The organism is Virgibacillus indicus (assembly GCF_002266285.1).
GTDB lineage: Bacteria > Bacillota > Bacilli > Bacillales > Amphibacillaceae > Virgibacillus_K > Virgibacillus_K indicus.
In genome coordinates this window covers 288358-346028 of sequence record NZ_NPMS01000003.1, presented here as the reverse complement: position 1 = coordinate 346028, position 57671 = coordinate 288358, and the positions used below count along the sequence as shown (strand labels likewise).

Annotated in this window: 58 protein-coding genes (2 of these 58 only partly in view); 16 read left to right on the top strand and 42 right to left on the bottom strand. The window is 38.5% G+C overall.

The window, feature by feature from the left end; all coding sequences use genetic code 11:
• From CIL03_RS09320 to acpS, 7 genes are all read right to left on the bottom strand, one after another.
• Positions 1 to 233, bottom strand: the 5' portion of a protein-coding gene (locus CIL03_RS09320) for an STAS domain-containing protein (RefSeq protein ID WP_094885587.1). 124 nt of this gene lie to the left of the window's left edge; the window shows 233 of its 357 coding nt (coding positions 1-233); it begins with the start codon at positions 231 to 233; its stop codon lies off the left edge, out of view.
• Positions 234 to 238: 5 nt separating this feature from the next.
• Positions 239 to 1108: an RsbT co-antagonist protein RsbRA gene (locus CIL03_RS09315; RefSeq protein ID WP_094885586.1), complete on the bottom strand. Its 870-nt coding sequence runs from the start codon at positions 1106 to 1108 to the stop codon at positions 239 to 241.
• A gap of 202 nt (positions 1109 to 1310) precedes the next feature.
• Positions 1311 to 1670, bottom strand: coding sequence for a type II toxin-antitoxin system PemK/MazF family toxin (locus tag CIL03_RS09310; RefSeq protein ID WP_094885585.1), 360 nt, complete (start codon positions 1668 to 1670; stop codon positions 1311 to 1313).
• Between the two features lie 4 nt (positions 1671 to 1674).
• Positions 1675 to 1959, bottom strand: coding sequence for a CopG family ribbon-helix-helix protein (locus CIL03_RS09305; RefSeq protein ID WP_094885584.1), 285 nt, complete (start codon positions 1957 to 1959; stop codon positions 1675 to 1677).
• Positions 1960 to 2284: 325 nt separating this feature from the next.
• Entirely contained in the window at positions 2285 to 3301 is a 1017-nt protein-coding gene (locus tag CIL03_RS09300; protein WP_094885583.1) for a LolA family protein, read from the bottom strand.
• 49 nt (positions 3302 to 3350) lie between these two features.
• Positions 3351 to 4865: an NAD(P)H-hydrate dehydratase gene (locus CIL03_RS09295; RefSeq protein WP_094885582.1), complete on the bottom strand. Its 1515-nt coding sequence runs from the start codon at positions 4863 to 4865 to the stop codon at positions 3351 to 3353.
• Positions 4866 to 4929: 64 nt separating this feature from the next.
• Positions 4930 to 5292 carry a holo-ACP synthase gene (gene acpS / locus CIL03_RS09290; protein ID WP_094885581.1) on the bottom strand — a complete coding sequence of 121 codons (363 nt, stop codon included), beginning with the start codon at positions 5290 to 5292 and terminating at the stop codon, positions 4930 to 4932.
• Positions 5293 to 5441: 149 nt separating this feature from the next.
• On the opposite strand from acpS, the gene CIL03_RS09285 reads away from it, so the two are divergent.
• Entirely contained in the window at positions 5442 to 6203 is a 762-nt protein-coding gene (locus CIL03_RS09285; protein ID WP_094885580.1) for a rhomboid family intramembrane serine protease, read from the top strand.
• Positions 6204 to 6230: 27 nt separating this feature from the next.
• On the opposite strand, the gene CIL03_RS09280 is transcribed toward CIL03_RS09285, so the two are convergent.
• The 3 genes from CIL03_RS09280 to cshA form a co-directional block, all read right to left on the bottom strand.
• Positions 6231 to 7649, bottom strand: a complete 1419-nt coding sequence (locus CIL03_RS09280; protein ID WP_094885579.1) for a PH domain-containing protein — start codon at positions 7647 to 7649, stop codon at positions 6231 to 6233.
• On the bottom strand, positions 7642 to 8121 hold the full coding sequence (locus tag CIL03_RS09275; RefSeq protein ID WP_094885578.1) for a PH domain-containing protein: 480 nt from the start codon (positions 8119 to 8121) through the stop codon (positions 7642 to 7644). Before CIL03_RS09275 ends, CIL03_RS09280 begins: the two co-directional genes overlap by 8 nt.
• A gap of 467 nt (positions 8122 to 8588) precedes the next feature.
• Positions 8589 to 10073 (bottom strand): degradosome RNA helicase CshA, encoded by a 1485-nt coding sequence (gene cshA, locus CIL03_RS09270; RefSeq protein WP_094885577.1) that lies wholly within the window; start codon positions 10071 to 10073, stop codon positions 8589 to 8591.
• A gap of 573 nt (positions 10074 to 10646) precedes the next feature.
• On the opposite strand from cshA, the gene CIL03_RS09265 reads away from it, so the two are divergent.
• Both CIL03_RS09265 and CIL03_RS09260 read left to right on the top strand, forming a co-directional pair.
• Positions 10647 to 11561: a DMT family transporter gene (locus tag CIL03_RS09265; RefSeq protein WP_094885576.1), complete on the top strand. Its 915-nt coding sequence runs from the start codon at positions 10647 to 10649 to the stop codon at positions 11559 to 11561.
• A gap of 61 nt (positions 11562 to 11622) precedes the next feature.
• A complete protein-coding gene (locus CIL03_RS09260; RefSeq protein WP_094885575.1) occupies positions 11623 to 12480 on the top strand; it encodes a DegV family protein in 858 nt (285 codons plus the stop codon).
• 295 nt (positions 12481 to 12775) lie between these two features.
• Here CIL03_RS09260 and CIL03_RS09255 read toward each other — a convergent pair whose 3' ends face one another.
• The 7 genes from CIL03_RS09255 to CIL03_RS09225 all read right to left on the bottom strand — a co-directional run bounded on the left by CIL03_RS09255 (position 12776) and on the right by CIL03_RS09225 (position 18348).
• Positions 12776 to 13486, bottom strand: coding sequence for an alpha/beta hydrolase (locus CIL03_RS09255; RefSeq protein WP_094885574.1), 711 nt, complete (start codon positions 13484 to 13486; stop codon positions 12776 to 12778).
• Positions 13487 to 13651: 165 nt separating this feature from the next.
• Entirely contained in the window at positions 13652 to 14029 is a 378-nt protein-coding gene (locus CIL03_RS09250; RefSeq protein WP_094885573.1) for a YppG family protein, read from the bottom strand.
• An 87-nt stretch (positions 14030 to 14116) separates the two neighbouring features.
• Complete coding sequence (locus tag CIL03_RS09245; protein ID WP_094885572.1) at positions 14117 to 14410, bottom strand: glutaredoxin family protein; 294 nt, start codon at positions 14408 to 14410, stop codon at positions 14117 to 14119.
• Positions 14411 to 14797: 387 nt separating this feature from the next.
• On the bottom strand, positions 14798 to 15259 hold the full coding sequence (locus CIL03_RS09240; RefSeq protein WP_094885571.1) for a MarR family winged helix-turn-helix transcriptional regulator: 462 nt from the start codon (positions 15257 to 15259) through the stop codon (positions 14798 to 14800).
• Positions 15260 to 15283: 24 nt separating this feature from the next.
• Positions 15284 to 16687, bottom strand: coding sequence for a hypothetical protein (locus CIL03_RS09235; protein WP_094885570.1), 1404 nt, complete (start codon positions 16685 to 16687; stop codon positions 15284 to 15286).
• Positions 16680 to 17378 carry an ABC transporter ATP-binding protein gene (locus CIL03_RS09230; RefSeq protein WP_094885569.1) on the bottom strand — a complete coding sequence of 233 codons (699 nt, stop codon included), beginning with the start codon at positions 17376 to 17378 and terminating at the stop codon, positions 16680 to 16682. Before CIL03_RS09230 ends, CIL03_RS09235 begins: the two co-directional genes overlap by 8 nt.
• Positions 17379 to 17451: 73 nt before the next feature.
• Complete coding sequence (locus CIL03_RS09225) at positions 17452 to 18348, bottom strand: diacylglycerol/lipid kinase family protein (protein WP_094885568.1); 897 nt, start codon at positions 18346 to 18348, stop codon at positions 17452 to 17454.
• A gap of 253 nt (positions 18349 to 18601) precedes the next feature.
• Between CIL03_RS09225 and CIL03_RS09220 the strand changes: the two genes are divergently transcribed.
• The 5 genes from CIL03_RS09220 to CIL03_RS09200 all read left to right on the top strand — a co-directional run bounded on the left by CIL03_RS09220 (position 18602) and on the right by CIL03_RS09200 (position 23745).
• Entirely contained in the window at positions 18602 to 19573 is a 972-nt protein-coding gene (locus CIL03_RS09220) for a phosphate/phosphite/phosphonate ABC transporter substrate-binding protein (RefSeq protein WP_094885567.1), read from the top strand.
• Between the two features lie 139 nt (positions 19574 to 19712).
• Positions 19713 to 20489 carry a phosphonate ABC transporter ATP-binding protein gene (gene phnC, locus CIL03_RS09215; protein ID WP_094885566.1) on the top strand — a complete coding sequence of 259 codons (777 nt, stop codon included), beginning with the start codon at positions 19713 to 19715 and terminating at the stop codon, positions 20487 to 20489.
• A complete protein-coding gene (phnE, locus tag CIL03_RS09210) occupies positions 20486 to 21301 on the top strand; it encodes a phosphonate ABC transporter, permease protein PhnE (protein ID WP_094885565.1) in 816 nt (271 codons plus the stop codon). Before phnC ends, phnE (CIL03_RS09210) begins: the two co-directional genes overlap by 4 nt.
• Positions 21301 to 22101 carry a phosphonate ABC transporter, permease protein PhnE gene (gene phnE, locus CIL03_RS09205; protein WP_094885564.1) on the top strand — a complete coding sequence of 267 codons (801 nt, stop codon included), beginning with the start codon at positions 21301 to 21303 and terminating at the stop codon, positions 22099 to 22101. Before phnE (CIL03_RS09210) ends, phnE (CIL03_RS09205) begins: the two co-directional genes overlap by 1 nt.
• A 66-nt stretch (positions 22102 to 22167) precedes the next feature.
• Positions 22168 to 23745, top strand: coding sequence for a bifunctional metallophosphatase/5'-nucleotidase (locus CIL03_RS09200; protein ID WP_094885563.1), 1578 nt, complete (start codon positions 22168 to 22170; stop codon positions 23743 to 23745).
• A gap of 67 nt (positions 23746 to 23812) precedes the next feature.
• On the opposite strand, the gene CIL03_RS09195 is transcribed toward CIL03_RS09200, so the two are convergent.
• The 6 genes from CIL03_RS09195 to CIL03_RS09170 all read right to left on the bottom strand — a co-directional run bounded on the left by CIL03_RS09195 (position 23813) and on the right by CIL03_RS09170 (position 29297).
• Positions 23813 to 24397: a PepSY domain-containing protein gene (locus tag CIL03_RS09195; protein ID WP_094885562.1), complete on the bottom strand. Its 585-nt coding sequence runs from the start codon at positions 24395 to 24397 to the stop codon at positions 23813 to 23815.
• Between the two features lie 374 nt (positions 24398 to 24771).
• On the bottom strand, positions 24772 to 25596 hold the full coding sequence (locus CIL03_RS09190; protein ID WP_094885561.1) for a PepSY domain-containing protein: 825 nt from the start codon (positions 25594 to 25596) through the stop codon (positions 24772 to 24774).
• A gap of 276 nt (positions 25597 to 25872) precedes the next feature.
• Entirely contained in the window at positions 25873 to 26529 is a 657-nt protein-coding gene (locus CIL03_RS09185) for a PepSY domain-containing protein (RefSeq protein WP_094885560.1), read from the bottom strand.
• Between the two features lie 93 nt (positions 26530 to 26622).
• On the bottom strand, positions 26623 to 27981 hold the full coding sequence (locus tag CIL03_RS09180; RefSeq protein WP_094885559.1) for a HAMP domain-containing sensor histidine kinase: 1359 nt from the start codon (positions 27979 to 27981) through the stop codon (positions 26623 to 26625).
• Positions 27978 to 28670: a response regulator transcription factor gene (locus tag CIL03_RS09175; protein ID WP_094885558.1), complete on the bottom strand. Its 693-nt coding sequence runs from the start codon at positions 28668 to 28670 to the stop codon at positions 27978 to 27980. Before CIL03_RS09175 ends, CIL03_RS09180 begins: the two co-directional genes overlap by 4 nt.
• Before the next feature lie 63 nt (positions 28671 to 28733).
• Complete coding sequence (locus tag CIL03_RS09170; protein WP_094885557.1) at positions 28734 to 29297, bottom strand: GNAT family N-acetyltransferase; 564 nt, start codon at positions 29295 to 29297, stop codon at positions 28734 to 28736.
• Positions 29298 to 29397: 100 nt separating this feature from the next.
• On the opposite strand from CIL03_RS09170, the gene CIL03_RS09165 reads away from it, so the two are divergent.
• Positions 29398 to 30021 (top strand): VOC family protein, encoded by a 624-nt coding sequence (locus tag CIL03_RS09165; protein WP_094885556.1) that lies wholly within the window; start codon positions 29398 to 29400, stop codon positions 30019 to 30021.
• Positions 30022 to 30064: 43 nt separating this feature from the next.
• On the opposite strand, the gene CIL03_RS09160 is transcribed toward CIL03_RS09165, so the two are convergent.
• The gene (locus CIL03_RS09160; protein ID WP_094885555.1) at positions 30065 to 30385 is read right to left on the bottom strand and encodes a thioredoxin family protein; all 321 of its coding nucleotides are present in this window, start codon (positions 30383 to 30385) and stop codon (positions 30065 to 30067) included.
• 428 nt (positions 30386 to 30813) lie between these two features.
• Positions 30814 to 31623 carry a DUF368 domain-containing protein gene (locus tag CIL03_RS09155; RefSeq protein WP_094885554.1) on the bottom strand — a complete coding sequence of 270 codons (810 nt, stop codon included), beginning with the start codon at positions 31621 to 31623 and terminating at the stop codon, positions 30814 to 30816.
• A gap of 168 nt (positions 31624 to 31791) precedes the next feature.
• On the opposite strand from CIL03_RS09155, the gene CIL03_RS09150 reads away from it, so the two are divergent.
• Positions 31792 to 32124, top strand: coding sequence for a PadR family transcriptional regulator (locus tag CIL03_RS09150; protein ID WP_094885553.1), 333 nt, complete (start codon positions 31792 to 31794; stop codon positions 32122 to 32124).
• The gene (locus CIL03_RS09145) at positions 32121 to 32810 is read left to right on the top strand and encodes a DUF1129 family protein (RefSeq protein WP_094885552.1); all 690 of its coding nucleotides are present in this window, start codon (positions 32121 to 32123) and stop codon (positions 32808 to 32810) included. The genes CIL03_RS09150 and CIL03_RS09145 overlap by 4 nt, the downstream gene beginning before the upstream one ends.
• 50 nt (positions 32811 to 32860) lie before the next feature.
• Here CIL03_RS09145 and CIL03_RS09140 read toward each other — a convergent pair whose 3' ends face one another.
• The 5 genes from CIL03_RS09140 to CIL03_RS09120 all read right to left on the bottom strand — a co-directional run bounded on the left by CIL03_RS09140 (position 32861) and on the right by CIL03_RS09120 (position 38540).
• Positions 32861 to 34021 carry a CapA family protein gene (locus tag CIL03_RS09140; protein ID WP_094885551.1) on the bottom strand — a complete coding sequence of 387 codons (1161 nt, stop codon included), beginning with the start codon at positions 34019 to 34021 and terminating at the stop codon, positions 32861 to 32863.
• Positions 34022 to 34093: 72 nt separating this feature from the next.
• On the bottom strand, positions 34094 to 35377 hold the full coding sequence (locus CIL03_RS09135; RefSeq protein WP_094885550.1) for a DUF2254 domain-containing protein: 1284 nt from the start codon (positions 35375 to 35377) through the stop codon (positions 34094 to 34096).
• Positions 35378 to 35445: 68 nt separating this feature from the next.
• Positions 35446 to 36594, bottom strand: a complete 1149-nt coding sequence (locus CIL03_RS09130; protein WP_094885549.1) for an acyl-CoA dehydrogenase family protein — start codon at positions 36592 to 36594, stop codon at positions 35446 to 35448.
• A gap of 12 nt (positions 36595 to 36606) precedes the next feature.
• Positions 36607 to 37377: an SDR family NAD(P)-dependent oxidoreductase gene (locus CIL03_RS09125; protein ID WP_094885548.1), complete on the bottom strand. Its 771-nt coding sequence runs from the start codon at positions 37375 to 37377 to the stop codon at positions 36607 to 36609.
• Positions 37368 to 38540 (bottom strand): thiolase family protein, encoded by a 1173-nt coding sequence (locus tag CIL03_RS09120; protein WP_094885547.1) that lies wholly within the window; start codon positions 38538 to 38540, stop codon positions 37368 to 37370. Before CIL03_RS09120 ends, CIL03_RS09125 begins: the two co-directional genes overlap by 10 nt.
• A 150-nt stretch (positions 38541 to 38690) precedes the next feature.
• Between CIL03_RS09120 and CIL03_RS09115 the strand changes: the two genes are divergently transcribed.
• The 3 genes from CIL03_RS09115 (at position 38691) to CIL03_RS09105 (ending at position 40842) form a co-directional block, all read left to right on the top strand.
• Positions 38691 to 38849 (top strand): YfhE family protein, encoded by a 159-nt coding sequence (locus tag CIL03_RS09115; protein ID WP_094885546.1) that lies wholly within the window; start codon positions 38691 to 38693, stop codon positions 38847 to 38849.
• 108 nt (positions 38850 to 38957) lie between these two features.
• Complete coding sequence (locus CIL03_RS09110) at positions 38958 to 39896, top strand: ABC transporter ATP-binding protein (protein WP_094885545.1); 939 nt, start codon at positions 38958 to 38960, stop codon at positions 39894 to 39896.
• Positions 39889 to 40842, top strand: coding sequence for an ABC transporter permease (locus CIL03_RS09105; RefSeq protein WP_094885544.1), 954 nt, complete (start codon positions 39889 to 39891; stop codon positions 40840 to 40842). The genes CIL03_RS09110 and CIL03_RS09105 overlap by 8 nt, the downstream gene beginning before the upstream one ends.
• A 323-nt stretch (positions 40843 to 41165) precedes the next feature.
• Here CIL03_RS09105 and arsC read toward each other — a convergent pair whose 3' ends face one another.
• From arsC to treP, 6 genes are all read right to left on the bottom strand, one after another.
• Positions 41166 to 41585 (bottom strand): arsenate reductase (thioredoxin), encoded by a 420-nt coding sequence (gene arsC / locus CIL03_RS09095; protein WP_094885542.1) that lies wholly within the window; start codon positions 41583 to 41585, stop codon positions 41166 to 41168.
• A gap of 15 nt (positions 41586 to 41600) precedes the next feature.
• Entirely contained in the window at positions 41601 to 42899 is a 1299-nt protein-coding gene (locus CIL03_RS09090; protein ID WP_094885541.1) for an arsenic transporter, read from the bottom strand.
• 15 nt (positions 42900 to 42914) lie between these two features.
• Positions 42915 to 43259 carry an ArsR/SmtB family transcription factor gene (locus tag CIL03_RS09085; RefSeq protein WP_094885540.1) on the bottom strand — a complete coding sequence of 115 codons (345 nt, stop codon included), beginning with the start codon at positions 43257 to 43259 and terminating at the stop codon, positions 42915 to 42917.
• Between the two features lie 106 nt (positions 43260 to 43365).
• On the bottom strand, positions 43366 to 44082 hold the full coding sequence (gene treR, locus CIL03_RS09080) for a trehalose operon repressor (RefSeq protein ID WP_094885539.1): 717 nt from the start codon (positions 44080 to 44082) through the stop codon (positions 43366 to 43368).
• Between the two features lie 12 nt (positions 44083 to 44094).
• Positions 44095 to 45744: an alpha,alpha-phosphotrehalase gene (treC, locus tag CIL03_RS09075; protein WP_094885538.1), complete on the bottom strand. Its 1650-nt coding sequence runs from the start codon at positions 45742 to 45744 to the stop codon at positions 44095 to 44097.
• A gap of 24 nt (positions 45745 to 45768) precedes the next feature.
• Positions 45769 to 47682, bottom strand: a complete 1914-nt coding sequence (gene treP / locus CIL03_RS09070) for a PTS system trehalose-specific EIIBC component (RefSeq protein WP_094885537.1) — start codon at positions 47680 to 47682, stop codon at positions 45769 to 45771.
• A 185-nt stretch (positions 47683 to 47867) separates the two neighbouring features.
• On the opposite strand from treP, the gene CIL03_RS09065 reads away from it, so the two are divergent.
• Complete coding sequence (locus CIL03_RS09065; RefSeq protein ID WP_094885535.1) at positions 47868 to 48347, top strand: SRPBCC family protein; 480 nt, start codon at positions 47868 to 47870, stop codon at positions 48345 to 48347.
• A gap of 191 nt (positions 48348 to 48538) precedes the next feature.
• Here the strand turns inward: CIL03_RS09065 and CIL03_RS09060 are convergent, their stop codons facing one another.
• The 6 genes from CIL03_RS09060 to CIL03_RS09035 all read right to left on the bottom strand — a co-directional run bounded on the left by CIL03_RS09060 (position 48539) and on the right by CIL03_RS09035 (position 56040).
• The gene (locus tag CIL03_RS09060) at positions 48539 to 49393 is read right to left on the bottom strand and encodes an MBL fold metallo-hydrolase (protein ID WP_094885534.1); all 855 of its coding nucleotides are present in this window, start codon (positions 49391 to 49393) and stop codon (positions 48539 to 48541) included.
• Positions 49394 to 49467: 74 nt separating this feature from the next.
• Positions 49468 to 50490, bottom strand: a complete 1023-nt coding sequence (locus CIL03_RS09055) for a hypothetical protein (protein WP_094885532.1) — start codon at positions 50488 to 50490, stop codon at positions 49468 to 49470.
• 277 nt (positions 50491 to 50767) lie between these two features.
• Entirely contained in the window at positions 50768 to 51928 is a 1161-nt protein-coding gene (locus tag CIL03_RS09050) for a PQQ-dependent sugar dehydrogenase (RefSeq protein WP_240508036.1), read from the bottom strand.
• 151 nt (positions 51929 to 52079) lie between these two features.
• Positions 52080 to 53909, bottom strand: a complete 1830-nt coding sequence (gene typA / locus CIL03_RS09045) for a translational GTPase TypA (protein WP_094885531.1) — start codon at positions 53907 to 53909, stop codon at positions 52080 to 52082.
• Positions 53910 to 54007: 98 nt separating this feature from the next.
• Positions 54008 to 55351, bottom strand: coding sequence for a sensor histidine kinase (locus CIL03_RS09040; protein WP_094885529.1), 1344 nt, complete (start codon positions 55349 to 55351; stop codon positions 54008 to 54010).
• Positions 55351 to 56040, bottom strand: coding sequence for a response regulator transcription factor (locus tag CIL03_RS09035; RefSeq protein WP_094885528.1), 690 nt, complete (start codon positions 56038 to 56040; stop codon positions 55351 to 55353). Before CIL03_RS09035 ends, CIL03_RS09040 begins: the two co-directional genes overlap by 1 nt.
• 332 nt (positions 56041 to 56372) lie before the next feature.
• Here CIL03_RS09035 and CIL03_RS09030 point away from each other — a divergent pair, with 332 nt between their 5' ends.
• On the top strand, positions 56373 to 57671 hold the 5' portion of the coding sequence (locus tag CIL03_RS09030) for a S1C family serine protease (RefSeq protein WP_240508035.1). The gene runs 84 nt beyond the window's last position; the window shows 1299 of its 1383 coding nt (coding positions 1-1299); the start codon lies at positions 56373 to 56375; its stop codon lies off the right edge, out of view.

Genomic DNA, 57671 nt, shown 5'->3' with positions numbered 1-57671 from the left:
AAAACTACTTTCGCCCCCATTAGATCTGACATCGTAACAACGTCACCCAGTACCTTCGCAATAAATGAATCGATAATTTCAACAGAGGTTAAATCGATTACTACCCCTGAAGAACCACTTTTATGAATTTTATCTAATAAATCTTCCTGAAATTGAATAGCAGTATTATCATCAATTTCTGTTTGAATGGATATCAGCAAATAATTGTGCAGTTTTAATATAGGTATCCGCATTGTCCTCACTCCCCTTGCAATGAATCAATCATTTTTTCAATATTCTCTGCTTTTTTCTCCAGATCAACAACTTTTCGGTTTGTAATCTCCAAGGCACTTGTAAATCCTTTCTTTAACGTGCTCTTTGTTGGAAATTTCCCGAGATCTATGCCAAGATTCACGATTGTTTGCGCAATTTCCGGCCGAATTCCTACAAGAATACATGTAGAACCTATTAATCTTACAGCTTCTGCCGCCTGAATAATATGGTGAGCGACCATTGTATCCACAACAGGTACACCGGTGATATCCATTAAAACTACTTCCGAATTATGCTTGATTACTCCTTCGAGCAGGTTTTCCATTATCAGTTTTGCACGCTCTGTATCGATCGTACCGATTAATGGCATAATGGTAATCTTGTCCATCACCGGAATGAGTGGTGCAGATAATTCCTGAAGTGCGACGCGTTGAAGTGAAACAATATGTTCCCAGCTTCCTGAGTACTCATTTACCAATTGACGAATAAGCGGCTCCACCCATGCGTCAACACTTTCCAGTACATTTGAAAAGAATTCGGAATCCACCTTGGAAGACTGACTGAGTATGTAATCTACGGTTACTCTTCTAAAAACCTGTAAACCATCTGTGATATAGCTTAATGGCCATCCGAGATTAATAATTTTTTCCGAAAAATCTTCCACCGCTTTTGATGATCCCTGATTTGTTATACTTGTGAAAATAACATTAACAAACTCTCTGTTCGTACTTTCAAATAATTCATCAGATATAGTAGCTGTATAATTACCGTCCTTCAAGGAGTTAATTTCCTCAACCCACATTTGTACAATCGCATCACTATTCTCTACTGCAATCCTTTTAAATTTCTGATCCATCAGTTTACCTCCGTGAATATATATAATAATTATTGTTACATGCTGAAATCGAATGTGCAAATAATATTAGTTTTTCTTATTGTATCATAAATGAATTTAAACTTAAAAATCCACATCGCAATATTCACATATAACTGAATATTTCACATATAAGCAGTTCAAAAGACATAAAAAATCCCCTGTCTTAATTAACAAGGGATAACTATTGACCATACATGTCCTTAAGTCCCAGACTTATTTCCAATGCATGATCTATTTTTTTCATCATTTCTTTATCCAATTTTGTAATTTTATCCGTTAGCCGTTGCTTATCCAGTGTACGTATTTGTTCCAGCAAAATAACTGAATTCCGGTCAAAACCATATCGTTTAGCATTTATCTCTACATGTGTTGGCAATTTTGCCTTTTGAATCTGTGCTGTAATTGCCGCTACAATAACGGTAGGACTAAACCGGTTTCCAATATCATTTTGCAGAATCAATACCGGGCGTACACCTCCCTGCTCTGATCCGACTACAGGGGATAAGTCAGCGAAATAAACTTCGCCTCGTTGAACGATCAAATCCTTACACCCCGATCACAGAGCGCTCTAAGGTGTTTTCAGCCTCCTCTTCGGCTTGAAAAGCTTCTGATGCTATTGTTAGATTAATGCGGCCCATTTCTTCGTAGCCTCTTTGCATTGTTTCATGAAATTGCTGAATATGCTCATCTTTCTTATGCTGCAAATAATTTTTGGTTGCCTGACATATGAAGTCGCTTAAATCACTATTTTCATATTTCATTAATCCATCCACCTCATTTAACAGGTTTTTTGGTAATTTTACTAAGATCTCCTGTAAGCTCTCTGACAAAACCATGCACCTCCGCCAACTGTTGAACGAACAATAAAATTCATTTTAATAATATCATTGAATCAGGACGTTTGCAAAGGGTTCCGGCAACTTTTTATAAAAAAATTCCTTTTTTGTCGTTTATCTTTCTTTTATTGGGGTATATATAAATGTTGTTGCTTGCCTAAATAGCAGATTTTGTGTTCAATGGCTCAAGATAAATATATGCTTGGATTTCCAATTCATGCATTTTTTAAGTTGGCTGTTTCAGATTAGAGCTGTCCTTCGTAAGAATAAAAAAGCAGACCCCCCTCTCTTTAAGTGAGCCTGCTCGCCACTTTTTCATTTACTTCACTTCTTGACCCTGGACAGATTGGGCGACCTGAATCAATTCATCTCTTGTTAATTCATCACTTGCCAGCACAAAGTCTACACCATTATGACTCCATTCCAATTTATTTTCTGATAGTGCTGCGACTGTATAGCCAAGGTTTACAATTTCTCCTTCCACCTCTTTTGGTGCTGAGAGAGTTGGCACAACTTCAGTGGTTTCTTCAACCAGTGTAAAGTTCTTTTCACCGGTAAATGACAGAATTACACGCTCCCCATTTTCTAAATCCACTTCCCGTTTCGCAGTCAATTCAGCACCGGCCAGGTATTCCGGTAAAAACACGGATAGCGATTCGGCTGGCGCTTGAGCGGATACAGGCTGTTCCACCGTGCCGCTTGCCATATTCTTCTCCATTGTAAAATCGTCATCTTTAAACTCCGGGTTCGTGTCAAAGCTTGTGAATGTTACTTCCACCAATGCATTTCTATCTTTGTCTAGCACCTTTACCAGCACCGGTGTATAGGTCTTTTTATCAAAGTAAATTTCCTGAAATGGCAGGTTGTTATTGCTTTGATAATTTGTTTTCGTTTTAAAAACATAATGCTCATCAGTTGCTTCAAATTCGGCCTCACCATCTTTGAGCACATCATTTATAAGAGACTGGTACAAGTAAGGCTGACTGCTGTTCTCTGGCCATTCCGTCTGAAATTTAAAGCTTTTATTCAAAGCCGGTGTCAGAACAAATACGCCATCTTCATTTTTCAAAATCACCTGACTGCCTTTGTCATCTTGATTATTTGTTAATCCCACCCGGTAAAAGTCATCTTTCTTATGCCAGATATCAATCGCAAATTTCTGTTCCTCCTGCCCGGTATTCATAGCCATTTCAGCTTTAGCTTTATAACCGTCCATTTCGTCAAGGTTTTCTCCGAGCTTTTCCACAACGTCTTCCTGGGACTTCTCGCCACATGCAGATAACAGCAGGACTAAACCTAAAACAATTACAATCCAGATCCCAAACATTTTTTTCATGAACATATCTCCCTTGTCTCAAATAACAAAGGGAACTTATCCCGCATGATCAAGAAAATGTACGATAAACATCTGTTATGCCTTTGATTACATCAGATGCTAGTAAATCATAGAAGGAATGCTCATTAGCAACTAAAAGGTCTGCTGATTTACCATGGATAAAACATGCGTTGCACAATGCCTCAAAGATACTTTGATCCTGCATCGCCATTGCCAATGAAATACCTGTGAGCACATCCCCGCTTCCCCCTTTTGCAAGTCCAGGGTTTCCGGTTGTGTTTACAGCCTGTCTGCCATCAGGTGCTGTGATAATCGTATATTTACCTTTTAATACGACATATACATTATACTTTCCAGCAAATTCGGCTGCATATCGAAATGGTTCCTTTAGCAGCTCAGGAACTGAAATATCAAGCAGCATCGCCATTTCTCCAGGATGCGGGGTCACAATTGTCGGATCAGATCTTTTTTTTATCATGGAAAGATCTGATTTAATGTGATATAAGCCATCTGCATCAATAATGACAGGACATTTTGCCTGTTCCAGAACATAGCGCACCAGATCTCTTGTCTCTTCATATCTGCCCATACCAATCCCTATTGCAATCGCATCATAACTGTCAACAGGGAAAGTATGATTGGCAAGATAGCCATTTTTCTCAGACAGTGCAAGAAAGGTGGATTCCATGGAAACAGGAGCTATCATTTGAATTACCTTTTCTGTAGTGGCTGCTGTAATTAATCCCGAACCAGCTTTTAATGCTGCTTTTACTGACATTGCAATCGACCCTGGCATTTCCGTACTTCCGCCAATTACAAGCCCTCTCCCATGATCACCTTTATGAGAATTCAGCTTCCTTTTGGGCATGCTTTCCTGAAAATTCCCCTCATTCCAAAGCATTCTTTTGGAATATTTCCTAAGAGCCAGTGGAGGAAACCCTATCGAAACCATTTCCCATTCCCCATAAAAGGAGGCGGAATGCTCCAGGAAGGCACTTGTTTTGGGTGCCCCCACAATAAAGGTACAATCAGCTTCTACAGCAGTAAAGTCAGTTAGGCCCTCATCAGCAGGAAGTCCTGATGGAATATCAATGGAAACTACGAATTTCTCCGTCTGATTTAAAAAACGGACAATTCCTGCCAATGGCTCTCTCAGCTTGCCACGGATACCTATTCCGACCATTGCATCAACAATAATATCAGCATCTGACACCAGTTCACGAATAATTTCAGCCTCTTTAATGACTGTTACCGTACCTCCACAATTTTTATAGAGATTCTTATGGTACAGCGCATCACCGGTAATCTTTTCATCTGGAACGGCTTGTACGACATGAACATGATAATTATTGTTTAATAATGTTCTTGCAATGACAAAACCGTCTCCCCCATTATTCCCCGATCCCGCAATGACACAAATCCGACTTGTTTTTTCTATGAGATTCTCAAGCTTTAAGCAAATGGCTCGCCCGGCATTTTCCATCAGCAATTTTCCTTCTACACCCAATTCCTGCATCGTGTAATGATCAATACCGTACATTTCTTTCGCGGTGACAATATACACTTTGTTCCCTCCTGCCCGCACTAAAATATATGAGACAACCTTGTTAATTATGCACCCTCCAACACTATGTTTGGTCTTCCATAACAACTTGTGCTGCGGCATATTCCCTGCTGTGGGTAATTGATACGAATATATTTACCGATTCATAGCCTTTTGCTCTTATTTCTGGAGCCCCAAACACGCCTGGTAAAATTTCAATATGCTGAAAGCTTAATTTCCCAATTCCTGTGCCTGCCGCTTTTGCAAATGCTTCCTTTGCAGCAAATCTTCCAGCGAGAAACTCTGCTTTTCTATGATTATTCTGCAATTGAAGAAATACTTCTTTTTCTTTTTTTGTTAAAATCCGATCAGCAATTTTTTTGTTTTTTTCCATACTGGTTTTAATTCGATCCAGCTCAATTAAATCCATTCCTATGCCTTTTATCAAATAGATCACTTCTTTTCTTAATTAAATATTGCAATATACTGCATCAGTTTAGTACGCTAATACTGGTCATACACTCAAAGATTACTTATTATAATAATAATAATACCCAACTATCGATCGAATCAAAATTAATTTGCGAGGGGATATCCATGTTTATCCGTAATGAAAGAAGCTTGAAAGAGTTCATTCAGTCTTATCCAATTGTTTCCGGGCTGGTAATCATACATTTATTTTTGTGGCTTATCATCAATTTTCTGAGACTGCCCATCGGCATAGATCTATACCAGTGGGGAGTTGGTCATAATTTCCTTACACACACCGGGGACTATTGGAGGTTACTGACGTCCATTTTCCTGCATGGTGATTTAATGCATGCATTGTTTAATTCTTTTGCACTTGTTTTATTTGGACCTGCATTGGAGCAAATGCTTGGGAAAGTGAAATTTATTATCGCTTATTTTGCTGCCGGTCTGGCAGGGAATATTGCGACATATGCATTTGATCCCACAGCTTATTATGTTCACTTAGGTGCTTCCGGAGCCATATTCGGTTTGTTCGGCATTTATGTATTCATGGTTGGTATTCGAAAACACCTAATCGACCAGGCCAACTCCCAGATAGTTATGACGATCCTGATCATTGGCTTAGTCATGACCTTTCTCCGTTCAAACATTAACGTGACTGCACATATATTCGGCTTTTTCGGGGGTTTTATTATCGGACCGTTTGTCCTGAACAATGTTCGGCCGTATTCTCCTTGGAGAAATCGCCGTCGTTATCGTGATGATGATTCCATTCAATTTGACCCAAATCGCTGGAAAAAAAGACGGATTTCTTCCAAACTAAAAAAGAATGTATTTTGGATTATTTTAGGAATTCTTGTGGTTTTGGGATTGTTGAGCAGATTTTAAAAGGGAACTGTTCGTAACAGTTCCCCTTCAACGCCTGTAGGAATACCAGTCAGACAGCAGATCCACATCCTTTTCCTCTAGCTCTTTGATTGGAAAATGCTGCCCTCCCAGGCCAGCAATGATCGAGAGTTTCATGGAAGCAAGCTTCTGTTTCAAATGAAGTTTATGCTGCTTTTTCTCAAATGACTGTATCCTTCTATGATAGATAAGCATTGTCATCTTACTTACCCTGCGGTAGCTTATCGTTAACCGTTCTCCAGTCAGATGGTAACCAGCATCCTTGAACCGCAGATATCCTAATATAGAAGCGCCAATTAAGAATGCAACAGGCACCCAGATGAATTGAGGCAGGAAATACCATACACCAGCAAGTAAGAAGACCACGGGCAGCATCGGACGAAATAAATAAAATTTAAGTGCACGCTTTGGCAGCAGGGTCATCGAATCATGCTGACTGGCATAATCCGGCAAAAACTCCTGTAAAAAATCCTCTACCTCGCTTTTTTTTAAGATCGGAAATAATACTGTCGGAAATTCCTCCCCTTTTCTCATAGAACCACCAGCAATTTGTGCAAATACAGTGACATAGCCCAGAGGCTGTCTGATTAAGCTTTCTTCAATACCAACCGCTTGAATTCTGCTCAGAGGTATCGTCAGCTGTTTTTTCTCGAGCAAACCTCTAGTAATAAACAATTCTTTTTCATTTTTTGTAATGGTGAAATTGCCGTATTTAATCATTGTTCCGGCAATACCGAGTACCCAAAGAAGAATTAAAACCAGTACGCCCAGTACAATCAGAATCACGATGCTTAATCCAATGACCCAATTAATTGTGCTCTCATAAATATTATCAGGAATAAATTGCTCCATTTCTGAAAAGACAAAAGCAAATATAGCAGCGATAATTCCAATGCTGCCAGAAGTCGTGCCTGATAAAAATAAGCGCTTGAATGTTATTTTACGGACAGGAGCCTGATTCTCCACCACTTCCTCTGTTTGATCTGCAGAAACTCTTTCCCGTTTCAATTCGCTCCTCAGTTGTTCTCCTTCTGAAAGTTTAACAGCTGTCAGTGATGCTTCAGAACCTAGACCACTACCCGCAGTTTCAATTTTTACACGGACCAGTTTTAGAAAACGATGAATAACACTAGCTGTTAAATCGATTGACTGTATACGGTTGATGGAAATAAACCGTTTTTTCCTGATAAGAATTCCGTATTCAATTCGAAGTTCATCCTCTTCTATCCGGTAAGTATAGCGGTACCAGGAAGCAACACTGTAGCTGATCATCAGAATAATCAGCACCGATGCAATCAGAATAAAATAAGAAAATGACTCATTTCGAAATGTAATAAATCCAAGAATAATCGCAAAAAGAAATTCTCTGATTACTTTTAGAAAATTAAACAGTATTGCTGCAGGATGCAGACGTTTTGCTTCAGACATCATCTTCATCCACCCTTGCCAGAACGGAAATTTTGTCTCGAAGTTCTGCAGCATCTTCTTCCAGAAGTGCTGGAATCTCATGTGTTGTTGCCGCAGTGGAAATCGTCACACTGGCTAATTGGTATTTTTTCAAAATAGGGCCTTGCTTTGTATCCACATGCTGCACACGAATCATCGGCACCAGTGTACGTGAGACAATTAAAATACCATGCTGAATATATATCTCCTGATCAAAAATCTCATAGCGCCATCTTTTAAAGCGGAGTTTAGGTAATAAAAACACGAAAAAATATGTACATAAACTACTTATTATTGCAGCAATAACTGCATACCAATAGATGAAATCAAAAATATACGAAACAATTGCAACAGCAGCTGTAAGCAGCCAAAGTACCCCAACACTTATTGCAGCTGTAATTTTCCAGACCGTTATTGCATCTGCAGCTATTGTATTTTTTGGTGGCAGTCTCATATAAGAACCTCCTATTTTTCTCTATTTCCTATACGTATTAGCAGGTAGAAAAGCTTCAATTATATTTTATCCTATTAGAAGCTCGCTTACTACCTATGAAATTTTATTGTTAATGAGCTATTGCGCATTCGTTTGTGATTGCACGTTCCACCTCTGTTATCGCGCGGTTATTCTGATTATTGCGCGCTCAGCACGATTATCGCACGGTCATTCCAATTCTTCCATGAACAAAAGCGCAAGCGCCCGTTTAGAGACGTACGAACTGGACTGAGCCGTAGGAGATAAAGGAAACACGACGAACGTAGGGAGTCGATGTTGACTTATCGTACGGAGGTGAGGGAAGTTCGCTAGTCTCTGGGCGCTGGAGCTGGACGTGGCTGTTTATGCCCAAGAATTAATTGCTGCAAATTTTATACTTTCTTATCAATCAAAAAAAGCTCCCATAATAGGAGCTTTTTCTAAATTGATTAGTCGCGGTTTCTTCGTTTTTGGAAGTTGCCTTTACGGTTGCGGCCACCCTGGTTTCTTCCAGCTTGATTGCGACCGCCTTGATTACGTCCGCCCTGACCCCATTTTCCGGATCTTTTATTATTCGAACGTCTATTATCTTTTGAACCATATGCTTTCTTCACACTTATTGGTGCAACAGAAGAAATTCGAACAGGTGTATCTCTTCGTTCTTTTGTCAATAATTTCAGTGCTGCAGCAATAACCGTTATTGAATCGTTATCCTGCAATACTTCATTAGCTGTTTCATGGTATGCTTTTAAATCCTGCTGGTCAATTGTTTTCAGGAGTTTCTCCATGGCAACCTGCTGCTGACCACGCTGAGCATCTCTATTAGTCGGTGGCATCATTCGTTTCATCTTGCTTTTGGTTGTTTTTTCAATTAACTGCAAATGTGCCATTTCTCTAGGCGTGATAAAGGAAATAGCTTCACCGGTTCTGCCAGCTCTTCCTGTACGTCCAATACGGTGTACATAGCTTTCCGGATCCTGCGGGATATCAAAGTTATAAACATGAGTCACACCGGAAATGTCTAGGCCACGCGCTGCTACGTCTGTTGCTACCAGAACGTCAACACGGCCATTCTTAAATTTATTTAGCACGGACATACGTTTTCCTTGTGTAAGATCCCCGTGTATTCCTTCTGCACGGTATCCTCTTGCCTGTAATCCTTCAGTTATTTCATCTACCCGTTTTTTAGTACGGGCGAAAACAATTGCCAAATCTGGTGAATAAATATCTAAATGATTGTTCAGTGTATCGAATTTATACTTTTCCGGAATTTCCACAAAGTATTGGTCGATATTCTCAACTGTCATCTCTTTTGCTTTTACCTTGATTTCTTTTGGTTCTTTCATCAGGTTTGTAGCAATGTCACGAATTTCCTTTGGCATGGTTGCTGAAAACAACAGGGTTTGCCTCTCATCCGGAATACCTTTTAATATATCACGGATATCATCAATGAAACCCATGTTCAGCATTTCATCTGCTTCATCCAGTACTGCTGTCTGTACCATATTAATGCGAATCGTTTTGCGGCGCATATGATCCAGCAATCGTCCTGGTGTGGCGACAACGATATGCGGTCCGTCTTTTAACGCACGGATCTGCCTGTCCATTGGTGACCCGCCAAATATTGCCAATGCCCGGATTCCTTTAAACTTTGCAAGGCGATTAATTTCTTCCGCAACCTGGATAGCCAGCTCACGGGTTGGAGCCACAACCAGACCTTGGATTTTTCTTTCTTTCGGATTGATTTTTTCAATCATCGGAATTCCAAATGCTGCTGTTTTTCCTGTTCCTGTCTGTGCCTGTCCAATTACATCATTCCCTTGCATAGCAAGAGGAATGGTCTCAGCCTGAATCGGTGTCGCTTCTTCAAAGCCCATACGTTCCAATGCTTTCATTATTGGACTTGATACACCTATTTCATTAAATGTTGTCACTTATTCGTCTACTCCTTTTGTTGTCTTAATTTATTCAAAAGAGGCCAAAAATTTCTCATACTTTAGTCTTTAAATAGTTTTCCCTGTGATTCAGAGCCCTAAACACCCTATTATTGCTAGGAACCTGGCAAGAACCATATATATCTGTTCAGATTTAATAATCCATTAAAGTACAAAAAGGCTTCACCCGCTTAAGGTTAGAGGCCTCACTCGAAATACATGCAAGTTACATCATAACACAAATTTCCATATGATACTAACGGCAAAAATGATTTTTTATATCCAGCATGATAAAATAGAAAGGATTGGCAATAACAAAAGCATAAGCGAGCGTTTAGCGACCCATGGAATGTGTGCCCCACGGAACAAGGAATGCTTCTCTAAGAATCATCATACTCAGAAAAAATGTTCTTCTTTTTCAAGGAAGTGGGGTGGTTCGAACTGGCACGTGTTGTAGCGGTTGAGGGAAGTCCGTTAGTGGGGCTGGACATTGCTCACCTTGCCACGAATAAAATAGAGCCTAAATTAAACTTTCTTTACTCAATTAAAAAATAAGCTTACAGGAGATATTTTATGCGTTTTCCTCCATTTAATCCATATATGGCAGTTGTTATAGGAGTAATATCTGTGTCATCCTCAGCAGTTTTGGTTAAATTGGCTGATCAGGCACCGGCTGGCATAACAGCAATGTACAGGCTGCTGTTTGCAGTACTCATCATGCTGCCAGTAATTCTTTTGAAATATCGTCAGGAATTCCGTTCGGTTACAAAAAAAGATTGGATTTTATCCATCCTGAGCGGGATATTTCTTGCTTTCCATTTTATTCTCTGGTTTGAGTCCCTGAATTTCACTTCAGTAGCCAGTTCTACAGTGCTTGTCAGCCTGCAGCCAATATTTGCTTTTCTTGGTACTTATTTTTTCTTCAAGGAACGTTTTTCCTCCGGTGCTGTGATAAGTATGATTATCGCCTTAATTGGCAGTGTGATTATCAGCTGGGGTGACTTCCAGATAGGTGGAATGGCACTTTTCGGAGATATTCTTGCACTTTTCGGTGCTGTGACAGTGACTGTTTACTTTTTATTAGGACAGAGTGTCAGACGAGACCTATCATTAATGACCTACACCTTTATTGTCTACAGTGTAAGCACAATAACGCTAATTCTTTATAATTTAGTACTTGGAAACAATTTTATTAACTATCCGGCTGACCATTGGTGGGTATTTATCGCCCTTGCCATCATCCCGACATTTTTTGGTCATACCTTATTTAACTGGGCTTTAAAATGGCTCAGTACTTCAAAAATTTCGATGGGAGTCCTATTCGAACCAGTCGGGGCAGCAATACTTGCCTACCTTATACTGGATGAATCCATTACGTGGGCTCAGCTATTAGGCGGTTCGATTGTCATATTCGGTCTCTATTTGTTTGTGTTAAGCACTTCCAGGAAATCGAAGGTAACCATTTCACAAAAAGGTCGGAAAAATTAAGTATAAAGATTCACAAATAACTGATATAATTAGCATAACAAATCATGAAGCGGGTGAAGTAATGAGTTTTCAATTAATGACAGACGGCGGAGCAGATATTCCGGATCGCTTAAATGAAAAATTAGATATTATTGTTGTTCCACTTTATTTACATTTTAAAGATGGTCAATATAAGAGTGGAGTAGACATCGATCTTCCAACCTTTCATAAAAAAATTAAAGAAACAAACGAACTTCCACGTTCCGCAGCACCCAGTCCGAATGACTTTTATGATGCTTATAAACAGGTTGATCAAGAGACGCCTATTCTAATGCTAAGTCTGACTAAAGGATTAAGCAGTACTTATGAAAATGCAGTGATTGGCAGGGATATGCTGCTTGAAGAGGAGCCGAACCGCACGATAGAGGTAATCAATACAAAGACTGCTTCCTGCGGCATCGCACTTTTACTTTATGAAGCAGCTGCAAAACAGAAGGAAAATTACACTTTCACTGAAATTGTTGAACACCTCCATGAACGCGTCGAACAAACAACGACCCTTTTTGTATTAAAAACGCTTGAAAACCTGATTCTTGGCGGCCGTTTAGATAAAGTAAAAGGTACAATAGCCAAAACACTTAACATTAAGCTGTTGATGAAAGCCAGTGCTGAAGGAACGATAGAAGTATCGGAAAAGGTTCGTGGTGATAAAAAATCAATAAGACGTTTTATTGAGCAAATTGGTGAATATACAAAGCATGCTGAGGATAAAGTAATTTCTATTTCACATTGCAATGCAGAGGAGAGAGCGAGAAAGGTGCTTGCCGAAATCCGCAATAAATACCCGTTTAAAGACGAATTATTGACGGAAACTGGACCATTGATCTCAACCTATGGTGGAGAAGGTGCTTTAGTTATTTCTTTTTTCAGGGATAAATAATAACCTGAATGAACTGATTATGCCTTAGAGTTAAACAGGAATGCCCCAGCGATATGGCTGGGGCATTCCTGTTATTATATGGATATTTTATATATTTTATTTCCAATGCTTTTGCAACTTGAGAGATAGAAAACCGCAGTCGAGAGATAAAGCTGAAACTTGAGAGATAACCAATAAAAGTTGAGAGACCGCATATAAATGTTGAGATATAACTGTATAAATCTTATTTATCTCTCAACTTTAACATGTGTCTCTCAACTTCAGCAGGCTGTCTCTCAACTTTAAAACCATATCACTAAAGTTCCTCTTCACTGACACTTGTATGTTTCAAAAAGTTATAAACCATTAAGTTCAATGTATCCTTATCATTGCCCAGACACATTAGATGACGTGAGCGTTCAAAAAACACCACTTCTTTTCGTTTTGATGTAATCTCCTTATTTAGATAATATGCTGTTTTATATGGAACCATCCCATCTTGCTGACCTTGTGCAATCAGGACAGGTGTATCCACATTTTTTAAATGGCGTCTGGTAAATTTCACTAATTTAAGGAATTCCAGATTTGCCTTAAACGGAACATTTCCCAATTTTTTCTTATAATGGAGATATAATTTGTTTTTCCCCAGGTCTCCCCTGATCCCATCCATCATTACACTGGCAATATCAAGTCCTATTTGTTTAAAGGATAAAAACTTTCCTGAAGTTGCCAGCAAAACAAGTTTATTCACTTTGTATTTGGCAGCTAAATAAGAAGCTATCATGCCACCCATTGAAAAGCCAATAAGATAAATTTCATCATATTTTTCCTTTAACTGCTGCAGTGAATCCTCTGCTGCCTTAATCCAACGTTTATGGGAAATATTATCTAAATTAAGCTTTCTGCCATGCCCTGGCAATGTTGGGACCTCGATTCGCCAGTTTGTATGTTCTCTCAGGTAATCCGCTAAAGGCTCCACCTCATAGGGACCACCCGTGTAGCCATGGATTATTAAACAACCAATCATAATAATTCTCCTCTTTTTCTTCCTCTATAGTATCTTTTACCCCACCTTCAAATAATATATTACTTTTTCCGTTCAGATTCTCTTCCCAAAAAAGTGTTTTTTTAACAACAGTTCAGCGACAGAAACTTTCATCTAATAAAAAGAACCTTCGCATCCATATCAGCTTCAGGTTCTAAAGGTTTTTATTAATGCTCCAACTTGTTTGACGATGGGAGATACCTGATGGTAAGTGTTGGCTATCTGTCCAACGGTTGAAAGCATTTTGTCAAAATCCATTTGCCCATTTTCATTTTGAAAATATCCCATAACATTATTTGGTGGTGCATTCATCTGTTGGGACGAATAATTGGATGGATTGGGCTGTTGCATATTGTATGACCAGTCTTCAGGCTGAGCCGGCTTTGCAAAATACTCAAAGGGGGTTTGATTTGGCGCGTTCCCATATACTGGGGGATTTGAATTAAATGGCTGCTGCATATACGAGGGATCCGAAGTATAATACATATCATCAGGCGGATAATAATAATACTGCCTATTGTACATTGGTAATCACACACCTCTTTTCAATTTTGTTTTCTGTTATATATTATGCATTTAATTTCAGAGGCGTGTTTTTGATCATTTTTATTTTTAATAATTTTCGTTATAATAGCTTGAACCAAATTCGGAGAAATTTACAGAATTTATACCTAAAGCATATTTAATTTTGCTTTTTTGAAAACCTAGAATCACTTCACGTGTGTCTTCAATAAATGTTGCAGGTGTTCCATAAATTCCCTGATCCTGAAGTTCTTTCATATATTCTGTATTTTGCGTTACATTTTTTGTATCATATGAAATATCCCATTTATCCATTTCATTCATTAACTTTTTACATTGTGAATTATTCTCACTAATATAAACCACTACATTTTTTCCACTCATAGGTGAGAGACCTCCTAGAAGTATCGAATGACCTTTTCATTTATATTTTTTAGTTACCCCATAATTTCATTTATTAAACTAATATCTTACGAAAAATTACATTTACATTACAAAACCATTTCACCCGACAGTATTTTGCAGACTTTTTATTTTTACCCTGATTAAAAAAACTATAAACATCTTTTTGAAATGGACAAATTAAATGAAGCAATGAATAAAAAAACAAAATGTTTATCCTATGATAAACATTTTGCCTTTTGCACAGACATACCGACTTGCCTGTATCTATTGTTATTTAACAGAGACATCCCGTATCCCACTAACATCATATATTTTTTCTCGTTATCACGCTGTGACCTGCATCACAGGCCCGTTAAAATAATTTAGTTACATTTCACGGATATTCGTCCCCAGTTTCTTCAATAACTCAATGGAGGTTTTCTTTTCTTCTTCATCTAAACCACTCATAATCTCCTTGATTTGGTCCCAGTGGCCTGGAAAAATATTATTTAATAATGCTCTGCCCTGCTCCGTTATTATTGCATAGGTTACCCTGCGATCATCCGGAGAATTTCTTCGAACGAGATATCCTTTCTTCTCTAATTTTTTTATTACATAGGTAACACTGCCACTCGCAAGCAGGATCTTCTCCCCTATCTTTTTAAGCGGCTGCTGTCCATTATGAAATAACAGCTCGAGTACGGCAAAGTCAGTTGTGTTCAACCCTCTTGATTGTATATCCTTCTCTACCTGTTCTACAACTGCTTTGTAGGCCTTAGATAGAACTACAAAAAGCTTCAAGGAAGTATCTTGCTTTTTTTCCAGTAATTTATTCTCTGCTAATCTCATGCTCTTCACTACTTTCTAATTTACTTAAACGGGTTCACCTGGTTTTAGCGGCGAACTGTTCTCACTTCTCATTAAAAGGATTAAAATGATTATAAAGCTTACTGAAATAAATGGATAAATACCTGTAAGGCCAATCAAAAATGCAAAAATCGTCCCTAATCCCTCTTTTATATTCAGTGTGATATTTCTTTTTCCTAAAAGTACAATAGCTCTTTCTAATTTTACATGATAAATATAAAGGAAAGAAGTGCAATAAAACACGAATTGAAACGGTGCCCAAACTGTCAGGTTTATTCCAAGGTAAATAATCACAGGAACCAGCAGGATGCAGCCGCCGTATATAATCCATTTAAAATAATGCTTCTTATATTGCTGCAAATCCCAGGGAAGAACCTGGATAATGTCTGCCTGCATCCGGTCAATGAAAAAGGTTGCCGACACGGATGCGTATGCATAAACAGCAACTGCCAAACCGATGTGAAACAGAAGATTACTAAAGAACTGCAGTACAACAAGCACCAATAACAGAGTCCCTGCAAATTGAAACAGTAATTCATAATTTTTCCCCAGATAAAGCTGCCAAAGACGATGCTGCATGTCTTTTTCACTTTGAAATGGTTTCTTTCGTCTGGAAGAGTTTTGAAAAATGCTGTATTTTTTCTGCCTTTTGAATTTTGTATTTGATGCCTTTGAAATAAGCAGCATATTCCAAATATGGAAATCACTGATTTCAGTAACTTTTGACCAATTAACACCCTTGAACAAATGAGGTATTAAAATAATATTTATGAAAATAATACCACTAATCAGCAGCAGACCAGCTAATGGTGATGCTGTTAAGGCTCCCACAAAATTAATTAAGATGACAAGCAGCAAGTAGCCTGCTTTTATAAGGAACTTCTCCTGGAAAAGCTTCCATTGCGGAACTGACATGATAATATCATATACCAAAATCAATCCAAGATAAGATAGTATCAGGGAAGCTGATATAGGTGTCAGCAATATAACCAGCCCGCCCATAATTAAATACACTGCACACTGCCTAATCCATTTTTCAGCAACGGTCAGCAGCCAGATCTTCCCCCTGCTGTATGGAAGCAAGCTCAGCTGATATTCTGAACTGGAAAATTTTAACCCTGGCTCACGAAAGGATTTCATTATATATCGAATTGGCAAAGCTGTTAACAATAGCCAAAAGCCGCTTCTTGCATTTTCCTCCATAAAAATAAAATAATCATGAAACTCGTTTAAAATATCACCAAAGATAAAGATGCTTGAAAACATGTACGCAGCTACAACTAATGAGTATATTGCCGTTGTTTTATCAACCATTAAATCAAAGGCCATTTTATTCATTTTCATTTTTTTGCGGAATCTGCCTTTTCTTACTAGCGAATATGCTTTCCACACTGGAGCTCGTCTAATCATTCTTCGATCTCCTTTGGATCGTCCGAAAATCAGCGATATCTCCCTGGCTTTGAATTTTTCCATGCTGCAGCATTAAAAATTCATCCGCAATTTCTTTTATCCGTTCCAGTTGATGGGTTGTCAGTAAAATACTTGTTCCATTTGCTGCTTTTTCTTTAATTAATTCCTCGAGATAATCCATTGCATAAACATCAAGTCCAATAAATGGCTCATCAATCAGCAATAAAGGTGTGTCAGGGAGCAGTGCACAGATTGTCTGTACCTTTTGCCTCATCCCTTTCGACAACGACTCCGGATACTCATGCAGTTTATCTTCAAGCTCAAACCCTTCAACGTAACGTTCAATTCGTTCATTGAGCAATTTTTCCGCCAGCTCATAGCTCATTCCATACAGCTGGAAATGCTGCATTACTGTAAGCTCTGTTAACAGAAGCGGTTCTTCAGGAAGATAAGAGATCATCTGTTTAAAGGTTAAAAATGCATCGTCCTGGTTGTAATCTTCATTTATTATGATCTTCCCCTGTGACTTTTCAAGTACTCCCAGGATTGTTTTCATTAATGTGGACTTCCCTGCCCCATTATGCCCGACTAGAGCAAGAACTGATCCGTCTTCCATTGTAAAGGAAATGTCATCCAGCAATCTGGTATTATTTATTTCTGCACATACCTGAGATACTTCCAATACCTTCATATGTATCACCAGCCTAATTATTTCGTTAGTAGTCAATACGGTGAAGGCTTAAAAAGGTTTCACTAATCTGTATTTACTGAATTGCCTTTATCATTTTCAGATGTCCCGGCAGCACAGTTATTTCGCCGGGTGTCTCCCCTTTCATTTCACCATCCATATCAATTTCCTTTTTTTCATCTGCTGCTACTTTTACCTGCTCAGCCTGAATATGTGTGAGTTCGGTTAATTCATCAGCAATAGTTTCAGGATTATTCATGGACAAAAGCTCTCTAAAGGATGCAAGGCTTGAGTTTTTCACGACCAGCACATCCAACTTGCCATCAGTTGGGCTTACTGTTGGAATAGGCAACTCCCTTGTTCCAAGAAATTTTCCATTTAATACGATAATCATTACCGCTTCCCCCTCCAGAATTTTTCCGTCAGCTGTAATCTCATATGAAAATGGTTCCACCTGATTTATCGTCTGTAATGTACTTAAAAAGTAACTGAGTATTCCAAAGCTCTTTTTGAAGTTTTCATTTGTATTTTGTGATGTCTCAGAAACCAGTCCAATCCCCCAAAAATTAAGAAAATATCGATCATTTGATTTGCCTAGATCTACATCAATTATTTCTCCGTCGGTTATTGCTTCTGCAGCTGCCTGCAGATTCTGCGGAATATTTAGCATTCTGCTGAAGTCATTGGATGTACCTCCAGGCAAGATTGATATAACAGGTCTTTTTTCCAGTTCAGCAATACTGTTTACACATTCATGAACGGTTCCGTCTCCACCCAGAATAAATAGAATATCCGCCTCACCTGCTGCGGCTTTGCATACTTCTTTCACCTCATTAATTGTTTCCGTTTGAATCACTTTCAGTTCTTTAACAGCCTGACCAATAGCAGGCAATGTCTGGGCTAACTTCTTGGATGTTACATTCTTATCATGATTTCCTTTATATAAAAATACACCTTTTTGATAAAACGGCATTTCCATCACTCCCATTTCGTGCTTATTTTATTAATACCACTATTGCTGGCAGGAAACACGTAAACCTTATGAAACGATGAAAAAAATAATTAATACAATGAAATGTTATTGTGACATACTAATCAGCACATTATCATGTAACTTTTTGTAAAGATCCTGTAAAAATACTGAAAATAGACTAGCAATTTAAGCCTAAATGTTATTTAATATAAGAGTAAGATAATTTATATACATATTACCTAGGAGGGTCAAGATGAAAAAACTTTATAGTCTTTTGCTTGTATTGGCATTAGCACTTGTACTGGCAGCATGCGGAGGTTCAGATGACGCAGATTCCAGCAATGGAAGTGATGGATCTGACGACGCAGAATCAAGCAGCGATAACGGAGAAGAAGCTGAAGGAACCGAAACACCGGAAACACTGGTAATGGGATTCGTTCCATCACAGGATTCTGATACAATCGCTGATACAGTAGAACCTTTAGCAAAACGCTTAGGTGAAGAATTAGGAATAGAAGTACAAGGTCAGGTTATGACCAATTATAACGCATTAGTTGAAGCAATGGGTGCCAACCAAGTTCAAATTGGATTTATTCCTGCATTTGGTTATGTTTTGGCAAATGAGCAATATGATGTTGAAGTAATCTTAAAATCCATCCGTTACGGTTCAGGAACTTATAAAGCACAATATCTGGTACGTTCTGATTCTGGTATTGAAAGTTTAGCAGACTTAGAAGGAAAAGTTTGGGCATATGCTGATCAGGGATCAACTTCAGGTTACTTATTCCCTGCAAGTCAGTTAATGGAAGAATTTGATTATGCATCTGCACCAGAATTAGAAAGCAACTTCTTCAGTGGAACAATTCAATCAGGCGGACATGATAGTTCAGCTATTGCTGTTTATGAAGGCGATGCTGATGTAGCAACTACTTTTGATGATGTACGTACAGAGCTTGAAGAAGAATATCCTGATGTAATGGATAAACTAACCGTTCTTGGTTATACAGACGAGATTCCTAATGATACGATCTCTGTTACAAAAGAACTCGATGATGAGCTGGTTCAAGAAATCAAAGACATTTTCTTGTCATTTAACGAAGATGAAGAAATGATCCAAATCATGAATGACGTGTATAACTGGGATGAAATTGATGAAGCAACTGATGAAGAGTATCAAGTAGTAAAAGATACTTACCAAAAATTCAAAGATAACATTGAACTATAAGAATAAATCTGTTAGCGAAGTGTATTCCGGAAAGTATATATGCTTTAAATATTTCAAAAGGGGAGAAACACTCCCCTTTTTTTCCTAATTATAAGAATTTAATTAGGTTTTAAGTCTGTAATTGGAGGAAGTACATATTATGATTGAATTTAAGGATGTAAGCCTGGTATATCCCAATGGCACAGAAGGGCTTAAAAAAATAAATACAACGATTAAAGACGGGGAGTTTGTTGTAATTGTTGGTTTATCTGGAGCAGGAAAATCTACCTTTATCCGCAGTATAAATCGTTTGGTTACCCCAACTTCCGGTTCGCTTCAAGTTGATGGTGAGGACATTCTTAACTATCGCAGCGGCAACCTTCGGAAATTGCGCACAAAGGTTGGCATGATCTTCCAAAACTATAACCTTGTTAAACGTTCTAATGTGTTGAAAAACGTACTGGCTGGCCGGTTGGGTCATACAGGAACATTACGATCGATACTCAATCTTTATAAAAAAGAGGACATTAGTCTGGCATATGAAAGTTTAAAACGTGTAAATATTGATGAAAAAATCTATAATCGTGCAGACGAACTAAGTGGCGGGCAGCAGCAGCGTGTCAGTATTGCACGTGTCCTTACACAAAAACCTAAATACATTTTAGCTGATGAACCGGTGGCTTCTCTTGACCCTCCGACTTCACATCAGGTGATGACTTATTTAAAGAAAATCAACAAAGAGGATAACATTACGACAATAGTAAACCTTCATTTCATCGATATGGCAATGGAATATGCCGATCGCATTATCGGTATGCGTGCCGGAGAAGTAGTGTTTGACGGGCCGGTCTCAGAAGTATCAGAAAAGACGTTTGAAGAAATTTACGGCCGTTCCATACGTGAGGATGACTTGCGTGGGGGGGCAGATGAATCGTGACAAATGAAAACAATTCATTAGCTGAAAAGAAAACACCACCTATTTACCCTGTTAAAACAAAAGTACAGGTAAGCATCATATTTTTTGTTATTTTAGGGATTTATTTATTCAGTATGTTCTGGACGCAAAAGGAAATGGTTGGCGGATTCTCTGGAGCATTTGAGAACATGTTCACAGTAATGGAAAAGTTCTTCCCGCCAAACTTTGGTGTTATCGGAGCAATTTGGGGACCATTGGTGGAAACGATTCAGATGGCAATTATCGCGACTACTATAGCAGCAATTCTAACTGTACCATTAGCTGTTTTGGCCGCACGGAATGTAACAACATTTAAACCATTATATTATACAACCCGGACTGTATTAAATATCCTTCGTACAATCCCTGATTTAGTTTTGGCCGTTATTTTTGTAGGGTTATTTGGAATTGGTTTATTCCCTGGTATTTTAGCACTTGTTGTATTTTCATTAGGTATCCTTGCAAAATTAATCAGTGAAACAATTGAAGCAGTTGATATGAACCCATTAGAGGCAATGCGGGCTTCTGGCGGGAATGTTTATCAGGTTATCTGGTATGCACTGGTTCCGCAAGTTCTGCCACAATTTACTTCATTAGTACTGTATGTATTTGAGATTAACATTCGGGCTTCTGTTGTGCTTGGTTTTGTTGGTGCAGGTGGTATTGGACTTATTTTAAACCAGCAGCTCGGGTTTTATAATTATCCGAATGCTATGATGATCATTGTTCTTATTTTCGCAGTTGTCATCATTATTGAATATATCAGTACGAAGTTAAGGGAGGCGCTGATCTGATGGAAACCTATTCATTACCTCCAAAACCAAAGAACTCTCTTTATAAAAAGCTGAAAATGATAATTATCACTTTATTAGTCATCGCTTTATATGTATGGACCTTTGTCAGTATTGATATTGATTGGGGACGAGCAATTGAGCGTGCTGCAAATAACTTTCAGCGGGTAATTCCAAAGTTATTCAGTCCGGATTGGACAGCGACTGGCGAAGTTGCCTTGAGTATGCTTGAAACAGTATTTATTGCTTTTGCCGGATCCCTGATGGCAGCAATACTAGCGGTACCTCTCGCATTTCTTGCAGCACATAATATGATGGGTGGAAAAATATTTTCAACGATCGGGAAATGGATATTATCAGCAGTTCGTGCTTTTCCGGATCTTATCCTGGCAATTCTGTTCGTTGTAGCTGTGGGACCCAATGCATTTGCAGGGGTTCTGGCAATAGCCATTGGTTCAACGGGGATGCTTGGAAAAATGTTCTCCGAAATTATTGAATCAATTGATATGGAAGTTGTACAGGCAATGGAAGCAAATGGGGCAAATAAAATTCAGATCCTTTTCTATGCCGTTATGCCACAAATTATTCCTGAGTTCCTGTCATTCGCGATTTATCGGTTTGAAGTAGACATACGTGCTTCATCCATTCTTGGTATCGTGGGTGCGGGCGGTATTGGTACGATGATCATTTTTGCATCCAACAACCGGAACTGGAATGAAATGGGTACAATTTTGCTTGCAATCATTATTGTCGTAACCATCATTGACTTTGCATCTTCAAGAATTAGAAATAAAATAGTATAGTTAAAACAGAAACGAAATAGAGGCACCCTCTACTTTCGTTTCTTTCGTATGGAAAGGATGTAGCAGATGGGTAACAATACAGAAAAAATTACACTTCTATATACAAGTGATGTACACGGCAATGCAATGCCTGTCTTATATGGTACAAACGAAGCTGCAGATATTGGGCTTGCTAAATATGCTTCAATCGTAAAAAAGAAACGAACAGAGAATAAAAATATTATTGTTTTGGATAATGGAGATTTAATTCAGGGGACTCCGCTCATGACCCACTACGTAAAAGATCATACAGATAAGGGAAATCCCATGGTCGGCATTATGAATCGAATTGGCATCGATGCGGCTGTGATAGGCAATCATGAGTTTAACTTTGGAAGTCATATTTTAAATGATGCTGTAAACCAATCAAACTTCCCTTGGATTTCAGCAAATATTTTGAACGAACGTACAAGTGAGCCAAAATTCGGACCTCCCTATATCATAAAAAACCTAAATGGTGTGAAGGTTGCAATCGTTGGAGTGACTACACACTATATTCCTAATTGGGAATCCCCCGGCCATATTAAAGGGATTCAATTTGATGATGCTTTTTCTTCTTTGCAAAATTGGGTCAATAAGATTCGCCAAGCTGAGAAACCGGATATTTTGATCGCTTCTTATCATGGCGGTTTTGAAAGAAATATCGAAACAGGTGAAACCACTGAAGTATTGACAGGAGAAAATCAAGGATATCAGATGTGTGAGCAAATTGAAGGAATTGATATTTTATTAACAGGTCACCAGCATCGGAAAATAACTGGCATGATCAATGATGTATTGGTTATTCAGCCTGGTAATAATGGACAGGCCTATGGTGAAATTGAAATTGACCTGGAATCGGATGGCAACAGCTGGAGTATTACGGATAAAAAAGCAAGTCTCCACTACCTTGACAACGTTGAATCAGATCCGGATATAATGAATTACATGGAAGAACTGGAAACCTCCACCCAAAAATGGCTGGATCAGCCGATTGGCTATATTGAAGGAGATATGTCCATTACTGATTCACTACAGGCAAGAATCCAAAAGCATCCTTTTATCGAGTTCATTCAAAAGGTACAAATGGATGCAAGTGGTGTTGATATTTCGGTTACCTCCCTGCTTAATAACAGCTCGGAAGGATTCAGTTCTGTTGTTACAATGCGTGATATTGTTTCTAATTATATGTATCCCAATACACTTGTCGTACTTGAGCTGACAGGCAAAGATATCAAAGAAGCGCTTGAAAAAAGTGCAGAATACTTTGTGCTGGACAGTGATAATAAAATAGCTGTCAACCCGGATTATGTTGAACCAAAACCACAGCATTATAATTATGATATGTGGGAAGGGATTGAATATACAATTAACGTATCCAAACCATTCGGTTCACGGGTTGAATCAATTTTGTACAATGACATTCCGGTCAGTGCGTACGAATCCTATCAAGTTGTATTAAATAATTACCGTGCAACAGGCGGCGGCAATTATAATATGTTTAAGGGCAAACCTGTCATGAAAGAGATACAGCAGGATGCCGTAGAACTGATCCGCAGCTATTTTGAAAAACACCAAACAGTTGAGGCAACTGCTGTAAATAATTTTGTGGTAAAGGCTGAATAATTTAATAAAACCCCATGAGAGCTGATCTCATGGGGTTTTATTTTTAAAGGGGTTTACCACATTTGTCTTAGTCGTCATAACGATCATCGTCGTCATCATCGTCTTTATCTTTATCGTCATCTGTATCAATTTCTAATTCTAAGATCTCACCACTCACAGCATCAATTTCAAAGTCAGCTTCGTCATCACCATTTTTAATTTCAATTTCATAAATGAGTCTGTCATCATCTTCATCCAATTCTAGATCTGTAACTGTTCCGGAAAACTCATTTAAAGCAATCTTAGTAACTTCATCTGTGCTTAGGATATCACTGTTGTTCAATTTTTGTTTTTTCTCTTTTTCAGTGATTTTCATACCATCATTTTTTCTTTCTTTTTTATTCTCCTTTATAACCTCACCAGTATCTCCATCAAGCTTCAGATCAATTTCTTGTTTTTCATCTTCAATTTCTACCTCATAAACAACTTTATTAAATTCTTTATCCAATTCCATTTCCGTAATTGTTCCTTCATATTGATCTGTTACCATCTGACGGATATCATCCGTAGATAATTTTGGATCTGCCTGCGCTGCACTGGATTGAAACACCCCTAATCCAATAACTGCTGCTCCTGCTAATGTTCCAATTGCAATTCCTAATTTCTTTTTCATTTTTTTTCGTCCTCCTTGTTTGTTGTTACTTATATCTTAACCGTTGATGATGAAAACAGGCTGAGAGCTAGATTAGAATTTGATGAGAAATTCATTTGAACTGAATGAGCTGGATTAGAACTGATCTCTACTGGATTTTTGTAGTTTATTTAAGTGAGATTATTTCTTGAGATTGTTTTAACCAGTTACGTACTGGACGTCCGGTCTCATTCTTATTCTGTCCGGTCGATTACGCATTTTGTCCGATCCAACTCACACCTCATTCGGTCCAATTCGCAATTCATTCGGTCCAGAATTCATTTCGTTCGGTCTCATGCTCGGCATTCGATGTTAACTCTTTCTCAAAAACAAAAGCCGCCAATGACAGCTCGATCTCAATCGTCGTCATCATCGTCTGTATCGATATCCAATACCAGAACAGCCCCTGTATATGCATCAATGTCAATCTCTGCTTCTCTATTGCCATTTTCAATTTCTACTTCATAAATTAATCGACCATCGTCTTTATCAAGCTCTATTTCCTCAACCTTCCCAGAAAACTGACTTAACGCAATACGCTTAGCCTTACTTTCACCAATAACTGCTATTTTGGCTGATTCTTTATTCTTTTTTACTTTTTCATTGTTCACTTTTGAGTTATCTTGTTTGCTTGAATTGGCTGCCTGCTTATTGGATGGCTTTTCATTTTGAACCGGTTTGCTTTTCTTCTCAGCTGTGTTGTCATATTGTTTAGCTGGTTTGCTTTCTTTTTTGACAGTATTGTTATCCTGCTTAGCTGCTTTATTTTCCTTTTTGGCTGGTTTGTCATCCTGCTTAGCTGCTTTATCATCCTTTTTGTTATCATCTTCATCCATTTTCTTTTCTGTAATAATCAACTTATCAGATACCGTATTAACCACGTTTTCTTCTGGAGGTACTGTCTTTTCATCAAGATTTAAAATTTCACCTGTGTTTCCGTCAACTTCCAATTCATATTCCTTACCATTGATCTCTATTTCTACTTCATATACTTCTTTTTTGGATTCTTTTGCCAGCTCCAATTCTTTAATAGTTCCAGGGTATTGTTCTGAAACCTTTTTATGAATATCCGCTGTTGAAAATTTTGGTTCTGCCTGTACCCCGCCTGATTGTGAAAATCCTAACCCCAACACAGCGGCTGCAGCCAATGTACCAATCGTTGCAACAAGTTTTCTTTTCACTTCATTTCCTCCTTGTTTAGTCCAGGTTCAGCTCCTGCAGCTTTCCTTCATAAGCAAATGACTCAAATCATCCTCTCTTGCTTATGCGTTTACCCTTTTCAGTACCCTGACCTTTCCTTTTTTGTTACTTACATCATATCCTCGGAGAATGAAAGTACAGTGTGAGTAAGATTAGAATTCGGTGAGATAGCTATTAACTTTTTAATACAATCACTATACCAATTTTTACATAAGAAATAAGCTGCCAGCATCATTTTGCTGGCAGCTCTGCTGCTTTTAATCATCATCCTCTGAGTCAATATCCACAACGAGAACTTCCCCGGTATATGCATTGATCTTAATTTCTGCCTCATCTTCACCATTCACTATTTCTATTTCATAAATAAGCTGTCCATCATCTTCATCACGTTCTATATTTTCAATCGTTCCGGAAAATTGACTTAACGCAATCTCTCTCGCTTTATCTGAATTGATTATTGCACTATTGGATGATTCTTTCTTATCATTACTGTTTGTATTCTCTTGATTATCTTTTGCATTATCACTATCTTCTTTTTTGCTTTCACCATTATTTTTCTTACTATTGTCATTTTTCTCGTCTTTTTGCTTATCAACTTTGTCATCTGCTTTTTCAGCATTACTGGTTAACTTCTCTGCTTCTTCCAAGCTCACGATCTCTCCTGAATTTCCATCTAGCCTTAAATCATATGTCTTTCCTTCACTTTCCACTTTCACCGCATAGTAGGCATTGGCAGTATCTTTTTCCAATCCCAATTCTATAATTTCTCCTGGATATTGAGTCTCTACAATTTCACGAATCTCATCAGATGAAAGCTCCAGGTTTGCCGATGATACACCTGATTGAAAAATACCAAATCCCAATAAGGCAAGCCCTGCTACAGTCCCTAAAACCATAACTATTTTCTTTTTCAAGCTATACCTCCTTCCAGTAATACGATTATCTTTATTCTAACCCAGGGGTCTGAAATAACAATGTGATTAAGATTAGAATTTGATGAGAAGACATTACGCTTCTCCTATTGGCAATCTCAAGATAAATGTGGAGCCTTCTCCAATTTCACTCGTTACGGATAAATCACCATGATGTTCCTTTGCAATTGTTTTTGCTATAGCTAAACCAAGACCTGTACCACCTGTGTCTCTGCTTCGGGCTTTATCAATCCGGTAAAAACGCTCAAATATCCTGGAGCGTTCCTCTTCTGGAATACCATTTCCATAATCCGTCACTTGAAAAACTGCATTACTATTTTCTTCAGAAATACTGACTTTAACTTTATCCTTGCTATATTTCAGGGCATTATCAATTAATATATAAATTATTTGCTCCAGTTGATCTTTGTTGCCATTAACGACCAGCATATCCATACCTTTTTCCAGGTTAATTTCGCGTGAATAGGCACCTTGAAAAGTAGCAGTTGTTTCCTCAATTAGAGAAACCAAATCAACCTGTTTTAATGCTCCTGTTTGCTTGTTTTTTGCCAGAGCCAGCATTTGCTCCACCAGTTTTTTCATACGGTCAGCCTCTGAATCAATTGCCTCGATGGATTCCTTCAGCAGTTCAGGATTTTCTTTTCCTCTTCTTTCAAGCAGCTGTGCATAGCTTTTCACAATCGATATTGGAGTCTTTAATTCATGGGAAGCATCAGAAACAAATATCTCCTGTTTCTCAAAATTATCCCGCAGAAAATCAATCATTTCATTAAATGTCCTTTCCATTTCATAAAGCTCATCCTGTGACCGGTTTTCCACATTTATTTTTTTCCATTCTCTGTTTCTGATATTCTCTTTCATTGTTTGAATCAAATCTTTAATCGGACGTACTAAAAATCTGCTTAAAAACGTTCCTGCGATATATGTAGGAATCAGCATTATTAAAGATGCTACTACCAGAACATATAACAGGTTTTGCATTGTTTCCTGATTCCCTATCAAATGATCAGATACCTGTAACGTCACGACTTCCCCAGCTTGTTCACCGGAATTCCAGATAATTGGTTTTGTAATAACCACAACATCCTCCCCGTTTTTACCTGCAACAATTTCCTGAGATTCCGTGGTGGAGTATTCCCCCGGCAACTGCGTATATTCGCCTTTTCTTGCTTGTTCCTTTAAATTATTTCCATTTTCCTGTATGACCCGAATCATGCCTTCCGGTGGCAGAAAAGCAAAAAGCAATTCACTTGTTGCACTATCTGGATTTTCCGCTAACTTCTCAACAATAATATTAGTCTGTGCGGTCAATTGCTCCAATTCATTATCTATGGTAATTTTATAAAACAGAAAATAGATCGACGTATTGACCAGTATAATCAATACAAGCATAAACATGCTGGTGAATAATTGAATTTTAGTCTTCAGTTTCATTTAACCTGATCCTTTATCGTATATCCGACACCGCGAACAGTCTGGATATAGGCAGATTCGTAGCCCCTATCTACCTTTTGGCGCAAATATCGAATGTAGACATCGACCACATTCGTATCTCCAAAATAATCAAAGCCCCATACCTGTTCAATCAGCTGATCCCTTGTAAGTACGATATTTTTGTTTTTCAGTAAACAGACGAGCAGATCAAATTCTCGTGGAGTTAGCTCTATCTCCTTGTCTGCCCGTTTTACTTCACGTGCATTCAAGTTAACTTCAAGTTCACCGACTGAAAACTGGTTTCCATTTGCCTTTTTGACTGCAGGATTTCTTAAATGTACCCGAATCCGTGCAAGCAGCTCTTCAATTTGAAAGGGTTTGGTAATGTAATCATTTGCCCCAAGATCTAGTCCACTCACTTTGTCATGAATTTCATCGCGGGCAGTCAAAAGGATTATTGGTGTCACTTGATCTGTACGCCTGATTCTTCTTAAAACTTCCAAGCCACTGAGTTCTGGAAGCATAATATCCAGCAAAACCAGATCCCACTCCTTTTCTTCCATTAAACGAAGTGCTTCTTTTCCATTATCGGCAATTTCCGTTTTATAATTCTCATAATCCAATTCCAGCTGCAGCACACGGCTTAGCTTTTGTTCATCCTCCACAATTAATATAGCCGGACTTTCCATATTATCCACCTGCTTTTTTATTGTTCTTATCTGTACCTTATCACGAAAAGTGAAGTTATGAATCTATTTAACCTTTGCATAGATACATGTATCCCGCAATCCATCACCATCAATTGCAATTGAATCTTTATAATGAATTCCTTCTAATTGGTATCCTAATCTTTCAGGAATCGATCTGCTTTTCATGTTCTTGGCATCGCATTGAATCTCAATCCGATTTGCGTTCAATTCGTCAAACGCAAAATCTGTTAGTCCCTGTACAGCTTCAGTTATATAGCCTTTTCTACTCTGTCTCGTGTCAATCCAATAACCTATTTCGAACTTGGGAACCTCCCAATCGATTCGGTGCAATCCGGTAGATCCGATAAATTCATTTGTGTCCCGATGAAAAATATGCATTCTGAGATCTTCACGCTGTAAAAATTTAATATGTGCTTCTTTTACATTTACTTTAGTTTCTTCAAGCGTCTGATCATTTTGAGCAAATGGCAGCCATTTTTTCAACTCCTGCTTACTTGCATTAATTGCATCAAATACTGCCTCCGCATCACCTGGTTGTGGCAGTCTTATTAAAAGTCTTTCTGTGTAAAATTCATGTGGAAATTCTTTAAGTATTGGATTCTGCATCGTTCATCTTCTCCTAAACTTTTTTGAATATTTATTTCTTTTCATTATACTAATAAGCAGGTAATATTACGATAGGCAATAACAAATAGGAGTTGATTTCATGTTGGCTATTGATCATATTATTATCGCTGCAAAAGATCCAGCCCAGGCTGCTCATAAATTTGGACAGAAACATAATCTTACTACCATAGAAGGCGGAAAACACAGTAATTGGGGGACCTATAATTATTTGTCCTATTTCTCCAATGACTGCTATATTGAATGGCTTGGGATTTTCGATGAGAATCTTGCAAGGAAGTCTGATAATCCATTGGTCCAGCAGTTGGTTTCAGCATTAAGTAATAATATAGAGGGAATGATTCAATTTGCGTTGCGCACTAATAATATGGATGAGTATGTAAAACATTTTGATAAAATAAGCTTGGATTTCACAGGCCCCGTACCAGGCTACCGGCAAAAACCAGATGGTTCCGATTTGCATTGGCGCATGCTTTTTCCGGAAAGGAAGCTTCCTTTTTTAATTGAGTGGGGTAATGGAAAAAATGTTCCCCAAGATGAAAGCCTGATAAATGAAAAACAGCTGAAATCAATCACTTACGAAAAAGCCGGAAAAGAATATTTTAATAAAGCCTTTCAGCTGGATTCAGCCGGTGTTTCCATCCTTTTGGAAAATGGAAAAATAAAATTCAGTGCTGATCAAGAATTAGATTTTATATTCGAATAATATACAAAACGATCATCCGCTGCTGCGAATGATCGTTTTCTTTTTAACCCAATTGCTGATGCAGAAATTCAGTTACAGATTCTGGTGTTTTTGTGTATGCACTGTGCTGATGTGCAATCTTTTCTCCATTTTGGAAAATCAACACACTTGGAATACCCATAACTTCATATTTTTCTGCAAGTCCTTCTATTTCATCACTATTTACTTCATACCATTTATGGTTTTTAAATTCTTCCAAAATCCCGCCAATAAACATATCCATGCGTTTGCAGTCAGGACACCAGTCAGCAAAAAACTTAACAATTACCGGCTCTTCACTTTGGATGACTTCATTAAATTTTTCTTCTGATTGTATATGTTCCATTTCGTTTGCACTCCTTTATTTATCCTTCTACAGCCATTGTAACTATTTTCGAGAAACTTGTCCTATACTTTGCATTAGATTCTTTCTAAAGACGCAGTTTCTATAGAATGCGACGTAGTGAAAGTTCACTTGCGTCGTGCAAAAGCTTGTTGAGTGCTAAAACCCGCTCCGGAAATATTTGATTACTGACGATGAAGTGAACTAGTGAGTTATATACAAAACATTGAACCGTCTCACCAGTTCGGGTGAGCGAAGGGCGGTGACTCCTGCGGGAATAGCACGAGTCCGAAGACCCCGCAGAGTGGTTTTCTCGAGGAGGCTGAGGCCGTGCCCGCGGAAAGCATCCGCCCGCAGCGATCCCGAACGGCGATTTTAGCAGATGCTAAGTACTTCGCAATTTACATCGACACACTCTTAACTTTAAACTATCAATATTCTACTTTCCCAAGAATATATGCTGTGAAAAGTCCGACTCCAAATGCAAAAACACTGATAAGAAGCAGCGATGTGCTTGCTGGCCAGCCTGGAAATACAACGAAAATGGAGCCGATAACCATTCCAATGATTGCCGCAAATGTTGCAGTTTTATAGTTTTGCAAAAAGAAACTAATGATTTTGCTCATGATAACAATTCCCAGAACAATCCCAACACCAGTTACAGCAATAACATCAAGCTGTAAATTACTGACAGCTCCAATCACAGTTGGGTATACACCAATAATAAGCAACATGAATGAGCCGCTTATCCCGGGAAGTATCATGGCAGAGCTTGCAATGAATCCTGAAACGAATAACAGGATATAAGTCGATGTTTTAAATTCGGTAATTACTGCTGCTTCTCCTGCCTGCAGGAAGACCATCGAACCAACGATTACAACACCTATAAGCAATAATGCAAAATGGTTTATCTTAAATGTTTTTTTGACCTGTGCCTGATGAAATAAGTAAGGTAAAACCCCAATAATTAACCCTAAAAAGAAAAACTTTGTCGGCCCAGGGTAATTTGCAAATAACCATTCAATCAGATGGCTTAACAGTAAAATAGCTGTTCCAACCCCAATGCCTAACGGGATCAAAAATCCAAGTTGTTTTTTCCAGTCCTTACTGACAAATCCATTAATTGCAGCAATCAGACGATCATAAATCCCCAGCAGGACAGCAATAGTTCCCCCACTTACACCTGGAATAACATCACTTGCACCCATGATTAAGCCACGATATATATTTTTCCATTCCATATTTAATTTTCTCCTTTAACATCTGTCCATTTTTTCAGCATAAAATTATCATATCAAAAAACACTTGCAATTTATATATAAATTTTTTATACTGTGAGTAGGCTACTTTGTATAACAAGGTAGTTATACAAAGGTTAACTATATTGTTATACAAGGTAGATGATGTAATTGTCACTTCGAAGCCAATTATTAAAAGGAATTCTTGAAGGCTGTATTTTATCAATAATTTATCAGCAGCCAACTTATGGCTATGAGCTTTCCATGAAACTGCAAAAGTTCGGATTATCTGATGTCAGTGAGGGATCCATTTATCCAATTTTACTGCGTCTCCAAAAAGAAAAATTAATCCATGGTGAGATGAAAAAGTCAGAAGCAGGACCAAAACGAAAATATTATCAATTAACAGATGAAGGCCACGAAGCACTTGCAGACTTTATATATCACTGGGATTCGATTAAAGAACCTGTTGATCGAATTATCACGAGGGAGGGAAGGAAATGAACGCTAAGGAAATAATCGAATTAAATAATGAAAAAAGAAAAGAGCTTACTGAAGAAAATTTAGCTTATTACGAAGATATGCTCCTTTATATACGCCTTAGCTCAGCAAGATCAGAGCAGTATACAGAAGAAGTATTGCTTGAATTACTGGAACATATAATTCAGGCACAAGAAGAAGGAAGGTCGGCAGTGGATGTATTTGGCAATAACCCTAAAGAATATTGCCAGGATTTAATTGGTGAAATCCCTAAGGAAACCCGAAAAAGACAAGTGCGGTTCTCCACCTATATTATTCTGCAATTTCTAGCGATTATCGCTTTTGTGAATGGGGTCATCGGCTTTGTAACGTATTACTTTTTTGATTTGGGTTCTGATTTGACAACATTCTCCATTGGTTCAGGCATTGCCATTGTGATCATAGATTTATTAATACTTTACTTATTTATTGCAATAATCTTCAGATGGTTAAGAAATTCAGCATTTCCTAAGAAAAAACAAAAGAAATGGGTGGAATTTTTACAGATATGGGCATTCAGCACCCTTTCGATTGGTTTGTTCATTCTCGTTATCTATTTGATGCCAGACTTTGGAACAACTATAAGTATACCCACAATTTCATTTGCGGCAGTTGGAGTTATTTTGTATATTTTAGCAAAAATGATAAATAAAAAGCGAAACCTAATTTAAAAATGCTCACCTAGATTGGAAATTAACAAGGTGAGCATTCCTATATAAAATTAGCTCTCAACAAATTCAAGCTCAGGCATCCATTGTGACATATGTGCTTTTATTTCATTATAATGATTTTTTGCACCGGATAAATCGTCATCTGTTAGCTGATACATTGGAATCACTTCATAATCAGTGAATCCTTGATTAAATTTTACAAATGTAGGAATAAACTTTGGTGAATGTATCTCTATCTCACGATTGCTGCCCTGGGTGGTTTTCTTTATGGAAAAGCTTAAGATGCCTCCTATTCGCTGGTACAGATCCTGCTGATTAGATAAAAAGTTTCCCAATGAATAAACTGCAATGGTTTTATTTCCACCTTTTCCCGTTACCCATTCTACAGGCTGCAATACGTGGGGATGGTGCCCAATGACAATATCAACACCTTCATCAGCGGCAAATTGAACGAGTTCCTTTTGTGTTTCATTTGGCATTCGTTCATACTCATTGCCAAAATGCAGACTTAATGCAACCACATCTGCCTGATCCTTTGCCATGGCAACTTCCCTGGAAATGCGATCCCTGTCAATCAGATTGACCAAATATTCCTTTCCATTAGGCACTGGAATCCCATTTGTGCCATAGGTATAGGATAGGAATGCAATGGAAATTCCTTCTCCCGTTTCGTATATACGGACTTTTTCACGATCAACCTGATCCTTGTATGCACCTGTATACATCATATCAATGGTTTCCCAATGCTTAATCGCATTTTGAATTGCCTTTTCTCCCCTGTCCAGTGTATGATTATTGGCCAGTGAGACAACATCGACTCCGGAATCCTTTAAAGCATCACCAATCTCGTAGGGACTATTAAAGGAGGGATAAGAGGATAACCCCAGAGTTTCTCCGCCAATCATCGTTTCCTGGTTTGCAATTGTTATCGTTGAATCATGTAAATACGGATTAACCTTGTCTAGCATAGATGTGAAGTCATAGCCGCCATCAACTCTTGCATCATTATATACTGGAGCATGAATTAATATATCACCAATTGCTGAAAAGGTAACTTCCTGTTCTATTTTCTTTTGAGACTTAGATTGAATCATTACCTCTTTTGTCTCATGTTCAGTAGCCTGAACAGCTTCTTCTTGATCCGTACAAGCAGTTATAAATACAGTTAAAGCCAATAATAATAACAAGCCTATAATATTCAGCTTTCTCATAACCAGCTGCCCCTTATGTTTTTCTTTTATCATAACATAATAGGACTTTTACGGGGCTATGAAATTAATGTGTTATTTGCAGCAGTATTCGAATTTTTCGTAGATTGCTGTTAAATGATTATAATCCAAATTGGACAATGAATCCCACTTTATATTGTCCACGATGTAGTGATGGAACTTCCAGACTTTCTCTTTGATTGCATCATCACTGACTAATGCAATTTTGTACAGTACTTCAATTAAACTGTACATGACGGAAACATCGCTTTTTCCATAATATCTGATTTGGTAAAAGCTTTTATACAAATAATCCTCATATTTCTTGGGGTGATTCAATATTCGCAAATTCCCGCTTCTGTCCGCAATATATTTAATTTCTTTGTATTGCTCCCCTATTTCGATAAGCAAAACACCAATCCGGTTGATGCAATTAATCGCTGTATGCGGATCATTAATAGCCGGCGAGATTGCTTTCAAAGAAATTTCAACCAGTTTCTGTATCATGAATTCTGCATCCTGAATATCTGTCCGTTCATCTCCAACAACCAGAATATGATTAATTTCTTCTAATTTATAATCCGATTCATGATTATAGACACTTAGTAAAGGAAAACCTTTAGGGATAAAATCACCGACTTGGACATGCAGATCAATCGTGCATTGATTCTTTTCAGTATAGTTCACCAGCTTATTCCATTCTATTATTTGCACATAACCTGATCTGATTGTATAAATATCCGTTTTCTGCATTTCCTTAATTTCATCAATTTCATCTTCATCCCATTTTTCATATTCCTCATAGTTTTCCTTTTTATATACATGCTGAATCACTTTTACGGCATCATTCCGTATTTTGCCAATCAGACTGTTCACCTGCAGCCATCTTGCAGAATGGTGGATGAAAAACACAAAAAAGGCTAAACAAAAAAGGGCAATAATCACCATAAAAATTGGTCCGGCAATTACATTGTTTTTTCCTACAATCACTAGATTTAATAATGCAAAGGTGAAACCAAAGCAATATACACCCAGAACATGATGAGTTACTTTGCTTCGCATGAAATCCTGCAGGGTTCTCGGTGAAAATTGCGTTGAATAGGTAGTCAGGACAACCATGATGACTGAAAAGCTGATTGTAGTCATTGTTAAAATGGCTGTTGCCAGTGAACCATATAATTCAATGGATACATCTTTATCAGTAACCAGCAGCTTAGGAATACCTTCTTTAAAACTATCAATAAGCCATGAATCCAATATATTAATTGCAAATACAAGCAGGACGGAAATGCTAGTGTAAATTAATGGTACAAACCAGAAACTGTCTCTTGTATCAATCCAAAATTTAGTGCGGTTCAAGCTATTTTCTCCTCTCGTTCCGATATATCTATCAATATACCCTTAAAAGAGAAGATTATAGCTTTTATTTATAGTCCCATGTTTTTCCCAATAATCATCTTCATCACTTCATTTGTTCCTGCATAAATTGCTGCTACAGGCACATCCCGGTATCTCCTGGCAATTTTATACTCTTCCATATAGCCATAACCTCCATGCAGCTGCATACATTCTGATGCAATTTGCTTTGCAGTATCTGTCAGCCAGTATTTTGCCATCGATACTTTTGTTACAATATCCTTTCCTGCAATATGGTCCTCAATCAGTGCTTCCAAAAAGGAATGGCCAAGCTCCACTTGTGTGGCTATTTCAGCTAATTTAAACTGTGTATTCTGAAAGGAGCCAATGGCTTTGCCAAAAGCTTTCCGTGATTTCACATATTCCAGGGTCATTTCCACCATTTCCTCTGATGCAGTCTGACCCGCGATTGCCACTACCAGCCTTTCCTGCTGCAGCTTATCCATCAAATAGCGGAAACCATTACCCGCTTCGCCAATCAAATTAGCCGCTGGAACACGACAATCTTCAAAATAAAGCTCAGCAGTATCCTGTGCATGCATTCCTACTTTATCCAGTTTCCGGCCACGTGAGAAGCCTTGCATTCCATCCTCTACCATCAGCAGACTTATTCCTCTATGCTTTGGTTTTGCTTTTGGATCAGTCTTAACTACAACTAAGACAAGGTCTGCCTGTATCCCATTTGTTATGAATGTTTTCTGTCCATTTACAATAAAATCATCTCCATCACGGATGGCAGTAGTTTTAATATTGGCCAGATCTGACCCGGCGCCAGGCTCCGTCATTGCAACAGCTGTTATATGCTGTCCTGAAACACAGCCGGGCAGCCAGCGGTTTTTCTGCTCTCCTGTTCCATAGGATTCGATGTATGGAACAACAATATCTGAATGGAGCCCTACACCAGTCAAGCTTGTACCAACCCGTTCAAGCTCTTCCAGGATGATTACAGAATAGCTGAAATCAAGTCCTAGCCCGCCATAAGCTTCTTCTACATGTGGACATAGAAAGCCCATTTCGCCCAGTTTCAGCCAAAGGTCCTTAGGAATAAGACGTTCCTCTTCCCATTTTTCATAGTTTGGCTCCACTTCATTTTCCAAAAACTTGCGCAATGTCTTTCGGAACAGCTCATGTTCTTCTGTTTCAAAACGGTATTTCCCCATTTATACTCCCTCCTACTTCGGCTGCATGCGCAATGCACCATCCAGCCTCATCACTTCTCCATTCAGCATTGGATTTGTGATGATGCTTTCTGCCAGGCTTGCATATTCCGATGATTTCCCCAGACGACTTGGAAAAGGAACAGTACCTCCAAGCATTTCTCTCGCTTTCTGTGGCAATGTATCAAACATTGGCGTTTCAAATAACCCTGGGGCAATTGCCATTACCCGAATTCCTTTTGATGCAAATTCTCTCGCAAGCGGTAATGTCATACTGGCTACTCCACCTTTTGAAGCGCTGTAGGCAGCCTGGCCAATTTGTCCTTCATAAGCTGCTGCAGATGCCGTATTTATAATAACTCCACGTTCTCCTTCAGGATTTGGTGTGTTTTCATTCATATAAGATGCAGCTACCCGAATAACATTAAAGGTCCCGATTAAGTTCACTTTAACAACTTTTTCAAACGCAGATAATTCCATGGTCCCTTTCCTGCTTAAAACCTTACCGGGTGTAGCAATCCCGGCACAGTTCACCAACACATTGACAGCTCCTAATTTCTCATAAACCTCCTGCATACTCTCTTCTGTCTGATCGGCGCATGTAATATCTGTTTCCAGAAAAAGAACATTTTCTGCTCCCAGTTCCTCAACCAGTGTATTTGCACGTTCACAATTCAAATCAAAAATTGCTGCTTTCCCGCCTGATGCAATGATTTTGCGAACAGTGGCTTCTCCTAATCCGGATGCTCCACCTGTTATGACAGCCCTTAATTCATTCAGTTCCATCCATGCTCCTCCTGCCCAATCCGTTCAATAATTGTTGCATTTGCCATCCCCATACCTTCACAGATGGCAAGCAGCCCATATTTTCCATCAATTCGTTCCAATTCGTGCATTAATGAAACGAGTAATTTTGTACCGGTTGCACCAAGAGGGTGACCAAGTGCAATAGCACCGCCATTCACATTCAGCTTGGCCGGGTCTGCTCCAACGTCCTGCAGCCAGGCTAATGGTACCGGAGCAAATGCTTCATTCACTTCATATCTGTCCATATCTTCAATGGAGAGATTTGCTTTTCCCAGAACTTTTCGGGTCGCTTCAATAGGGCCTGTCAGCATTAATGTGGGATCTGAACCAACCACAGTTCTTGCGATTATTTTTGCTTTTGGCATCAGCCCCAGTTCTTCTGCTTTTTCCTTAGACATTAAAAGTACTGCACTTGCACCATCACTCATTTGACTGGCATTGCCTGCAGTGATTTTTCCGTCTTCTTTAAATACAGTCTTAAGGCCTCCCAGTGCATCCACGCCAGAATTTTCTCTTGGACCCTCATCGACTGAAATAGTGTTCAATGATCCATCCTCTCCCGTTACTTCCACAGGAATAATTTCTTTTTTGTATTTTCCTTCACGGATTGCATTTAAAGCGTTTTCATGACTGCTCAATGAAAACTCATCCAATTGCTTTCTAGTAAAATTCCATTGGTCAGCGATTTTTTCCGCAGATATGCCCTGATTGACAATTTCATATTTCTCAGTCAGCTGCTTACTTGGCTTTGAATCACCCATATTGAAAAACATCGGTGCACGTGTCATGCTTTCAACACCACCCGCAATTACAATCTCCATATCACCTGAAGCAATCGCCTGTGCCCCAAAGTGCACTGCCTGCTGACTCGAACCGCATTGACGGTCGATGGTTACTCCGGGAACATGTTTTGGAAAACCAGCAATTAATGCAGCAGTTCTTGCAATGTTTCCGCCTTGTTCATTTACCTGGGTAACACAGCCTAAAATCACATCTTCGACAGTTCCTTTATCAAGATTAGACCGTTCTGCTAAATTATTCAGCACCACAGCTGCCAACTCATCCGGCCGGTAGTCTTTAAACATTCCCTTTCTCCTGCCAACTGCAGTACGGCAGCCATCAACAATAACCACTTCTCTCATTATTACACCCCATATATTTTGAATTTTAAGTTACCTTCAGTATAACTATATTCACGATTTTCCGAAAGCATCCGATATGTTTTAGTCTATTTAAATTCGGGAAAGCAGTTTTATAGAAAGATAATCTTTTGAAGAAAGGATTTTTTAATAATGAGTAATAAACAGTATCAACCTACAAAGAACAAACAGCTTAGTGATGCACAGGAAGTTCATTATTCAAGGGATTTTAAACAAGCTGATATTGCTGGCGGGTATCGCAGGCAAAGGGTAAATCAGGCTAAAAGTGAAAATCCGGATTTAATTAAATAACATTTATCGAACACACCTTGCTTTCTTATAGCAGGGTGTTTTTTATTGAAACCTTTCTATTTCTTTCTTCGTAATACCTAATAGATTAATAATGGAGGTTTTATACATATGTCAGAAGTTGCCATGGAATTAATTGATGTAAAGAAGAAAATAGGCAAGAAAGAAATAATTAAGGGCTTATCTTTTACCATTAATAAGGGAGAAGTTTTTGGATTTATTGGTCCAAATGGCGCTGGGAAAACAACTACCATTCGGATGATGGTTGGCTTAATGCAGCTGACCGATGGAGATGTGCGTATTTTAGGAAAAAGTATCAAAACAGAGTTTAAAGAAGCGATTCGTGAAGTTGGAGGAATTGTAGAAAATCCTGAGATGTATCCATTTATGACAGGAATGCAAAACCTGCAGCATTACGCACGAATGATTCCAGGAATCACGAAAGAACGAATACAAGAAGCTATTGCACTTGTTGGTTTGGAAAAACCAATTAAAGAAAAGGTCGGAAAATACTCATTGGGAATGCGGCAGCGTTTAGGAATTGCTCAGGCTTTACTGCATAAGCCATCTGTATTAATTTTGGATGAACCAACGAACGGTCTGGATCCGTCCGGTATTAGAGAAATCCGGCAATATATACGAAAACTGGCTGAAGAGGAAAATGTTGCTGTGATTATTTCCAGTCACCTGCTTTCCGAAATTGAACTGATGTGTGACCGTATCGGTATTATTAAAAACGGTGAGCTTGTTGCCATTCAGGCAGTGAACGATTTTACAGGCGCTGAATCCCCTGAGGAAAGTAAAAATCTAATACAGGTACAGCTTGAAGCAGAGCCTCAAGATAAGGCAGTAAACCTATTAAGGGAACATTATGAAATAGAGGTAACACATGCAAACGGTACATTGGTATTCCAAACTGAAAAAGAAAAAATCCCTGCTATCGTTCAAACACTTGTACAACATGACTTGGCTATTTACCAGGTAAGCACAGCAAAAGCAACACTCGAAGATAAATTCTTGGATTTGATTGGGGAGAATAGAATTGGGTAATTTTTTAAATCTGATTAACAATGAATTAATAAAAACATATATACGAAAGTCAACCTGGGCTATGTACATTATTCTGGCAGGGATCATTATCGGGCTGGCCTTTCTGACAAATACATTTGATGATACCAGTGGTAAGTATACAGAAGATAACTGGCGTCAGGAATTGCAGGCGGAAAATGAACAGTTGACAAAGGAAATGGAACAAGATGAATTTATGGAAGGCATGAACACCAGTTTAATTGCAGAAAATAACTATTACCTTGAAAATGATATTCAGCCAAAAGGCTATGATGCCTGGCAGTTTGTTATGGAAAACCAATTGCTGCTTTCTGTCGTCAGTTTATTGACCATCATTATTGCGGCAGGAATTGTAGCGAATGAATTCAGATGGGGAACGATCAAGCTTCTGTTAATCCGTCCGATAACAAGAACAAAAATGCTGCTGGCAAAATATACTTCAGTCCTGCTTTTTGCTTTGTTCACTTTACTGTTTGTCCTGGTGTTCTCCTGGATCATCGGAGCTGTTTTCTTTGGCGTAAATGGGTTTGACCCACATGTTGTATTGGAAAAGAGCGGTGGCTTTGAATATGTATCTGTCATTAATGAAATTGTTTCTGGTTATGGTTTCAAACTTGTAAATCTAGTCATGATGGCTACATTCGCATTTATGATTTCAACCATTTTCCGAAATAGCGCCCTTGCAATTGGAACGGCAATATTTCTGATGATGGCAGGAAACCAGATAGTTGTATTTTTCGCAGAACGCTCATGGGCAAAGTATATTCTTTTTGCTAATACAGATTTAAGCCAATATGTTAATGGAAATTCGCCATGGATTGAAGACATGACACTTGGATTTTCAGTTATAATGTTAGTCATCTACTATGTAATCTTTTTATTTTTATCCTGGATATTCTTTACAAAAAGAGATGTAGCCGGACAATAATATAGAAAAGGGAAAACACACATACTATAATAGATAATATAGTATGATATATCATTATTTGGAGTGTTTACCGTGAAGCGATATTTAACTGCTTTTTTTATAGCGCTAAGTGGAGTCATCTTATTTATTGGCTTACGCATTAACTTCGTATGGAATGGAATTGTTTCTTGGGGACTGGCGCTGATATGTTTAATATTTGCTGCATATTTTACAAAATACATTCCCAATGAGAAGGATAACAAGAAGTCATAAGTTAATGGAGACTGCGGTAATCGCAGTCTCTTTATTTGTGTTGTATTTTAGTTGTTCCAGCGTTATGAGCGTTACCTCACGTTTTCACTGAATTGCTTAATCCGTTCTCCTATCTCATCACGAACCTGCTGAAATACTTTCCATACTTCTTCTTCCGTACCTTCTGCTTTGGCTGGGTCATCAAAACCCCAATGTTCACGCTTTACGTGTGGTGGTGTTACTGGACAGCGATCTTTTGCATCCCCGCATAACGTAACTGCTATCGTTGCATTATTTAAAAATGCTGCATCAATTTTTTCTGATTGTTGATGAGAAATATCAATTTCAACTTCATTCATTGCTTTTACTGCGTTTGGGTTTAAGCCATGTGCTTCTAACCCTGCACTTCTTACCTCCCAATTATCTCCAAGGTATTTTTTCGCCCATCCTTCTGCCATTTGGCTTCGGCAGGAATTTCCCGTGCATAGGAAGTAAATTGATCCTTTAGCCATCTTTCATTCTCCTTTTTAAAAAATTAATAATGTTAAATACAGACCCAATAAAGTAACAAGTAAAATTGGTATTGTTAAAACAATCCCTGTTTTAAAGTAGGTTCCCCATGAAATCTTTACTCCTTTTTGGGATAGTACATGGAGCCATACCAGGGTTGCTAATGAGCCAATTGGTGTGATCTTTGGACCTAAGTCTGAACCAACTACGTTTGCATAAATAAGTGCTTCTTTTAAAACACCGGATGTATTTGTTCCGGTAATTGCTAAAGCATCAATCATTACCGTTGGCATATTATTCATGATGGATGACAGGAAAGCGGCAATAAAGCCCATTGCAATTGTAGCAATGAATAATCCTTGTTCCGCGGCTGCTTCAATTACTGCACCTAAGGCACTGGTCAGACCAGCATTTCCCAATCCATAAACCACTATATACATGCCCAGCGAGAAAAATACGATATCCCATGGTGCCCCTTTTACCACCGCTTTTGTATTCACCACTTTGCTCTTTCTCGCCATAAGCAGGAAAAAAATTGCTATAATACCTGCAACAATGGAAACAGGAAGGCTGATAAACTCACTGACAAAATAGCCAATGACCAATAATCCAAGCACATACCATGATAAATGGAACATTTTTAAATCCTTGATTGCTTCTGCAGGCTCACTTAATTTGGATACTTCATAGCTTTCCGGGATACTCTTCCTGAAATAGAATAATAAAACTATAATAGTCGCAGTCAAGGAAAATAAGTTTGGAATAATCATGCGGGATGCATATTCCACAAACCCGATTCCAAAGAAATCAGCGGATACTATATTAACAAGATTACTTACTACGAATGGTAATGAAGTCGTATCTGCGATAAATCCACTTGCCATAATGAATGGGAAGATCATTTTTTCTTTGAAATTCAGGTTTCGGACCATTGCAAGCACGATCGGCGTTAAGATCAGTGCCGCTCCATCATTAGCAAAAAGGGCAGCTACAACCGAACCTAAAAGACTGATATAGATAAACATCTTTATCCCATTGCCTTTTGCAATTCGTGCCATATGCAATGCCGCCCATTCAAACAGTCCAATTTCGTCCAGTATCAATGAAATAAGGATAATGGCAACAAAAGCCAAGGTAGCGTTCCATACAATTCCCGTTACTTCAATGACGTCATTAAATCCCACTACTCCTGCTAACAAAGCAATAACAGCACCGCCTATTGCTGACCAGCCAATGTTTAATCCCTTTGGCTGCCAAATTACCAGAACTAGTGTTACTAAGAAAATTAATATTGCGAGTATAAGCGTTGCTGACAAAAAAATACCTCCAATTTAACAACAGGAAATTCGTGTACCCTGTTCTTCCAGTTCTTTTAATTTATAGTTTTGATCGGGAAGTTGATCAAGTATCGGTTTCATAAATGAATAATACTCGTTACTTTTATTTACAGAGTAAAATATCCATTGCCCTTTTCGTTCTTCATTTACCAATCCCAGGTCTTTCAATTTACGTAAATGCTGGCTGATGGATGGCTGGCTAAATTGAAAAATCTCAACAAATTCACAGACACAGCAAGCCTGCTTATCAATTAATTTCATCATTGTTAACCTAGTTTTATCTCCAAGCAGTTTTAAAATTACTGCAGCTTTCTCCATTTCGATAGTTGTTTGCAGCATGTATTTCTCCTCCAAATTTATTATAATATAACTATATAAATATTTGCTTATATAAGCTACATAATTAAATCTGCTTTGTCAACACGACAAAAGCAGATTTTTTAAATTAATTCTTTATCCTTCTGGCAAAATCCACAAAACGGAATTTATCTGGTCTATGTCTTGATTCTGTATATTGAAACAAACTGGCATCAGCTAAATATACCTGACTTTTGATTACAGCTACATTTGAAAATCCTTCCAAGTCTAGCAACTGTCTGTCTTCTTCCGTTGGCTCTTCAACAACTATTTCCTTTCGGGCAAAACCAATGACTAATTCCAATTCATTTTCCAGGTAATCATAGATCGAATCCTCACATACCTTCTGCGATAGTGAAGGCACATATTTTGTACTGAAATAATCTTTGTCCAATATAATTTTCTCACCGGAAATTTCTCTTGCCCGAACAACCTTCCACACATTATCATGGCCCGGTTCTTTCAGTCCAGCTATCTCTTCATCATCTATATCCTTTAAAGAAAGCTCTTCTACCCATGTCTTTGCTTTCAGATTTAAATTAGCTGTCAGTTCTTTAAAACTGATGATACCTGATACTGGGAAGTCAAATTTGTTTACTCCAATTATGACCGAGCCTTTCCCGCGGATTTTTTGAATGTAGCCACTTTGCGATAACAGGTTCAGTGCTTTTCGGATTGTTTCTCGTGATGTTGCATAGATTTTGCTTAATTCATTTTCTGAAGGAATTTTCGTTGCTGCAGGCCACACGTTCATTTCTATTTTTTTCACAAGATCATGGTAAATATTTAAATATTTCTTCTGCATAGTTTTCCCTCATTAATCTACATAAAATACAATGGACTCATAGGCTCTTAGCGTTACTATTCCATTTGATGCCACGGTATTGGAGTAATTTGACAACAACACGTCAGCATTATCTGCTGACAGGTTAAATGTCGTTTCTTCTGGATAAAAGTTATTTACGACAATCAGTTGCTGATCATTCCAATTACGTGTATATGCAAAGATTTGCGGATCCTTTTCATAAAGCAATTGATAATCCCCATAGGTTATAATATCATATTTTTTCCGAAGTTGAATTAATTGCTGATAATGATTAAAAACAGAATTCGGCTCCTGCAATGTTTTTTCCACATTGATGTCAGCGTAATTTTCAGCCAGCGGAATCCATGGAGTTACAGTTGTAAATCCTGCATTTTCTTCATTCGACCATTGCATTGGTGTCCGTGCATTATCACGCGACTTCTGCTTCAGTATTTCCATGATTTCCTGTTCTGATTTCCCTTGTTCTTTAAGAATGCTATAGGCATTCAGGGACTCCACATCGCGGTACTCTTCTATCTGGTCAAAGTCAGGATTAGTCATGCCAATTTCTTCACCCTGATAAATATATGGAGTACCCTGCATCATATGAAGGGTTGTTGCCAGCATTTTTGCCGATTCCTTATGGTATTCCCCGTCATCGCCAAATCGGGAAACAGCACGCGGCTGGTCATGATTGCACCAGAACAGTGCATTCCAGCCACCACCCTCATGCATCCCAGATTGCCAGTTTGAAAGTATTTTCTTTAATTGAATAAAATCAAATGGTGCCTTTGCCCACTTTTCCCCGTTTGGATAGTCCACCTTTAAATGATGGAACTGGAAAGTCATATCCAGCTCGTTGCGCTCTGGGCGTGTATACAATACACAGTTTTCGATGGTCGTTGAAGACATTTCTCCAACTGTCATCATATTGTATGGGGAAAATGCCGACTGATTCATTTCATTCAGAAATTCATGAATCCGTGGACCGTCCGTATAAAACTTTTTCCCCACTCCTGTATCATCATCAGGAAAGCTTTGATCTTTTGAAATCAGATTAATGACATCCAGCCGAAAACCGTCAATTCCTTTTTCTGCCCAGAACCGAACGATATCGTACAGCTTATTTCTCAGTTTTTTATTTTCCCAGTTTAAATCCGCCTGCGTTTTATCAAACAAATGCAAATAATATTGGTCTGTTTTTTCATCATACTGCCAGGCTGGACCTCCAAATTTAGATTGCCAGTTTGTTGGTTCTGCACCATCAATTGCATCCTTCCAAATATAGAAATCACGAAATTCATTCTCCTTGGAGGCTGAAGCCTTTTTAAACCATTCATGATCTGTTGAAGTATGATTAATGACAAGATCCATAATCAGCTTCATATCCCGTTTATGCGTTTCTTCCAAAAGCTCCTCAAAATCCTCCATCGTTCCATATGTTGGTTCTATGGAAAGATAATCACTGATATCATAGCCATTATCTTTCTGTGGGGATTTGTATATAGGTGTGAGCCATATAACATCGACACTTAATTTGTTTAAATAATCCAGTTTGCGGATAATTCCCTGAATATCTCCAATCCCGTTCCCTGTCGTATCCTGAAAGCTTTTTGGATAAATTTGATAAACTGTTGCTTTTTTCCACCATGCTTCATTCATTGCTTTTCACCTCATTATGCTAAATTAATGTGTATTTAGTTTACGTTTTGCTATAAAAAAGGTAATGATAAATGGTACAACCATAACAATCGCCATTCCTATCAGGAAGGATCCCCAGCCTTCAGGAACAATTGAAAAGATCCCTGGTACGCCACCAACACCTATCGAGTTTGCCAGCACATTTTGCATGGTGATAAATGCACCAGCGATGGAAGATCCGATGACGGCAGCCACAAATGGATATTTAAATCGCAAATTGACCCCAAACATTGCCGGTTCGGTTATGCCCAGCCACGCTGAAATACCTGATGTTCCGGAGAGTCCCTTTAATTTTTCATCTTTCGCTACAAGCATCATCGCAAACGCTGCTGCACCCTGTGCAATATTGGATAATGCCAGGATTGGCCATAAGAATGTTGTGTCCGTAGAACCAATTAATTGCAGATCCACTGCAAGGAAAGTATGATGCATCCCTGTAATTACCAGTGGAGCATATAATGCACCATAAACAAGACCGCCAAGAATCGCAAATTGATCAAAGATAGCTACAAGTCCATCGGTAATCCAGTTACCGATTGCAAATGTTGCCGGTCCGATAATAATGAATGTCAGAAAACCAGTTACCAGCAATGCAACCGGTGCTACGATTAATAGCTGCAATGAGTCCATTACTCGTTTATTAAGATAAATTTCAATTTTTGCAAGTATCCATGAAGCGAATAACACTGGTAATACTTGTCCCTGATAGCCCATTTTGTCTACTTCGAAGCCAAACAGGTTCCATGTTGGGATAGTTCCTTCTTCCAGTGCTGTACCATAGTCCCATGCACTTAACAATGCAGGATGAACCATAATTAAACCGAGAACGACACCTAATAGCTCATTCCCGCCAAACCGCTTAACTGCAGACCAGCCAATTAATGCAGGCAGGAAAGTGAATGCGGCGTTGGCAATAATATTAATCATGTCTGCAATACCGGCCCACTCTGGATACACTTCAATTAATGATTGCTCATCAAAGAAAATACCGGGGTTTGCTAAAATATTATTGATCCCCATCAATAACCCTGCAGTTACGATTGCAGGCAAAATAGGAATAAATATATCTGCCAGTACTTTAATTGCGCGCTGAAGCGGGTTTTGTTTTTTGCCACCTGCTGCTTTAACTTCTTCTTTTGTAGCTTCGGAAATACCAGTTTCTTCAACCATTGCTTTATATACTTTATCTACAGTTCCTTGGCCGATCACAACCTGGAACTGTCCATTTGAAGAAAAAGAACCTTTGACAATGTTCATATTTTCAAGTGCTTCTTTATCTACTTTATCTTCATCAGACAATGCAAAACGGAGCCGTGTGACACAGTGGGTTGCAGCATTTACATTGTCAATTCCGCCAACTGCAGCTATGATTTCATCCGCTTCCTGTCCATACTCCGTATTCGATTTCTTCTTTAATGGAGCCTTTTCTTCAGTTTCCCTGTTTTGCAGGCTGGCTTGAAAAAGCATCGATTCACCAGCAGTAACGTTTGCTTCATCTGTTTTCGTAAAATTCTTTAATTTATCTCCATTGGTGATGACTATCGGAGATATGTGGCTAGAAGCTTTTTCTTTTATAAAGTCCAGATTAAATGTAACTAGAGGATTACCTACCTTGACTGTATCCCCCTGTTTTACATGTGCTTCAAAGCCTTCTCCATCAAGAGATACTGTCTCAAGTCCTATGTGTATCAGTATTTCCACACCAGACCCGCTTTGAATTCCGATAGCATGCTTTGTCGGGAAAATCTGTACAATTTCCCCATTTACCGGGGATACTACCTTCCCGTCTGCAGGCTCGATAGCCAGACCATCACCCATCATTTTTTGAGAAAATGTGGGATCTGGAACATCCTCCAATGGGAGAACTCTCCCGCTGAGCGGCGAATAAATTGTTTCCATCTATATAAACCTCCTTTTAATCACCCATGAAACATGTATATACAACTTATATTATAACTTGTATATACATGTTCTTGCAACTGCTTACATTTTAAATAATCTTCCCCATCTTTAAGTGTGCTAATCTTGTAATGAAAATAGATGTGATTTATCCTTAAAGAGACACAATAATTGGAGGAGATTAGATGCTAGCCAAAATTGATAAATCGGGTGAATTTGCTGCAGCGGTATTTACAAGGCAGTTTTATTATTCAATTGATGAAGTGTGGTCCTATTTAACTAACAATGATAAACTGCAGCAGTGGTTTCCAGAACTAGAAATTCAGAAATTGGAAAAGGGGAGTGAAATTCTTTTTGATATGAAGGACGGCAATTATGAAAAAATGGAAATTTTGGAGGTTGAACCAAAGTCAATACTCGCGTTCACATGGGATAAGAATTCCGTACAATTCGAACTGGCAGCTAATTCTTTCGGCTGTAAGCTTGTGTTCAAAGAATATCTTCATGAAGTAACAGATCATACACCAAAGGATCTGGCAGGCTGGCATGTTTGCCTTGAAGTGATTCAGGCCTTGCTTGATGGAACCACCATCCGTAATCGGAGATCCCTTTGGAACAGATGGTATAAAAAATATCAGGAGGCAATTGAAGAAGCAGGATTGTAAATTGGTGGATTGCGAGAATTGTTCAAACTCGCGCGACGGACGCCTAAAGTAGTAACAACGCGCGACTTTATGCGGTTATCGCACGACTTCTCCCTGCCGACGCGCAGCTTTTTGGGTTATCGCGCGCCTTCCCTTAGTAGTTGCACAACTTCGGCTGAACATCACACCACTTTCTTTTTATTATCAGCCAATCAATTCTTCAAACTTTTTTGATTGCCGTTTACAAAGTTTTCGATATACTCTAGCTGTTCTTCATTTGGAAGTATCTTTCGCATTTCCTTAAATCTGGCAACGGCTTTATCAAGAGAAACTTCATTCCCCACGATTTCGCCAATACCTGTCAAATCATCAAAAAGGCTCCACATTTCATCATGTGTTTTTGGGTCTTGATGACCTGTTACGTACCAATCTGCTTCATATTTTTTTATTTTTTCTATCAGGATATTCAATTCTTCCTTATCATAACTCCATTCGCCACTGTAAAAGTCCTGATATATGCAGTCCCCTAGAAACACAATTTTTTCATCAGGTATATAAACAATGGATGAATCGTGTGCATGGACCCCTCCGACATGTTCGACCACACAGGTTATGCCTCCCAAATCAATTTCCAGCTTCTTATTAAAAGTGATATCCGGTGCCTTTAACTCCAATTTATCACGTACTGGCATTTCCCGTTTTATCATCTCGCTGCAAAACTCAATCTCTTCCCCAGTCTCAACTCGTTCATCTATCGAAGCGTCATCCCATTTCAGGGTTTTCATATAATTGATTTTCTTCTTCGTCTCCTCATGACTTATTGTTATTAAATCCATTGTTTTAATACCAAAGACATGATCCCAGTGCCAATGTGTAATGACAGCATATTTCAAAGGGGTTATATCCATCTTTTCTGTTAGATTAAGAAAATCTTTTCCATGTGCAGGCGAATTCCCTGAATCAACAGCCAAACTAAAGCTATCTCCGCAAATTAAACCTAAGGCGGGACGATCTGTTTCCGAATAATGGGGCATATAATACACTCTTTTTGCTAGTTGTTTCAGCATTTAAATACCTTCCTTCCAATTTTCAAACTTTATAATGATTACTTTTACAACAGGCCTGCCTTGGTCGTTCTATCTCAATTGGACCAATGAACCGTATTACTTACTTTGCGATGTCCCCCCTCAATATAGGAAGTTAAATAAGCACTATATTCACCTTGTTCATCAAATATATGAGGTAAAGAAGAAAGTTCCAAACTTAATTCATCACTTGCGTCCCTGCCCAATATTTTCTCCCCGTTTTTGAAAAATTCCCATGTCAAGTCATCATCAATTTCACCGGTTCTATACACGTTTCCATTTTTATAGGAAATTGAATGTGTACGCACATTGTTCATTAAAATATCCCCCAAAAGCATTTCCAGGTTATTTCGTTCATTCGAAACAATGATATTAGGTTCTCCGAATAACTGAAAAGCTAATCTATTTGATGGATTCATAATATAATAGTGATGATTCGAATCCTTAGCGTATAACAGCTCTCCAATGGGGGAATCTGTTATTGGATAAGAAAATTTTGTTTGAATCTGACTAAAGGGTTTGTCAAATTGGGGTAAAGATTTAAAGATACTATTTTCATCGTCTTCATACATTATATATAACGAATCGTGACTGGAATCTATTAATAAAGTCAGCCTTGTATTTTCATAATCCATTGTATGTATTTCTTCATAATCGGATTGGTTGTTTATAAAGTTTCCATATTCCTTTTCTTGAGTTTCTATTAACGCAGCACGTTCCGCTTCTTTACTTATATTTTGTATAATTGTGACAGGATTGTACTGATTATTCACTTCTTCTGTCATGTAAACGCCCATATAGCTGAAAAAGAAAATAGCAATCATCAGTAATTTAATTGGAATGTAAATGAATTTTAGTAATATCCTATGACAGTTTAGTTTATTCAGGAAAAAGACTGCAATGAAAACAACAGCAATAAATATCCAAACTGGAAATGGTATGGAAATGAATTCCATGAAATCATCTGTTTCAAAACCTGAATCATTGAAAGCTAAACCAATTACTAGTATATAATAGATGGGAATCATTATTGTTTCTGCAGCAATTAATAATAGTATGCTATTAAAAATATTTTTCAACAGGATAACTCTCCTTCTTATTGGATGAAATACTTCAGAAGCCGTTATTAACTACATCTTTTATTGGAGCTTTTTTAATAATAACACTGTTATTATAACTTTTCTAAATAGAGTGTAAAAGGAATTGACAATATCAACATTAGAAACGATTAACTTTATTTTAATAATAAAAAGCACCGCATTTTGCGGCGCAATTGGATAAATATTTTCGTTATTATCTCGATGTATCCATTCGGCTTTTATGACAGGCAACGGAATCTGATATAGCCCGTTTCTTTTAGTGCAGCTGGTTTTCCGGGATCGGAATAAAAATCAGTTTATCATCATCTCGTGATGGATCGCCGCGCCCATCCGTATTATTTGTAATAATATAGACGCCACCCTCTGCCGCAAGTACATCACGTACCCGTCCTGCATCTGAGATGATTATATCTTGAGTCTCATTGATTGGGTCAAACTTTCTCAATCCTTCCCCCCTTAATGAAGCAAAATAAAAGTTACCACGGTAATAAGCCATTCCTGAAGGCGCCCACGTATCTTCACCTGAATGGATAACCGGTGTTTCCATATTCTCAGCTGCTTCGTCTCCACGGATAATTGGCCAGCCATAGTTGTATCCAGGTTTTATTTCATTAATTTCGTCATATGCTTCCGATCCATGCTCTGTTGCATAGAACTCATTATTCGGTCCCCATGCAAGTCCCTGCGGATTACGGTGGCCATATGAGTAAATATAGGAATTATTAAAAGGGTTGTCATCTGGTATCGTGCCGTCCAGGTTCATACGAAGGATCTTTCCTGCTAAACTGTCCAGTTTCTGTGATAACTCAGGAACAGTAGCATCACCAGTGGTTATATATAATTTCTTATCAGGCCCAATTTCAATCCGCCCGCCCTGATGAAACTGCCCTCCTGGTATTTTGTCCAGCAGAATGGAAGTTTCCTGCCAGCTGCCATCGGATTCTTTTATTGTAACCACCCTCTGGAAAAAATCCTCATCTTCCTGGTAGGAGTAATAGGCGTAAGCAGTATTTGTTTCCTTAAAATCATCAGGCATGGCAATTCCCAGTAAACCCGCTTCCGACTGATTGGATAGACTCTGATCAAATTCAACCGGTTTTCTTGTTAGCTCCCCTTCCTTTATGCTTGCAATTGAACCGGTGCGTTCACTGATATAAAATGTATCCTCAAGATAAGCAATCTCCCAAGGCTGCTCCAGATTTTCTGCTATAACTTTCCCCTCATTCATCTCTTTAGGATCTTCGTTATTACTAGTTTCTCGAGACTCACTTTCCTGTTCTGCCTGCTCCGAATTATCCACCTCTCCGTTTTCCTCTTTCTCAGCGTTACTGTCGTCATCTGTTTCCTCGGAATCTTTTTCTTGTTCTGTCTCCAGATCCATTTCGTTCGAACATGCAACTGTAAAAGTAATTAACAACACCATGCCAGCCAGCAATACGTATCGAATGGAAAACACCTCACTCTGATTTATTGGATTCAGTGTACCTATTATGATAAGCAACTACAACTAAAAATATTTTTATGCTTATAAAAAAACAAGCATGAGAATCATTCCCATGCTTGCTGCTTTAACCTAATTTAGATTTCTTCGCTGCTTTTTCCCGTTCACTTTTGTTCAGTATTTTTTTACGCAAACGAATCGATGCTGGTGTTACTTCACAGTATTCATCATCATCAAGATACTCGATTGCCTCTTCTAATGACATGCTTCTTGTTTTTCGGATAGTTGACGTTTGGTCTTTGTTAGCTGATCGGATGTTTGTTAGATGTTTCTCTTTCGTAATATTAACAGTTAGATCATTCTCACGATTATGCTCTCCAACAATCATACCGGCATAAATATCGGTTCCAGGATCGACGAAAATAACCCCTCGGTCTTCCAACTGCATAATACCATAGGTAGAAGCCTTACCATTTTCCAGACCAACGAGAACACCTTCCCGTCTGCCGCCAACATGTCCTTTTACAACCGGCTCATAAGCATCAAACGTATGGTTTAAAATACCATAGCCATGTGTCTGTGTCATAAATTCGGTTGAATATCCAAGTAGTCCTCGTGATGGCACTTTAAATTCCAGGCGGACCTGTCCATTTCCCTGGTTTACCATATCCAGCATTTCACCTTTTCGCGCACCAAGGGATTCCATAACCGGACCGGTATATTCTTCTGGAACATCAATTTGAACGCGTTCCATCGGTTCACATTTCTGGCCATCGATTTCTTTAATAATAACCTTTGGCTTAGAAAGCTGCAGTTCAAAACCTTCTCTGCGCATATTTTCGATTAAAATCGACAAATGCAATTCACCACGTCCGGAGACAATCCAGGCATCTGGTGATTCCGTCGGGTCAACACGCAGACTGACATCTGTTTCCAGCTGTTTCAATAATCGCTCTTCAATTCGTCGTGATGTAATATATTTACCTTCTTTACCTGCAAATGGACTATTATTTACCACAAAAGTCATTTGCAATGTTGGTTCATCAATACGCAGCATTGGCAATGCTTCAGGATGATCCTGCGGGCAAATCGTTTCTCCGATATTTAAATCATCCAATCCTGAGATTGCAACAATATCCCCGGCTTTTGCCTCCTGGATTTCCATACGTTTGAGTCCTTTAAATCCAAAAAGCTTGCTGATGCGGAATGACTTTTGTGATCCGTCCTTTTTCATTACGACAACTTGTTGTCCCACTTTAATCGTTCCCCGAACAATCCGGCCTATTCCGATACGGCCCACATAATCATTGTAGTCAAGCAAAGTCACCTGAAATTGCAGGGCTTCTTCATGATTATCCACTGGTGCTGGAATATGCTCCAGAATAGTCGAGAAAATCGGATCCATCGTTTCCTGCTGGTCTTCCGGTTCTAATCCGGATGTTCCATTCAATGCAGATGCATAAACAACCGGAAATTCGAGCTGTTCATCATCTGCACCAAGCTCAATGAATAAATCCAGAACTTCATCAATTACTTCCGTAGGCCTTGCGTTCGGCCGATCAATTTTATTTAAAACCACAATTGGCGTCAACTTTTGTTCCAATGCCTTTTTCAATACAAAGCGTGTTTGCGGCATCGTTCCTTCATATGCATCCACAACTAATGCCACACCATCAACCATTTTCATAATACGTTCCACTTCACCGCCAAAGTCAGCGTGCCCTGGTGTATCCAAAATATTGATGGCTGTATCTTTATATTTAACGGCTGTATTTTTCGCTAAAATCGTAATACCACGTTCTCTTTCAATATCGCCGGAGTCCATTGCTCTTTCATTTACTTGTTCGTTCTCACGAAAAGTTCCTGAGTATTTCAGCAGCTGATCCACGAGTGTTGTTTTACCATGGTCAACGTGGGCAATAATGGCAATATTACGAATATCTTCTCTTAATTGCATAAAAAGTACGCTCCTCTATAATAACGGGATGAAAACCATACAATTGTATCACAAAAAGTATCGATATATCAACTTTTTTATCAGATGCTGTATAAAGTCTAATTTTGACGTCTGTTTGTGAAGGTGATTTCAAACCTCGCACCACCGAACTCTGATTTGCCAACAGTTATTTTCCCATCAGATTGCTCAATAATTGCACGTGCAATGGCCAGTCCCAAACCAGTTTCCCCATTCTTACCTTTTACAAACCGGTGGAAAATATGTGGAATCAAATCTTCTGAAACCCCATCCCCATCATCATCGACCCTGATTACGGCATGATCATTTTCGCTAAACACATGAATATTCACCTTAGTTTTAGCATGACGGATTCCATTAAACGTTAAATTCAGCAATGCCCGAAGAAGTTTTTCTTCATCAGCGAATACTGTTACTTTATTGTCCACCTGTTTTTGTAATTCAATCCCTTTTTCATTAACTAAAGGCAATACCCTTTCGATCACCTGGGCAGTCAGGTCGGAAACACTGATTTCTTCAGGCTCATAGACATCCGATTCCGTATCCAGTTTAGCCAGCAGAATCATTTCGTTAATAATCTTTTTTAGTCGATTCACCTCTGAAACCATTATCTCCAGGCCTTTTTCCTGGTCTTTTTCATCAAATATTTTATCCTTAATTCCCTCAGCATAGCCTTGAATAGTCATTAACGGTGTTTTTAATTCGTGGCTGGCGTTTTGGAAAAAGGTTTGCTGCGAATTCATATAGCGCTGCAGTTCTCTGGCCATTTCATTAACACTTTGCTCAACTTCCTTAATTTCTCCTGTAGCTTTAACTCTCTCAATATCATCAAATTGCCGTTTTTCGATCTTTTTTAATTGCCTTTTTAATTGGGAAAGTGGAGTTACTAATTTATTCGTCATAAAATAACTTAATAGCACCGCGGCTGCTCCCCCTATTAGAAAAACGATAAATAAACGAAGAACAAAGTTTTGCTGTACCATCTGTAAATCATTCAGTGGAGTAAGTAATATTAATTCCAGACCTGTACTTTCCGGATATACAATAATTCTTGATGTAACATATTTATCATTTTGAAATTCCCAAAGGGTTTCATTTTCATCTGCAAAATTATTGTTTTGAAAAAATCCATTTGACACAGTGTTCGACATTGTTGAAAAGAAAACAGCATTTTGATTCCTGTCATACAGAAACAATTGTAAATCCTGATTCTGCAGGAAGGCACCGAATTGCTGAAGGTCTATTCTGTTTCCATGCTGTTCATTTAAAACATCTACCAGGATCTCACCTTTTTGTTCCAGTTGTCTTTGCTCGTCCTGTATTAACATGTCTAAGATTAGTGAATAAATCACATATCCAGTCACAGCCATAATCACCAGCAGCAATGTTGTAAATGCAGCATTCAACTGAGATTGAAGTTTCATTAGTTTTCCTCATCACTTCTGAGGCGGTACCCAAAACCCCACACAGTTTCCAATGGGATATCCGCAAATTTTTTTCTGATTCGTTTCACCAAATCATCTACTGCCCGGTCACTTCCAAAATAATCTTCTCCCCAGATCTTCACCAATAATTCTTCTCTGGAAAATGCCCGATTCACATTTTCAGCAAATAACAGCAGCATATCAAATTCTTTCGTTGTTATCTCCTCTTCCTGCCCGTCCCAAAATATCCGGCGATCATTTTTATAAATTAATAAATGGTCAACCTTAACTTTATTATTAGATGATTCATTTGATTCTCTCACAGGATGCGATCGTTTAAAAAGCCGCTTAATTCGGGCAATTAATTCTCTGGGACTGAACGGCTTTGTCAGGTAGTCATCTCCACCCAATTCAAGTCCAAGAATCTTATCAATCTCATCGTCCTTCGCAGAGATAATAATGATTGGAACTTCACTTTCATTACGTATTCTCCTGCAAAATTCGTACCCGTCCATTCCTGGCAGCATGATATCAAGCACCCACATATCCGGAGGGCTGGATTCCCATATATCCCACGCTTCCTCGGCAGAGCCTAGTATCGTTACTTCAAAGCCTTCTTTCTTTAAATAGGCAGAAACGATATCCTGTATATTTTTATCATCTTCAACGACCCCAATATGGTAGTTCATAGGTAATTTCTCCTTTATCCGTCAAATAGTTACTCTTATTTTATCATACTGTGCGTTTTCATTTGACCATCTCATTTATTCATCAAAAGATAGCTTTTACACACTTTTTCCACATTTATACCAAATCTATCCCAAAGTGAGCCTTTATTATGTAACTATACAGCGATACAAAAGCCAATAATTTTAAGGAAATTTTATTGGTTGCATGTATTGCTTGTCAGGTTGCAGCGGGCAGTACTCCAAAAGGGACCCCCTTCGTTCCCCTCGATGCCTTGTGGTGGTACTTAAAGCCCGTTAACCTGTTATTTTTTAAAAAAAGGGTGATACTCTATATGGAAAGTAATGAAGAAAATAAATCACTTGATCGTAATGAAAAACAGGAAATGACATCTGAGGATGTGGAAAATAATAGTACAGCGAATCAGGAATTGAGATCTGAGTCTGAGGAAAATGATTATGGTGAGAATCCGCAAACGACTGCTCAACCTTCCGAAAATATCCCTGGAGAGAATCAGAAAAATGATAATACAAAAACAAAAACAAAAAGCAAAAAAGCTTCCAAAAATAAATCAGGTGGAAGCGCGCTAATCGGAGGAGTTGTTGGCGGAGTAATCTCAGCAGTTATCGTCGTATTACTTTTTACAACCAATGTTATTCCAGTTGGTAATTCAACCGGCAGTTCAGCTGATACAAAAGGAAACAATGACAGCAGCACTCCTGAAGTAATAAAAACACTATCTTCAGAGAATGCCGATACCTCAACAAATATTGAGGAAACATCCGAGGCGGTAGTTGGAGTTGTTAATTTACAAAAACAAAGCGTATGGACACAAAGTCAGGAAGCAGGAACAGGATCCGGAATTATTTATAAAAAAGAAAACGGGAAAGCATATATTGTAACCAATCAGCATGTTGTGGAAGGTGCACAGGAAGTTGAAATTGTCCTGAATGATGATGAGCGAGTTCAGGCAAAGGTTTTAGGTACGGATGCATTAACAGACCTTGCTGTCTTAGAAGTTAACGGAGAAAAAATAGATACTGTTGCCAACATCGGAACATCTGAAGGTTTAAAAGTGGGGGAAACTGTTATCGCAATCGGAAACCCACTGGGAATGAACTTTGCTAATACTGTTACGAAAGGAATCGTCAGCGGCTTGAACCGTTCAGTGAGCATTGATACGAATGGTGATGCACGGCCTGATTGGGTCACTGAAGTAATTCAGACGGATGCTGCGATTAACCCTGGTAACAGCGGTGGTGCTTTAGTTAACAGTGACGGAGAAGTTATCGGAATAAATTCAATGAAAATTGCTAAACAGGAAGTGGAGGGAATCGGATTTGCAATTCCAATGGATTCAGCCCTTCCAATAATGGAACAGCTTGAACAAAATGGTGAGATCGAACGGCCATTAATTGGCATATCTACAGCTTCCTTAAATCAAGTGCCACCACAATACCGAAGTGAAATCGCATTGCCTGAGGACGTTAAAGGAGGAATGGTAGTTGCAGATGTACAAACAGGATCATCCGCAGATACAGCAGGACTCCAGCAGTTTGATGTAATTACCAAAATTAATGGCAATGAAATAACATCCATTCTGGAATTGAGAAAATATCTATATTCCGAAACA

What these genes read in the sequence shown, in the direction of transcription:
- CIL03_RS09315 (WP_094885586.1), bottom strand. Translation starts at nt 1,108, where the DNA reads ATGGATCAGAAATTTAAAAGGATTGCAGTAGAGAATAGTGATGCGATT.
- CIL03_RS09300 (WP_094885583.1), bottom strand. Translation starts at nt 3,301, where the DNA reads ATGAAAAAAATGTTTGGGATCTGGATTGTAATTGTTTTAGGTTTAGTC.
- CIL03_RS09285 (WP_094885580.1), top strand. Translation starts at nt 5,442, where the DNA reads ATGTTTATCCGTAATGAAAGAAGCTTGAAAGAGTTCATTCAGTCTTAT.
- CIL03_RS09280 (WP_094885579.1), bottom strand. Translation starts at nt 7,649, where the DNA reads ATGTCTGAAGCAAAACGTCTGCATCCTGCAGCAATACTGTTTAATTTT.
- CIL03_RS09275 (WP_094885578.1), bottom strand. Translation starts at nt 8,121, where the DNA reads ATGAGACTGCCACCAAAAAATACAATAGCTGCAGATGCAATAACGGTC.
- CIL03_RS09265 (WP_094885576.1), top strand. Translation starts at nt 10,647, where the DNA reads ATGCGTTTTCCTCCATTTAATCCATATATGGCAGTTGTTATAGGAGTA.
- CIL03_RS09260 (WP_094885575.1), top strand. Translation starts at nt 11,623, where the DNA reads ATGAGTTTTCAATTAATGACAGACGGCGGAGCAGATATTCCGGATCGC.
- CIL03_RS09255 (WP_094885574.1), bottom strand. Translation starts at nt 13,486, where the DNA reads ATGATTGGTTGTTTAATAATCCATGGCTACACGGGTGGTCCCTATGAG.
- CIL03_RS09250 (WP_094885573.1), bottom strand. Translation starts at nt 14,029, where the DNA reads ATGTACAATAGGCAGTATTATTATTATCCGCCTGATGATATGTATTAT.
- CIL03_RS09245 (WP_094885572.1), bottom strand. Translation starts at nt 14,410, where the DNA reads ATGAGTGGAAAAAATGTAGTGGTTTATATTAGTGAGAATAATTCACAA.
- CIL03_RS09240 (WP_094885571.1), bottom strand. Translation starts at nt 15,259, where the DNA reads ATGAGATTAGCAGAGAATAAATTACTGGAAAAAAAGCAAGATACTTCC.
- CIL03_RS09235 (WP_094885570.1), bottom strand. Translation starts at nt 16,687, where the DNA reads ATGATTAGACGAGCTCCAGTGTGGAAAGCATATTCGCTAGTAAGAAAA.
- CIL03_RS09230 (WP_094885569.1), bottom strand. Translation starts at nt 17,378, where the DNA reads ATGAAGGTATTGGAAGTATCTCAGGTATGTGCAGAAATAAATAATACC.
- CIL03_RS09225 (WP_094885568.1), bottom strand. Translation starts at nt 18,348, where the DNA reads ATGCCGTTTTATCAAAAAGGTGTATTTTTATATAAAGGAAATCATGAT.
- CIL03_RS09220 (WP_094885567.1), top strand. Translation starts at nt 18,602, where the DNA reads ATGAAAAAACTTTATAGTCTTTTGCTTGTATTGGCATTAGCACTTGTA.
- phnC (WP_094885566.1), top strand. Translation starts at nt 19,713, where the DNA reads ATGATTGAATTTAAGGATGTAAGCCTGGTATATCCCAATGGCACAGAA.
- phnE (WP_094885564.1), top strand. Translation starts at nt 21,301, where the DNA reads ATGGAAACCTATTCATTACCTCCAAAACCAAAGAACTCTCTTTATAAA.
- CIL03_RS09200 (WP_094885563.1), top strand. Translation starts at nt 22,168, where the DNA reads ATGGGTAACAATACAGAAAAAATTACACTTCTATATACAAGTGATGTA.
- CIL03_RS09195 (WP_094885562.1), bottom strand. Translation starts at nt 24,397, where the DNA reads ATGAAAAAGAAATTAGGAATTGCAATTGGAACATTAGCAGGAGCAGCA.
- CIL03_RS09180 (WP_094885559.1), bottom strand. Translation starts at nt 27,981, where the DNA reads ATGAAACTGAAGACTAAAATTCAATTATTCACCAGCATGTTTATGCTT.
- CIL03_RS09175 (WP_094885558.1), bottom strand. Translation starts at nt 28,670, where the DNA reads ATGGAAAGTCCGGCTATATTAATTGTGGAGGATGAACAAAAGCTAAGC.
- CIL03_RS09170 (WP_094885557.1), bottom strand. Translation starts at nt 29,297, where the DNA reads ATGCAGAATCCAATACTTAAAGAATTTCCACATGAATTTTACACAGAA.
- CIL03_RS09165 (WP_094885556.1), top strand. Translation starts at nt 29,398, where the DNA reads ATGTTGGCTATTGATCATATTATTATCGCTGCAAAAGATCCAGCCCAG.
- CIL03_RS09160 (WP_094885555.1), bottom strand. Translation starts at nt 30,385, where the DNA reads ATGGAACATATACAATCAGAAGAAAAATTTAATGAAGTCATCCAAAGT.
- CIL03_RS09155 (WP_094885554.1), bottom strand. Translation starts at nt 31,623, where the DNA reads ATGGAATGGAAAAATATATATCGTGGCTTAATCATGGGTGCAAGTGAT.
- CIL03_RS09145 (WP_094885552.1), top strand. Translation starts at nt 32,121, where the DNA reads ATGAACGCTAAGGAAATAATCGAATTAAATAATGAAAAAAGAAAAGAG.
- CIL03_RS09140 (WP_094885551.1), bottom strand. Translation starts at nt 34,021, where the DNA reads ATGAGAAAGCTGAATATTATAGGCTTGTTATTATTATTGGCTTTAACT.
- CIL03_RS09130 (WP_094885549.1), bottom strand. Translation starts at nt 36,594, where the DNA reads ATGGGGAAATACCGTTTTGAAACAGAAGAACATGAGCTGTTCCGAAAG.
- CIL03_RS09125 (WP_094885548.1), bottom strand. Translation starts at nt 37,377, where the DNA reads ATGGAACTGAATGAATTAAGGGCTGTCATAACAGGTGGAGCATCCGGA.
- CIL03_RS09120 (WP_094885547.1), bottom strand. Translation starts at nt 38,540, where the DNA reads ATGAGAGAAGTGGTTATTGTTGATGGCTGCCGTACTGCAGTTGGCAGG.
- CIL03_RS09115 (WP_094885546.1), top strand. Translation starts at nt 38,691, where the DNA reads ATGAGTAATAAACAGTATCAACCTACAAAGAACAAACAGCTTAGTGAT.
- CIL03_RS09110 (WP_094885545.1), top strand. Translation starts at nt 38,958, where the DNA reads ATGTCAGAAGTTGCCATGGAATTAATTGATGTAAAGAAGAAAATAGGC.
- arsC (WP_094885542.1), bottom strand. Translation starts at nt 41,585, where the DNA reads ATGGCTAAAGGATCAATTTACTTCCTATGCACGGGAAATTCCTGCCGA.
- CIL03_RS09085 (WP_094885540.1), bottom strand. Translation starts at nt 43,259, where the DNA reads ATGCTGCAAACAACTATCGAAATGGAGAAAGCTGCAGTAATTTTAAAA.
- treR (WP_094885539.1), bottom strand. Translation starts at nt 44,082, where the DNA reads ATGCAGAAGAAATATTTAAATATTTACCATGATCTTGTGAAAAAAATA.
- treC (WP_094885538.1), bottom strand. Translation starts at nt 45,744, where the DNA reads ATGAATGAAGCATGGTGGAAAAAAGCAACAGTTTATCAAATTTATCCA.
- treP (WP_094885537.1), bottom strand. Translation starts at nt 47,682, where the DNA reads ATGGAAACAATTTATTCGCCGCTCAGCGGGAGAGTTCTCCCATTGGAG.
- CIL03_RS09065 (WP_094885535.1), top strand. Translation starts at nt 47,868, where the DNA reads ATGCTAGCCAAAATTGATAAATCGGGTGAATTTGCTGCAGCGGTATTT.
- CIL03_RS09060 (WP_094885534.1), bottom strand. Translation starts at nt 49,393, where the DNA reads ATGCTGAAACAACTAGCAAAAAGAGTGTATTATATGCCCCATTATTCG.
- typA (WP_094885531.1), bottom strand. Translation starts at nt 53,909, where the DNA reads ATGCAATTAAGAGAAGATATTCGTAATATTGCCATTATTGCCCACGTT.
- CIL03_RS09040 (WP_094885529.1), bottom strand. Translation starts at nt 55,351, where the DNA reads ATGAAACTTCAATCTCAGTTGAATGCTGCATTTACAACATTGCTGCTG.
- CIL03_RS09035 (WP_094885528.1), bottom strand. Translation starts at nt 56,040, where the DNA reads ATGAACTACCATATTGGGGTCGTTGAAGATGATAAAAATATACAGGAT.